48 protein-coding genes and 1 pseudogene (2 of these 49 only partly in view) are annotated in these 57,671 nt (G+C 38.3%); 21 read left to right on the top strand and 28 right to left on the bottom strand.

Annotated features, from left to right (window positions below):
* Positions 1–622, top strand: partial view of a DUF6268 family outer membrane beta-barrel protein gene (locus HDE68_RS01685; protein WP_183878279.1) — the 3' portion only. The gene continues 278 nt to the left of window position 1, outside the view; 622 of the gene's 900 nt are visible here — the last part of the coding sequence; its start codon lies beyond the left edge, outside the window; its stop codon occupies positions 620–622.
* 73 nt (positions 623–695) lie between these two features.
* Here HDE68_RS01685 and HDE68_RS01680 read toward each other — a convergent pair whose 3' ends face one another.
* From HDE68_RS01680 to HDE68_RS01665, 4 genes are all read right to left on the bottom strand, one after another.
* Entirely contained in the window at positions 696–1,442 is a 747-nt protein-coding gene (locus HDE68_RS01680; protein ID WP_183878277.1) for an SDR family oxidoreductase, read from the bottom strand.
* Positions 1,443–1,518: 76 nt separating this feature from the next.
* Complete coding sequence (locus HDE68_RS01675) at positions 1,519–3,069, bottom strand: DHA2 family efflux MFS transporter permease subunit (protein ID WP_183878275.1); 1,551 nt, start codon at positions 3,067–3,069, stop codon at positions 1,519–1,521.
* Positions 3,070–3,104: 35 nt separating this feature from the next.
* Positions 3,105–3,707: a TetR/AcrR family transcriptional regulator gene (locus HDE68_RS01670; protein ID WP_183878273.1), complete on the bottom strand. Its 603-nt coding sequence runs from the start codon at positions 3,705–3,707 to the stop codon at positions 3,105–3,107.
* Positions 3,708–3,841: 134 nt separating this feature from the next.
* Positions 3,842–5,278 (bottom strand): amino acid permease, encoded by a 1,437-nt coding sequence (locus tag HDE68_RS01665; RefSeq protein ID WP_183878271.1) that lies wholly within the window; start codon positions 5,276–5,278, stop codon positions 3,842–3,844.
* A 255-nt stretch (positions 5,279–5,533) separates the two neighbouring features.
* On the opposite strand from HDE68_RS01665, the gene HDE68_RS01660 reads away from it, so the two are divergent.
* Positions 5,534–6,436, top strand: a complete 903-nt coding sequence (locus tag HDE68_RS01660) for a DMT family transporter (protein ID WP_183878269.1) — start codon at positions 5,534–5,536, stop codon at positions 6,434–6,436.
* Here HDE68_RS01660 and HDE68_RS01655 read toward each other — a convergent pair.
* The 5 genes from HDE68_RS01655 to HDE68_RS01635 all read right to left on the bottom strand — a co-directional run bounded on the left by HDE68_RS01655 (position 6,429) and on the right by HDE68_RS01635 (position 13,950).
* Complete coding sequence (locus HDE68_RS01655; protein WP_183878267.1) at positions 6,429–7,565, bottom strand: cytochrome-c peroxidase; 1,137 nt, start codon at positions 7,563–7,565, stop codon at positions 6,429–6,431. The genes HDE68_RS01660 and HDE68_RS01655 overlap by 8 nt on opposite strands.
* A gap of 6 nt (positions 7,566–7,571) precedes the next feature.
* Entirely contained in the window at positions 7,572–9,113 is a 1,542-nt protein-coding gene (locus HDE68_RS01650; protein WP_183878265.1) for a DUF6850 family outer membrane beta-barrel protein, read from the bottom strand.
* A gap of 2 nt (positions 9,114–9,115) precedes the next feature.
* On the bottom strand, positions 9,116–10,471 hold the full coding sequence (locus tag HDE68_RS01645; protein WP_183878263.1) for a DUF4876 domain-containing protein: 1,356 nt from the start codon (positions 10,469–10,471) through the stop codon (positions 9,116–9,118).
* A gap of 16 nt (positions 10,472–10,487) precedes the next feature.
* Positions 10,488–13,211 carry a TonB-dependent receptor gene (locus HDE68_RS01640; protein ID WP_183878261.1) on the bottom strand — a complete coding sequence of 908 codons (2,724 nt, stop codon included), beginning with the start codon at positions 13,209–13,211 and terminating at the stop codon, positions 10,488–10,490.
* An 85-nt stretch (positions 13,212–13,296) separates the two neighbouring features.
* Positions 13,297–13,950, bottom strand: coding sequence for a hypothetical protein (locus tag HDE68_RS01635; RefSeq protein WP_183878259.1), 654 nt, complete (start codon positions 13,948–13,950; stop codon positions 13,297–13,299).
* 342 nt (positions 13,951–14,292) lie between these two features.
* Here HDE68_RS01635 and HDE68_RS01630 point away from each other — a divergent pair, with 342 nt between their 5' ends.
* The 5 genes from HDE68_RS01630 to HDE68_RS01610 all read left to right on the top strand — a co-directional run bounded on the left by HDE68_RS01630 (position 14,293) and on the right by HDE68_RS01610 (position 21,443).
* A complete protein-coding gene (locus tag HDE68_RS01630; RefSeq protein WP_183878256.1) occupies positions 14,293–15,036 on the top strand; it encodes a ParA family protein in 744 nt (247 codons plus the stop codon).
* A gap of 4 nt (positions 15,037–15,040) precedes the next feature.
* Positions 15,041–15,298 carry a hypothetical protein gene (locus HDE68_RS01625; RefSeq protein ID WP_183878254.1) on the top strand — a complete coding sequence of 86 codons (258 nt, stop codon included), beginning with the start codon at positions 15,041–15,043 and terminating at the stop codon, positions 15,296–15,298.
* 313 nt (positions 15,299–15,611) lie between these two features.
* The gene (locus tag HDE68_RS01620; RefSeq protein WP_183878252.1) at positions 15,612–18,929 is read left to right on the top strand and encodes a SusC/RagA family TonB-linked outer membrane protein; all 3,318 of its coding nucleotides are present in this window, start codon (positions 15,612–15,614) and stop codon (positions 18,927–18,929) included.
* A 19-nt stretch (positions 18,930–18,948) separates the two neighbouring features.
* Positions 18,949–20,565, top strand: coding sequence for a SusD/RagB family nutrient-binding outer membrane lipoprotein (locus HDE68_RS01615; protein ID WP_183878250.1), 1,617 nt, complete (start codon positions 18,949–18,951; stop codon positions 20,563–20,565).
* 65 nt (positions 20,566–20,630) lie between these two features.
* Positions 20,631–21,443 (top strand): tyrosine-protein phosphatase, encoded by an 813-nt coding sequence (locus HDE68_RS01610; RefSeq protein WP_183878248.1) that lies wholly within the window; start codon positions 20,631–20,633, stop codon positions 21,441–21,443.
* Positions 21,444–21,486: 43 nt separating this feature from the next.
* On the opposite strand, the gene HDE68_RS01605 is transcribed toward HDE68_RS01610, so the two are convergent.
* From HDE68_RS01605 to HDE68_RS01575, 7 genes are all read right to left on the bottom strand, one after another.
* Entirely contained in the window at positions 21,487–22,290 is an 804-nt protein-coding gene (locus HDE68_RS01605; RefSeq protein ID WP_183878246.1) for a helix-turn-helix domain-containing protein, read from the bottom strand.
* Between the two features lie 24 nt (positions 22,291–22,314).
* On the bottom strand, positions 22,315–23,343 hold the full coding sequence (locus tag HDE68_RS01600) for an SDR family NAD(P)-dependent oxidoreductase (RefSeq protein ID WP_221300646.1): 1,029 nt from the start codon (positions 23,341–23,343) through the stop codon (positions 22,315–22,317).
* A 98-nt stretch (positions 23,344–23,441) separates the two neighbouring features.
* On the bottom strand, positions 23,442–23,951 hold the full coding sequence (locus tag HDE68_RS01595; RefSeq protein WP_183878244.1) for an HlyD family secretion protein: 510 nt from the start codon (positions 23,949–23,951) through the stop codon (positions 23,442–23,444).
* A gap of 13 nt (positions 23,952–23,964) precedes the next feature.
* Positions 23,965–26,142, bottom strand: a complete 2,178-nt coding sequence (locus tag HDE68_RS01590) for a peptidase domain-containing ABC transporter (protein ID WP_183878241.1) — start codon at positions 26,140–26,142, stop codon at positions 23,965–23,967.
* Positions 26,143–26,167: 25 nt separating this feature from the next.
* Complete coding sequence (locus HDE68_RS01585) at positions 26,168–29,272, bottom strand: lantibiotic dehydratase (RefSeq protein ID WP_183878239.1); 3,105 nt, start codon at positions 29,270–29,272, stop codon at positions 26,168–26,170.
* A 6-nt stretch (positions 29,273–29,278) separates the two neighbouring features.
* The gene (locus HDE68_RS01580) at positions 29,279–30,511 is read right to left on the bottom strand and encodes a lanthionine synthetase LanC family protein (RefSeq protein WP_183878237.1); all 1,233 of its coding nucleotides are present in this window, start codon (positions 30,509–30,511) and stop codon (positions 29,279–29,281) included.
* Positions 30,512–30,631: 120 nt separating this feature from the next.
* Positions 30,632–30,799, bottom strand: coding sequence for a class I lanthipeptide (locus tag HDE68_RS01575; RefSeq protein WP_183878235.1), 168 nt, complete (start codon positions 30,797–30,799; stop codon positions 30,632–30,634).
* 426 nt (positions 30,800–31,225) lie between these two features.
* Here HDE68_RS01575 and HDE68_RS01570 point away from each other — a divergent pair, with 426 nt between their 5' ends.
* The 4 genes from HDE68_RS01570 (at position 31,226) to HDE68_RS01555 (ending at position 35,089) form a co-directional block, all read left to right on the top strand.
* Positions 31,226–31,747, top strand: a complete 522-nt coding sequence (locus HDE68_RS01570) for a nuclear transport factor 2 family protein (RefSeq protein ID WP_183878233.1) — start codon at positions 31,226–31,228, stop codon at positions 31,745–31,747.
* A 127-nt stretch (positions 31,748–31,874) separates the two neighbouring features.
* Positions 31,875–32,999 carry a sensor histidine kinase gene (locus tag HDE68_RS01565; RefSeq protein ID WP_221300645.1) on the top strand — a complete coding sequence of 375 codons (1,125 nt, stop codon included), beginning with the start codon at positions 31,875–31,877 and terminating at the stop codon, positions 32,997–32,999.
* 10 nt (positions 33,000–33,009) lie between these two features.
* Entirely contained in the window at positions 33,010–33,450 is a 441-nt protein-coding gene (locus HDE68_RS01560) for a response regulator (RefSeq protein ID WP_183878231.1), read from the top strand.
* A gap of 52 nt (positions 33,451–33,502) precedes the next feature.
* On the top strand, positions 33,503–35,089 hold the full coding sequence (locus tag HDE68_RS01555; protein ID WP_183878229.1) for an ATP-binding protein: 1,587 nt from the start codon (positions 33,503–33,505) through the stop codon (positions 35,087–35,089).
* Between the two features lie 94 nt (positions 35,090–35,183).
* On the opposite strand, the gene HDE68_RS01550 is transcribed toward HDE68_RS01555, so the two are convergent.
* From HDE68_RS01550 to HDE68_RS01540, 3 genes are read right to left on the bottom strand one after another with little or no spacing between them, the layout of a single operon-like run.
* Positions 35,184–35,660, bottom strand: a complete 477-nt coding sequence (locus tag HDE68_RS01550; protein ID WP_183878227.1) for a hypothetical protein — start codon at positions 35,658–35,660, stop codon at positions 35,184–35,186.
* Positions 35,661–35,671: 11 nt separating this feature from the next.
* A complete protein-coding gene (locus HDE68_RS01545) occupies positions 35,672–36,451 on the bottom strand; it encodes a DUF1223 domain-containing protein (RefSeq protein WP_183878225.1) in 780 nt (259 codons plus the stop codon).
* 25 nt (positions 36,452–36,476) lie between these two features.
* On the bottom strand, positions 36,477–37,448 hold the full coding sequence (locus HDE68_RS01540; RefSeq protein ID WP_183878223.1) for a heme-binding domain-containing protein: 972 nt from the start codon (positions 37,446–37,448) through the stop codon (positions 36,477–36,479).
* A gap of 259 nt (positions 37,449–37,707) precedes the next feature.
* Here HDE68_RS01540 and HDE68_RS01535 point away from each other — a divergent pair, with 259 nt between their 5' ends.
* Together HDE68_RS01535 and HDE68_RS01530 are read left to right on the top strand one after the other, a co-directional pair.
* A complete protein-coding gene (locus tag HDE68_RS01535; RefSeq protein ID WP_183878221.1) occupies positions 37,708–38,778 on the top strand; it encodes an alpha/beta fold hydrolase in 1,071 nt (356 codons plus the stop codon).
* Between the two features lie 80 nt (positions 38,779–38,858).
* Complete coding sequence (locus HDE68_RS01530) at positions 38,859–39,221, top strand: nuclear transport factor 2 family protein (RefSeq protein WP_183878219.1); 363 nt, start codon at positions 38,859–38,861, stop codon at positions 39,219–39,221.
* Here HDE68_RS01530 and HDE68_RS01525 read toward each other — a convergent pair.
* A complete protein-coding gene (locus HDE68_RS01525; protein WP_183878217.1) occupies positions 39,218–39,613 on the bottom strand; it encodes a winged helix-turn-helix transcriptional regulator in 396 nt (131 codons plus the stop codon). The two genes, HDE68_RS01530 and HDE68_RS01525, sit on opposite strands and share 4 nt — an antisense overlap.
* Before the next feature lie 144 nt (positions 39,614–39,757).
* Here HDE68_RS01525 and HDE68_RS01520 point away from each other — a divergent pair, with 144 nt between their 5' ends.
* The 3 genes from HDE68_RS01520 to HDE68_RS01510 are packed head-to-tail and all read left to right on the top strand — an operon-like array spanning position 39,758 to position 42,180.
* Positions 39,758–40,288 (top strand): NAD(P)H-dependent oxidoreductase, encoded by a 531-nt coding sequence (locus tag HDE68_RS01520; protein ID WP_183878215.1) that lies wholly within the window; start codon positions 39,758–39,760, stop codon positions 40,286–40,288.
* A 42-nt stretch (positions 40,289–40,330) separates the two neighbouring features.
* Positions 40,331–41,575, top strand: coding sequence for a PQQ-dependent sugar dehydrogenase (locus HDE68_RS01515; protein WP_260171560.1), 1,245 nt, complete (start codon positions 40,331–40,333; stop codon positions 41,573–41,575).
* 53 nt (positions 41,576–41,628) lie between these two features.
* Positions 41,629–42,180, top strand: a complete 552-nt coding sequence (locus HDE68_RS01510; protein ID WP_183878213.1) for a hypothetical protein — start codon at positions 41,629–41,631, stop codon at positions 42,178–42,180.
* Positions 42,181–42,188: 8 nt separating this feature from the next.
* Here the strand turns inward: HDE68_RS01510 and HDE68_RS01505 are convergent, their stop codons facing one another.
* The 5 genes from HDE68_RS01505 to treZ all read right to left on the bottom strand — a co-directional run bounded on the left by HDE68_RS01505 (position 42,189) and on the right by treZ (position 51,295).
* Entirely contained in the window at positions 42,189–43,349 is a 1,161-nt protein-coding gene (locus tag HDE68_RS01505; protein ID WP_183878211.1) for a P1 family peptidase, read from the bottom strand.
* A 145-nt stretch (positions 43,350–43,494) separates the two neighbouring features.
* Positions 43,495–44,256, bottom strand: a complete 762-nt coding sequence (locus HDE68_RS01500) for an MBL fold metallo-hydrolase (RefSeq protein WP_183878209.1) — start codon at positions 44,254–44,256, stop codon at positions 43,495–43,497.
* Positions 44,257–44,325: 69 nt separating this feature from the next.
* Positions 44,326–45,189 (bottom strand): helix-turn-helix domain-containing protein, encoded by an 864-nt coding sequence (locus HDE68_RS01495; protein ID WP_183878207.1) that lies wholly within the window; start codon positions 45,187–45,189, stop codon positions 44,326–44,328.
* Positions 45,190–45,276: 87 nt separating this feature from the next.
* Positions 45,277–49,314, bottom strand: coding sequence for a malto-oligosyltrehalose synthase (treY, locus tag HDE68_RS01490; protein WP_183878205.1), 4,038 nt, complete (start codon positions 49,312–49,314; stop codon positions 45,277–45,279).
* Entirely contained in the window at positions 49,307–51,295 is a 1,989-nt protein-coding gene (gene treZ, locus HDE68_RS01485) for a malto-oligosyltrehalose trehalohydrolase (protein ID WP_260171559.1), read from the bottom strand. Before treZ ends, treY begins: the two co-directional genes overlap by 8 nt.
* 285 nt (positions 51,296–51,580) lie before the next feature.
* On the opposite strand from treZ, the gene HDE68_RS01480 reads away from it, so the two are divergent.
* Positions 51,581–52,162, top strand: coding sequence for a TetR/AcrR family transcriptional regulator (locus HDE68_RS01480; protein WP_183878203.1), 582 nt, complete (start codon positions 51,581–51,583; stop codon positions 52,160–52,162).
* Positions 52,163–52,214: 52 nt separating this feature from the next.
* Positions 52,215–53,009 (top strand): SDR family NAD(P)-dependent oxidoreductase, encoded by a 795-nt coding sequence (locus HDE68_RS01475; protein ID WP_183878201.1) that lies wholly within the window; start codon positions 52,215–52,217, stop codon positions 53,007–53,009.
* An 80-nt stretch (positions 53,010–53,089) separates the two neighbouring features.
* Here HDE68_RS01475 and HDE68_RS01470 read toward each other — a convergent pair whose 3' ends face one another.
* Entirely contained in the window at positions 53,090–53,410 is a 321-nt protein-coding gene (locus HDE68_RS01470; RefSeq protein WP_183878199.1) for a hypothetical protein, read from the bottom strand.
* Between the two features lie 252 nt (positions 53,411–53,662).
* Here HDE68_RS01470 and HDE68_RS01465 point away from each other — a divergent pair, with 252 nt between their 5' ends.
* Positions 53,663–54,232: a CPBP family intramembrane glutamic endopeptidase gene (locus tag HDE68_RS01465; protein WP_183878197.1), complete on the top strand. Its 570-nt coding sequence runs from the start codon at positions 53,663–53,665 to the stop codon at positions 54,230–54,232.
* A 220-nt stretch (positions 54,233–54,452) separates the two neighbouring features.
* Positions 54,453–56,066, top strand: a complete 1,614-nt coding sequence (argH, locus tag HDE68_RS01460) for an argininosuccinate lyase (protein ID WP_183878195.1) — start codon at positions 54,453–54,455, stop codon at positions 56,064–56,066.
* Positions 56,067–56,424: 358 nt separating this feature from the next.
* On the opposite strand, the pseudogene HDE68_RS26680 reads toward argH, so the two are convergent.
* Positions 56,425–56,478: pseudogene (locus tag HDE68_RS26680) on the bottom strand (hypothetical protein); the annotation flags it as partial.
* 47 nt (positions 56,479–56,525) lie between these two features.
* Between HDE68_RS26680 and HDE68_RS01450 the strand changes: the two are divergent.
* A complete protein-coding gene (locus tag HDE68_RS01450; RefSeq protein WP_183878194.1) occupies positions 56,526–56,840 on the top strand; it encodes a hypothetical protein in 315 nt (104 codons plus the stop codon).
* A gap of 1 nt (position 56,841) precedes the next feature.
* Here HDE68_RS01450 and HDE68_RS01445 read toward each other — a convergent pair whose 3' ends face one another.
* On the bottom strand, positions 56,842–57,671 hold the 3' end of the coding sequence (locus HDE68_RS01445) for an outer membrane beta-barrel family protein (RefSeq protein WP_183878192.1). 1,633 nt of this gene lie beyond the right edge of the window; the window shows 830 of its 2,463 coding nt (coding positions 1,634–2,463); the start codon falls outside the window, past its right edge; the stop codon is at positions 56,842–56,844.

Genomic DNA, 57,671 nt, shown 5'->3' with positions numbered 1-57,671 from the left:
GCCCGAAAAATTACTGAGTTCTCAGCTGGGTGTCAGTTATTACCACTCTATGCGAAACAACTGGGGTATGGTCAATATATTTTCTGTCGGTATAAATTCAGATTTAAAGCACATAGATTCTCATGATCTGTACATCAATGGTGGTGTCCTTTTTATTAAAACCCCACACCCTGGTTTTTCATATGGTTTTGGAGGATTTATAATAAATGCGTTGAATGCCCCTATAATTCTGCCTGGCTTTATGCTGCATGTACAAACAGAAGGTAAATTCAAATTCAACATTGATATTCCAACTGAGATAAGCACTGCTTATGATGTCACAAAGAAAATGGAACTAAAATTAGCTTTCCGTTTCCGCAGTCTCAGCTATGATACAGAGAACGAAGTTGATCCAAAAAAACGTTATTTGAATTATGTAGAGCTTCCTCTTGGATTAGAAGGTAAATGGAAAAGTAAGTACTTCGATTTCATGCTGGGAGGTGGTTATATGCTCCTAAGGAATTTCTCTTTTAAAGAAGCCGGGATAAAAAATGTATTTGCAAATACTCCGGTAAATAAATTAGGAAGCAGTCTGTTTATTAATGCAGGAATCAGGTTCAAATTGCAGCCATCAAAAAAATAAAGATCTTTTCCTAAAAGCGAAAGCCATTTCTATCTCATAGAAATGGCTTTCGCTTTTACATTACACAGTTTTATTATCCTTCCAGATTGTTTAACGCATTTAAGGCAGCTGTGGGCGATGTACGTGCTAATTCAAAGATTTGTGCAGTTACACCTACATGAATTTCATAAGTATCCTGCGCTAAAGCATCAACGAATTCATTGGCTACCTGTAAAGGTGGGATTCCTCTTTCTGCTCCACCAATTTCTTTAGAGAATTCAGTATTGACCAGTGGAGGCATTAATTCAAATACTTTCACACTGGTGTCTTTTAAAGCAATACGTAATCCCTGGCTATAGGCATGTACTGCAGCTTTACTTGCACTGTAAGTCAACACACTAAGACCTGGAGCGATAGCCACAATAGAACTTACATTAACCAGCGCCGCAGCTTTTTGTTTAAGCAATTGAGGAAGTAGCTTTTCTGTCAGACGGATCAGTGAAATATAATTCGTTTCCATTTCATTTCCTGCTTTTTCCCATGTCCTGCCCCCGGCAGTCACATCATAGGTATAGGCAAGACCTGCATTATTGATCACTATATTTAATTCAGGAAAGTCAGCACTGATCCTGCTTACCAAAAGATCTGTGTCTGCTTCTTTCGTCGTATCGAACAGTATACCTGTAACGTTATCCAGTTTAGCAACAGCTTCATCAAGGCGCTTCTGGTCACGGCCGGTAATAATCACATGGTTACCTTTTTCAGTTAATAATTTAGCGATTTCAAATCCTATACCGGCAGTTCCGCCAGAGATCAGAATAGTGTTATTTGTTAGTTTCATTTTCTTTATGATTTATAATAAATTTTATTTTTTGCTTAGTCTTAATTGTAATTTTATTGTGGTATTGGATTTAAATTTAGTGGTCGGATGATGGAATGATGATCGGCTTTGCTTTATCGCGTTTTGCAACAAAAATCAGTAAGGGTAATACAATCGCAAAAAACGTCCCTATCAGTAAAAAAGCATCCAGATAACTGGAAAAGAAGGATTGTTTGACTACGACCAGTTCTATCAGCTGCATTGCCTTTTGTTTGGCATCGAGCAGGCCAAAGCCTTTCTGCTGAAAAACTTTGGTATAGGTATTAATCCTTTCTACGGCAACCGGATTTTCAGCTTTAATATTCGTGATCAGATCTATCCGGTGTGAGGCTACTCTTCTGGCTACGTATGTGTTAATAATAGAAATCCCAAATGAGCCACCCAGCTGCCGCATCATGTTATTCAAAGAGGTACCCTGCGGCATATCTTTTGCCTGCAGCGAGGATACTGCCAGGGTACCCAGCGGAACAGTTAACAAGGCCATTCCAATAGCTCTGAATGTCAGATTCATTGTGAGATCAATTGCCGGGGTTTCCAGGTTAATTCTGGACATGGACCAGTTAAAGTAGATGAAGCACAAAAAGCCTAATAAAACGATTAAAGCTGGTGAGACTCCTTTTTGCAATAATTTACCGGTAATAATCAATGCAAGTACAGCGACTATTGATCCGGGCAAAAGCAGCAAACCAGATTGGGTCGGGGTAAATCCCAGTAACCGCTGGGCAACAACCGGGGTCAGGTAAATGGAGGTATACATCCCCATACCAGTAATAAAAGTCAGCACAGCTGCAATTGACAATGACTTGTATTTTAAGATCTTAAGATTGACAATTGGATTCTCAATACTCAGTTCCCAGATAATAAATCCGACTAAAGAAACTGTAGCTATCACAGTCAGAACTATAATATATCCGGCTGAAAACCAATCATCCGTCTCCCCTCTTTCCAGGACAGTTTGCAGGGAGCCTATTCCGGCAATCAGCAGAAATATTCCTACCCAGTCAATATGTTTGATTTTCTGTCTGACAGGAGATTCGTATAAGAGAAAAAAACAGGAAATCGCTGCAGCAATTCCGATAGGGATGTTGATGTAAAAGATCCAGGGCCAGGAGTAGTTTTCGGTAATAAAACCACCTAATGTAGGGCCTATTGTTGGGCCAATAAAAATACCGATACCAAATAAAGCACTGGCAGTTGCCTGCTTTTCTTTTGGAAATAATTCATAGACCACTACAGCAGAAACTGAAAGCAGTGCGCCTCCACCTAATCCCTGCATAAACCTGAAGGCGACGAGTTCCCAGATCCCTGTAGCATTACCGCATAAAAAGGAACAAACAGTGAAAAGAATGATCGAGCCGATATAGTAATTTCTCCGTCCAAGATTATTGACAAGAAAACTGGTCATGGGAATAATAATGACGTTCGCAATCGCATAAGAGGTAATCACCCAGGAGATATCTTCTAAGGTTGCCCCCAAATTTCCACTCATATAATTGAGTGCTACATTGACAATTGAGGTATCTATCAATTCCATTATTGCTGCTGCGATTACAGTGATCAGAAGTATCTGACGTTTTAAAGGGCTCATATTATACTAATCGGTATATTCTAGGTTAAAAAAAATTAGCTTTTAAGTTGTTCAATGAAAAGTTCTACGGTTTTCAGGATACTATCCATACTGGTGAGATCTCCGGTGACCTTCGATATCATGATACCACCTTCTATCAAAGCAACGATTGATAAAGAAACCTGACGGGAATTGATATCTTTTTTGAATTCGCCATTAAGCACTCCCTGATTGATGATACTGACCAGGGTTCCTTCCCAATGTCTCACTGCTCCAGCTGCTTTATCTCTTAAAAGACAATTTGTATCGTCAGCCTCTGTTGCAGTATTTAAAATCGGACAACCGCCCCGGCTCATTGTTTCTTTAGTCACTGTTCTGTAAACGCCGGCATAACACATCAGTTTATCATAACAGGTAGTCGCTTCTCTGATTTTTTTTGCTGTTAAACCAGCAACCCTCGAACAGTTATAATCAAAAACTGCCAGCGCAACTTCTTCTTTATTTTCAAAATTGCCATAAATACTTCCTTTGGTCAGCCCTGTTGCTTTAGTCAGGTCTGTTAAGGATGTGCCAGCATATCCTTTTTTATTAAATACCTCTGCGGTACTTTCAATAATAAAGTTCCGGGTACGCTCAGCTTTTGAGTATGACTTATTCATAGGACAAATATATACCGAATGGTATAATAAATAGTAGCATTAGAATTTTTATTACTTATGTATGTCAATTGCGAATAGCTCTTATACTAAAAAAGGGGGCTGAATTAAAATCCAGCCCCCTTTTTTAATATAATTTATAAATGCTTTTGTTTATTTCTCTTTACAACCAGGTAGCATAAATATAACAGCAAAAGCCAACCAGGGATCAGCTCTACCGGCAGTTCCATACCTGTAATCCACATGATAGCCAAAATACCGATCAGAAAGACCAGACATATATAATTGGATAGCGGATAGATAAAGGAAGGGAACTTGGTTTTTACCCTTTCAGCACGCTTACTTTTTCTGAATTTTAAATGTGTGATACTAATCATCAGCCAGTTGATCATTAGTGAGGATACAACAAGTGACATCAGGATACCCAATGCTTTCTCGGGCATTAGTTTATTGATCACAATACTAATCGCTACAAAAAGACCAGAGACTAAAATTGCTTTCAGTGGTACATGGTTTTTATTCAGTTTGGATAAAAAAGCTGGCGCATTGCCCTGTTCTGCTAATCCGAAGAGCATCCGGCTATTGCTGTAGACACAACTGTTATAGACAGATAATGCAGCTGTTAAAACAATCATGTTAAGCACATTTGCAATCACACTGGTAAAATAAATAGTCTTACCAAAAAGACTAAACCGGAAGCCTTTCAAACTTTCAAATACCATGACAAAAGGACTACTGTCTGTAGTGATGTTCTTCCATGGTGACAATGAAAAAAGAATGACCAGTGCCCCTACATAAAAAATCAGTATCCTGTAAATTACCTGGTTGGTTGCTTTAGGAATAGTTTTTTCAGGATTTTCGGCCTCTGCAGCAGTGATTCCGATCAGTTCAAGCCCTCCAAAAGAGAACATAATGAGCGCTATAGCAGCAAATAAACCTTGAAAACCACCTTTCCCATCAGAATTAAGCAATCCTTTTGCGAAAAACCCTCCGTCATTCCAAAGATTTTGTACGCTGGCCTGCTCACCGCCTGTTCCGCTGACCAATAAGTAAACGCCAAAAAATATCATGGCAATAATAGCTGCCACTTTAACAATAGAAAACCAGAACTCTACTTCACCATAGACTTTAACAGAGGTCAGGTTCAGTGCGTTAATGGTTAGAAAAAAGAAAAGACTTGATGACCAGAGCGGGATTGATGGCCACCAGAAATGTACATATATACCAATTGCTGTCAATTCGGACATGCTGACCAGGATATAAAGCACCCAGTAATTCCAGCCAGAAGCAAAACCTGCAAATGAGCCCCAGTATTTATAAGCAAAATGGCTAAAGCTTCCTGATACAGGTTCCTCTACAACCATTTCACCAAGTTGGCGCATAATAAAAAATGCAATTATACCGGCTAATGCATAACCCAGAATTACAGATGGGCCAGCCAATACTGCTGCAGGTCCTATACCCAGAAATAAGCCGGTACCTATAGCACCGCCCAGAGCAATCAATTGGATATGCCTGTTTTGCAAGCCTCTTTTAAGCTTGTTATCGTCAGGTTTTTCGTTTAGTTGTTTCAATTTTATGGTATTTATCTGATAGTACAATGAGCGCTAAACAGGGATGATCCCTATCCAGATTCTTAATTTCAACAAAAATGTAAACTTATATCCATTTCAGCTATTAAATGAACAAATAATTTAAAATAATACCCTAAACTTATATTGTGCTGCTAAAAATCATAATTTGTTGTTTATTGGCAAAGAATAGTCAGAAAAAATATAATATCTTTCACTGCTGTTTCCGGCACCCATAAATTCTAAACTGACATTTCAATGAATATTAAAGTCAAAGGCTATTTTTGGGGGTGTATTTCATCCGCAACTTTTGGCCTCATACCGCTCTTTGCCTTACCTTTAATGCATAAAGGAATTGCTCATGATTCACTTTTATGCTATCGTTTTACCTCCGCCTCTTTCCTGATTGCCATGTTCATGCTGTTTAGAAAAGAATCATTCAGGATTGCCAGAAGGGAATTGATCCCAATGGCCCTGCTTGGTATATTATATGGTTTATCTGCACAATGTTTATTTTTCAGCTATGACTATCTGGGCGTAGGAACTGCTTCTACCATTTTATTTATATACCCGGTATTTGTCGCCATTTTAATGGCTGTTCTTTTTAAAGAAAAGATAAGTCTCATTACAATAGCTGCTATTCTCCTTGCCTTTTTTGGGGTATCACTTTTATATAAAGGCGATCATGGAATAACGCTTAATCTGTTAGGTTTATCTGCTGTTTTATTTTCAGCACTCTGCTATGCAATCTATATTGTATCGGTTAACAAATCAAGAATACAATTGATGTCAGGCTATAAGCTGACGTTCTATGTAATGGGTTTCAGCGCTATTTTTTTTCTGGTTAAAGCTCAAATGACTATAGGATTACAGCCGCTACCGGATACCGGGGCTATTGTCGATCTGGCATTACTGGCATTGCCAGCTACAGCGATATCATGTGTTGCCATGATATTCGCAGTACAATATGTAGGATCTACAGCTACTGCAATACTTGGGGCTCTGGAGCCTGTAGTTGCTGTAGCTGTAGGTATTTTTGTATTTAAAGAAGCTATCACGTCAAATCTTGTTATTGGAATTTTTCTGATTCTGATTGCTGTTTTAATGATAATTCTTTCAGATTATATATACAGGAAGCTCTGGTTCCAAAAATCTATTTAGGCAATTCGGGTGTTGTTATTCTCCAGGGTTCTGTCGTAATAGCGGCCAGAAAAGCAATAATAGCATCTCTTTCTGCTTTACTCAGATTTAATCTTTTAATATGTACATCAGTTTTTGGAAAAAGCGGATCATTTAACTCATCAGGCTTGGGCTGCGGCTGTGGCATTCCATTATTGTACATATTCATGACCCCTTCAATGTTATCAAATAAACCATTGTGGAACCACGGACGGGTACGCAGCACATTACGTAAGCCCGGTGTTCTGAACTTCCCTACATCTTCTGGTTTTCTGGTCACATTATAACGCCCAAGATCTTCATATTTTGCACGTTTATAATAGGTTAAACCAAGGTTATGAAAATCATCATCTGTAAATAACGGGCCACTATGACAATTCATACAGCGTGCCTTGGTCCGGAACAGATGTAAACCCTGAACCTGCTGATCGGTCAGTCTTTTTGTATTGCCTTCCAGAAAATAGTCAAAATCGCTTTTACGGCTGGTGAAAGTAAGTTCATAACCCGCAATAGCTTTGGCTATACGTTCTTGTGTAATTTTCCCATCTCCATAAGCAGAAGAAAATAAGGCAGCATAACCTTTGATTGCTTTTAGTTTAGCTGGTAATAATTTCAGGTCCTGATGCATTTCAATGTCCGAACTGATTGGGCCCACCAGCTGTTCTTCCAGAGAACCTGCCCTGCCATCCCAAAAAAGGTTTTTAAAATACCAGATATTTTCAAGGGATGGGGCATTGCGGGAGTTTGCAGCCTGATCGTGCCCTAATGAAACCCTTCTGCCATCCGACCAGTTCATCTCAGGAGCATGACAGCTAATACATGAAATCTGGTTAGACCCGGATAACCTTGGATCATAAAAAAGTATTTTACCCAGAGCCACCAGGTTTTTTGTAGCAGGATCACCTTCCTTTACCGGAGAGTTTGGAAGAATTCCCAATTCCTCCCATTTAACTCCCGAATCGATCAGAGGCTTTGGCCACATTGCAGGCGGCCGATTGTATAAACTCCTCAGTGAATCTGCCGGAAGACCATCGATACGATCAAAACTATCAAAAGATAACTGGGTTAAAATCAGAAAAAAGAGACTTATAATTAATAATATGCGTTTCATGTTTAACTAAAAATAAAGATTAAAACTCAGAGTAAGATCTAATCTGTTTTTTGACGGGGTAAAATCAGAAACCTGATAATTTGTTCCGCCCTTTAATGAATTGATATAAACAGCATTCAAACTAATACCGCTGTTTATATCTTTAAATAGGTGTGAGCTCATATATTTTGTATTCAGATTAAGTACACCCGCGGTTGATGACCAGTAGGTATAATCCGGATATATGATATTATTGGCTAATACATTATTAATAACCAGGACATTTACCTGATTACCGGCTGGCAGGCGTAATGCAGGCATTAAAGTCAGTGATAACCTGCTCTTATCTTTAAAAGAATTATAAAATGTTCCGCTCACCCCAGGCTGGATATAACTGAATACAGTAGAAATATTTGAGGCAAGATCCTTTTTATCTACCTTATCATAGCTAACATTCAGACCAAATTCTGTCTTTCTCAGAGAAACTGAATTCTTTAATACAGAATAATAGACAGCTAAACTTTGATGATTATATTTATAATTACTTAAACCATTGTATTCACTATAATTATGATCATATCCATTTTGAGATTGTATAAAAACCTGCAGCTGATGCTGATAAAGAGCTGTCTTCAATCCTCCTAGTAGCCTGGCATTATAATTATTCAGAATAAAAGTTCCATATTTTTTACTCGATGCAGAATAATCTATCCCATCAGTATTATCCTGATTCTCTTTCTTGTAATTTAAGCCCGCATTTAAATAAGCATGCTCATCTTTAAAAGCATAATTCAGGCCAAATCCAGTGGTGTGGTTTATCCGCTTTAACTTACTGGCCCCAACTTCTTTTTTAGTTCCATACCCTATAACCAGATAATTAATACGATCAGGATAATCCTGACTTTGACCACCGTACTGACGGTTTTTATAAGCAACATTGTTATTTTCTTTACCATAACCCAAAATAAATTCCCCACCTATCACATGATGTCCTGTCTTGTATAAAATTTGAGGGTTAATAGTAAACATGAAGGTCTGTATAGAAGGACGTGGATCTACAGAACGAGAAGCAGTGTTATAAAAATAATCCGCACCCGCAGCCACATAAAGCTTATCCTTTATTAATCCATAAGTTAATAAACCTCCAAAATTATAATTCAGGCGTTCATATGGCCCAGCTTTACCAGCAGCAAAATAATAAGGGGTAGCCTGGTCCGGGACTCCTTGTAAAGTCCAGGCCAGACTATCCTGCCAGCTTCTTTCAAAATTAAAATATCCTGCGACCTTAAATCTTCCCAGGTTTTTTATCCCACTTGATTGAAGTGAAACAGCATTCCCGCTCTCAGCTGTCTGTGAAGTACGAAAATGTCCCTGTTGTATATTGTAATTCAGGGAGACCACACTCATATTTTGTGTATTAGAATTGATCAATGATGCCCCATTTTGTTGAGCATCATTGATTTTACGTACGTCTTGTGTAAATAGATATATACTATCAGCAGGACCTTGCTGCTGTGCAAAGGCACCCGTAAATAACGTTGTTAAAAAAATTGAAATCAGCAGCTTCATTATTAATTGATAAATGAGGATGCCGATTTTGATGCATCTGCCATATTAAGTACACCAAAATCATTTGACGAGTTATTTGTATCTTTCAGAATCACCCGGCCATTAACCGTTTTACTTGTTTTGCGTACAACTGATTGTGAAGAATAAGATCCTTTGGTAGTGAAAGTCTCTCCTGCATCAACAACGTCATTCATATACTTAGGCACTCTGTTATTCACAGTAGTATGGTTCAAACCAACACCGTCAATCAAAACATTTACAGGAACCTGGTAATAAGTTTTTGTAGTCGCAATTATCTGATTGACATCAGGTGAGGCAAACTTTCTCCAGATCCGGGGATCAACAGCACTTTTAAAGATAACCAAACCATCGCGCCCCAATACATCGATCACAAGATCGCGATTACCACCTCTGTCAATGACAGTTAAATTAGGTACAGAAGGATTATCCAAATCTGAAGCAAGCGGACTAATATCACTTTGATTTCCCAGATAAACTTCAAAATCGGCCTTGCTCAGATCAACAGTTAAGGAGGGGTCCTTAATTGGAATTGCTTTTCCATCCGCCCCGATATAAGGTATCTTATGGTTCATTGCATTTGCTGCAATTATAATACTTGTACCGGGTAAAACAGGATATTGTTTACCATTGCCCGGAATCATAAACAGAGAAGACATATAAACGTAATCTGTATTGGCTTTACTATCGCTCATACCAATTGATTTGGTCCAGTCATACTGACCTCCTGACAAATAGTATCCTTTTGAAAAATCTACTTTATTAAGTGCAGATGAAACATTGACGGTCTGGCCGAAATATAAACTATCTGCATAAAGTGTCGCATTGGAATTATTGTAAATCTCCACAAACTGATCGCGGAAAACTGCCCCGTTAGTTACGTGTGAACCTGAATAATAAATCTGTTTAATAACCAGATCCCCCACTCTTCCTGTTTTTAAAACCATAGAGAGTTTACTATTCTGAACAATGCTCTGACGGCTAAGTATTCCATTAAAAACAACAGCCTCAGTTAAGTTAGTTCCCGCTTTAAGATTATAATCTGCAGCAGAAATAGTCTGTACAGCTGACACATCGTAATTTCCAGGTGCCACATCTTTAAATTCCACCGAACCGTCAGCACCCGCTGCCGCAGTATAAGTCTGTGTAGTGGTTAAATTGGTAATTTTAACCTGAGTCTTTTCCAGAGGCATACCCAATTCAGTGTTTTCAGCCTCATAACTTAAGTTAACATTTATGGTAACCGGTTTTACATCAGAATTGCCTGAGGTATTATCTTTTTTACAGGCCGCTACAGTCAGTAAAAAAATGAGTATTAAGAAGTAACTGTTTTTTTTCATTTTGTGTGTATTTAAATTAAAATCTGAATGATATCTCTCCCCCAACATTTACCGGGCTATTGTAAGTAGTAATAGAGTTCGAAATGCGGTTATAATATTTTGGTATAATATTTAAGAAATTATAGGCATAGACAGCAATCCTGAACTTTTTCTTCATTTCTTTTGCGATACGAAGACTTACATTGCTATAAACAAAAGGAGGAGATTGTTGAGTACTCGCTTTATTTGCCATTAATGAGAGATAGCCATAATCCGGATTATTCGGATCAAAATGATCAATAGCGTGATAATTTCCATCTTTATCCAGATAGGCAAATGGCTCAAAACTCCGGTCTAATATATTTCTTCTGTTTTTCCAGTAAATATCAACCAGTACGCTCACTACAAATCCCAATTTTGGAATGTGTGTATCTGTACTTATTTTGGTTGTAATATCTAAATTGCTGGACTTGTTTGCAGGATAAATACCATACCATGCTTTTTTTCCCTGTTCTCTGAAATTGACATCTGCTTCATAAATAGCATAACTTAAATCGTTGTATCTGGTATAACCAAAAGAAGTATTCATATTCAGAGAGGTCTGTATGGCAGTAATTTTTTTTGTACTCAGAAACCATTCTATCCCATAGTTATCAGATTGAGCAGTATTATCAATTAATCCATTAGTCAAACCAGAATACATCTTAAATTTTCCGGATTCCTGGTAAACAGGTTTTTCTCCCTGAATAGTGGAGTAAGTATATTCAGGAAGTACAATTTGCAGATAGCTTGTTCTTGCATTAAAACCATCTCTGTTTTTTTTCATAAATCCATAGAGCGATGTATTGAAAAAATGGTAGTCGGCAGTAACTCCCAGTTCAAGCTGACTTGAACGGGATGGTTTAAGCGTACTGTTATCAGGTACTATTTTCTCTGTATGCACTAAATACAGGCTTTCATTGACGCGTCCATTATAAGAATTGATCAGGGGGATATCAAAATAAGTCGGGGACGGATAACGCTGTGACATTCCCGGTGCTTTTGTAGAAATACCATAAGCCCCTCTGACAGACCATTTTTTATTCAATTGATAAGAAAGATTAATACGTGGCTGTATGCTGGCAAATCCATTCTGTATATCATATCTTATTCCGGCATTTGCTGTAAATAAACGATCAAAGAGCATATAGTCTGCCTTATCCTGCAGATAAAACCCGGCATTCATTATATTTTTCTGCAAATCAAAATTATAAGGACGTTCACTTTTAAACCCGCTGGTATTGGTGCCGGGAAATTTGGGATCAGCAATTACCCCCTGTCCGCTATTGCCAGCAGTATAAACACTGGCACCCAATGAAATTACATGGCTGATCTGACCCGTATTAAAATTATTATCCAGACTAAGATTTGAACTGAAATTATAGGGTTCACCTATAATGTGGTCTATCCCAAGATAATTCCCTGGTATAAAGTATCCTTCATAAGTTCCCGTTGTATCTTTGTCACCAATACCTTTTACAGCGTCATTGACAAAATATTGTCTGTAGCTATTACTATACCCCTTGTCAAAACTCATCCCCAGTGTAATCCTTTTCAGATAAGGGCTTTGAATCTGAAGGCTTGTTCTGTTGGAGACAGATATCTTACGGTCAAGAGAAATAACTGACTCCTGATCTGAATCATCCTCGTCTGCTCTCGCATTGTCTTTTTTATAAGAGTAATCTAATGAAACCGTATTGCGAAGATTTGGTAAAATATTTACTGACCACATTAAGCCGGTGTTAATACGCCGGTAATTTTTGAGACTGTTCCTTGGATCCTGAATACTATTCAGATAATTCAGACTAATATTTAGCGCACCAGCCTTTTTACCCAGATTAACACCTTTTGATAAGGAATAATTAGTTGAATTGCCATTTAACCGCATAGCAAATTCATAGGGTGTCTGACCTGCTTTACGCTCGATGATAATTGCCCCATCAGTCATTTCTCCATATTTTGCTGAGGCAACGCCAGAGACTACTTCAATACTTTCAATATTATCTGATGGGATATTACGTATATCCAGTCCTCCAAAAGGCGAATCATATGCACTATTGCCAATATTAGGGTCTCTATGCCTATTAATTGCCCCATTGATCATACCACGCATACCAACATTACGCGTTTGCATATTTGCATCATTTGCCTGCCTGAACCCATCTACATAAATAGCTACACCCAGAGAATTATTTGCTGCCTGAACAGGATCTGAAGACGAGGCAGATCGTAATGTGATATTTTGAAGGTATTGCAAATCAGGTGCTGCCATCTTTTTACCAGGAAGGTTATATAAAATATCTGCCAGACTATAAGCCTGAACCTGCTCGATAGCCTGCCGGTCAAAAGTAATGGCGGAGTTAGAAACATCACTCCTTTTACGCTCTGAAGAAACGACTACATTGTCTAATGTCAGGCTCAGCTCCTGCAATATAAAATGCTGAGGGACATTGAAATCTGCTTTCTGGATAGTTCTGGTAATAGTTTGCTTGCCGACAAAAGAAATCCGCAGCGTTAGTGATGCGGTTTCGGCCTGACTTTGCCGGATACTGAATTCTCCGGTTTCATTAGTATATGTACTAATTTCTCTCTCATTAATATAGACAGATGCATACTGTACCGGCCTGTTATCTGTATCTACTACTTTTCCATTTAATCTGCCCAATGGTGTTTGGGCATAACTCGCCGCGGATATAAACAATAAAAATAAAAATCTCTTCAAACTTATTTAGACTAATTCCAATTAAATTGCAAAGAAAGTAATTATTTTGATTAAATCACAGGCTGTTTAACTTATAAAACGTTTTTTATCCATTTATAACATCATCCAGTACAAGGTTCGCTTTTTCTATAACGTCTCCTCCATCCGAATAAAAAACCCATAAAGAATTATTATCCCTGCTATCAATAAATAAAAGTCTGCTATTTTCTTCCCCGATAGTTATACTGTCTGCCAGATTATCCAGTGTAAAAAAGCCACTCTCTTTTCCGTAGTCTTTGATTACTCCCTTTAAAGACAAAGCATATCCTTTTAATTGTCTGGCAGTGACAAACTGTTTACCGTCTATGTTTACGATTTCACGCAGCTCATCAGTATTAAAGATTTTAAAAGATTCCTGATCTTTAAAGATTTCCTGTACAGGTTTAACTTTTTTGCTTTTCAAATAATCCAGGTATTTCAATGGAATTTCAACTTTATCTTTCTTTAAGATCAAATTGAACTCTTTTAGGGTTTTATAGGCTTTTACTTTTTGATGAGGATTAGTCAAATCAGATGCGGTGCTTTCACCACTCACCGTATTGTAAGAAAACATCACATTACACTCAGGGCATTCTATAAACATCATTGTCATTTTCTTTGCTGTAGCATTGACAAGGAACTCCCTATCAGAAGTACTTAGCTGATCTGCTGCAAATTCTTTCCCGCAAACCCAGTCGTATGGACAAGTAATTTTCATCATTATTTGATTTAATTTGAGATAACTGGTAACGTGTTATATTCACTGATTTCATTGCAACTTAAAAATTATTCGGAACAAACCCTATTGATTTAATTTGCTTTAAAATTCAGGATTCGGCCTGCAAGCTTTAAATATATTTATATCAAGACATCTTCACACCTTCAAAAAACAGGAAGAATAAAGGCTGAATAAGCCATTTTCAGTTTATAATCCATATTTCACAAAACAGATTCACAATTAAAACCCCTGTAAATCTTACGCTTAAATAAAAAACAGGCACAATGATACTAAGATATCAATGCATCTTAGTATCATTGCGTCTTTGTATAAATACACATTGAAATGAAGATTATAGCTATTATAAACCATAAAGGTGGTACAGGAAAAACAACCTCCACCCTGAATATCGGCGCAGGTTTAGCACGTGCAAAGAAAAAGACCTTGCTGATTGATATCGATCCGCAGTCAAACTTAACTGAAGGCTTAGGTTTAAGAGATGTTAAAGTTTCTATCTATGACAGCATCAAAGACGACACTGCACTTCCTATTGAATCTATTTCTGAATACTTAGACATCATCCCTTCTTCATTAGATTTATTAGGCGCAGAAATTGAACTGGTTTCAAGACTTGGCAGAGAAACTATTCTTAAAAGGTTATTGAAAAGTGTGGAAGGAAAATACGACTATATATTGATTGATTGTGCACCTGCTTTAGGAATGCTGACTGTGAATGCTCTGGTAGCAGCCGATACTGTAATGATTCCATTAGAGGCAGAATATTTTGCTTACAGAGGGATAGACCGACTGGTATCAATTATTTCTGATGTAAGAAAACATTACAATGAGAACCTGACTATCGGAGGCGTATTTATCACGAAGATAAATCCAAGAAGAATTATCACTGAACAAATCACTGAGAGTATCAAAAAATACTTCAATGATAAGTTATTTGATACTTCAATCAGAATAAATGTAGCATTGGTAGAAGCTCAGTTAAAAGGTGTAGACATTTTTGAGTATGCACCTTTATCAAATGCTGCTGTAGATTATGCAAATCTGACAGACGAAATTATAACCAAAATATAGAATCATGGCAAAGAAAAACTTAGGTGATATAGAAGATAACAATAAAAACTTAGGAGGAGTATCTGCCCTGTTTAATTCTCCATCAAAAGATAATGGCATCAAGGACGGAAAACAAGACATTTTGCCTGATGAGGAAATTGTCACTTACCCTTTGAGACTCAAAAAAAGCTCATTAAAGGCATTAAAAATTCTGGGCGCACAAAGAGGCGTTACTGTCAAAGAATTAATCATGTCTTTAGTAGAAAAAGAATACGAGGTCTGAAAACGACAATAAAACAATTCTGAGAAGCGATAATGATATCTTAACATATCAGATCTTATCATTTCATAAGCAAAAAGCCATTTCTTTATTAAAGAAGTGGCTTTTTGCTTATCATATTTCTTTCTTCCCGAAAATCTGACAGCAGATTCCATATGCCAGTTTAAATTCCACTCTTAATTTCTTAACAGAAAGAGATATTTAATTGCGCGTCTGACACTATTATTAACAATAAATTTATCAAAAGATGATCTCTCATGCGCCTTGTAATAATCTTGCTACAATAATTTAGCGGACAATAATTTAAGAAATGCTCATGAAAAAAAACTTACTCACAGTATTGAAATTGTGTATTGCGATTGTATTTGTTACAATCAGTATGAACACATTTGCCCAACGGATCCAGTTTAAAGGAGTCGTTAAAGATGAAAACCAGGCTACGGTGCCAGGCGTCAGCATCATTATTAAAGGATCCAGGACCGGAACCTCAACCCAATCAGATGGTACTTTTACCATTTCAGCAGAAAAAGGTCAGACACTTGTTATATCTTCTATAGGATTTGTTTCGCAGCAAATCGTACTTGGAAGTCAGACCACCTTGAATATTGATTTAAGAAATGATGCCAATGCCTTAGCAGAAGTAGTTGTAACTGCCCTGGGTATTAAAAAGGATGTCCGTAAAGTGGGATATTCGGTTACAGAACTTAAAGGTGACGATGTCAACAAGGTACGTTCTGCAAACCCATTAAATGCTTTGGCAGGTAAAGTTGCCGGCCTTTCAATTGGAGCAAGTACTGAAATGCTTGGCCGTCCTGAAATTGTATTACGTGGAAGTAAAGATTTACTTTATGTGGTAGATGGTGTGCCGATCAACTCTGACACCTGGAATATCAGTCCTGATGACATTGAATCCTATACTATTCTGAAAGGCCCGAATGCCGCTGCATTATACGGATCAAGAGGAATTAATGGTGCAATCGTAATCACCTCAAAACATGGGACAAAAGACGCTAAAGGCTGGTCAATTGATTTCAACAGTACCAATATGTTTGATACTGGTTTTATTGCATTGCCTGAAAGTCAATACGAATACGGCCGCGGTACAGGTTTTAAATATGCTTATGGCAATGTGCTTTATGATAATGGACAACGTTTACCTGAGTGGGGACCCCGTTTTGAAGGTCAGCAAATTCAGCAATATGATAGTTCATGGGACCCTATTACTCAAACACGTGGTACTACACCATGGTTAGCCCGGGGAAAAAAGAACTTTGAGAATTTCATTCAGACTGGATTAACATCTACTAATAATATTTCAGTAGCTGCTTCTGGTGATAAATATGATATGCGTTTATCCTATTCACATTTATATCAGAAAGGTATCTTCCCAAATACCAAACTTAATGGTGATAACCTTAATCTTAATTTAGGTTATAACGTTAATAAAAGACTGAAAATTGAAGGAAACCTGAACCTGAGCGTACAATACACGCCAAATATCCCTGACGTAAACTACGGTCCAAACAGTTATACTTATATGTTTAAAGTATATGGTTCATCTGATTATGATATCAGAGATCTGGAAGATATCTACAAAGGCCCGCAAGGTGTTCCGAACCTAACTCAGTATTCAGCAGAATACGGACGTTTAAACAGCGCATGGTTCATGGCTAAAGAATGGTTACGTTCTCACCAGAAAACAGATGTTTATGGTTACCTGAAGGCGACCTATAAATTTAATGATGATCTGACATTAAGTGCCCGTTCACAAGTTACAACCTGGAACCAGGCACGTACAGAAAAAGTTCCGCCATCTACCAACCTGAACGATTATATCGCATGGTATAAATTTGGCTGGTATGGTGATTACCGTGAGGATAACAGAAATGTTCTGGAGAACAATACAGATGTATTATTATCCTATAATAAAAAAGTAAGCGACTGGAACTTTTCTGCATTGGCAGGTGCAAGTATGAGATCGTTTAAATATACCTCAAACTGGGCAACGACAAAGGGTCTTGCTATCCCTAAACTATATAGTTTATCAAATACGTTAGCTCCCTCATTAAATTATACCTGGGGTTCTGCAATGCAGGTTTATAGTGGTTATTATTCTGCAGATATTGGTTATAAAAATTATTTCAATATCAATACTACTGGTCGTGTAGATAACCTTTCTACCCTGCCAAAAGGAAACAATACATTCTTTTATCCTTCAGCATCGATCAGTACCGTATTAACGGACTTTGCAAAATTACCTGAGTTCGTTTCTTTCCTTAAATTAAGAGCTTCGGTAGCTGATGTGAAGGGTGGTTTAACTTCTGCAACTATTGGTTCAGCTTACATGGGTGTAACAGGTAAAACGTTAAATGCAGGTTTACTAAACTATGGTTCGGAGCTGTATACTTCTTATGATGGCCCAACTTATGCGAATCAGAATTCTTACTCTATCAATAGTTATTACAATGGTTTACCAGCTGCAAACTATTCGGATGTAATTGCGAATACGACTTTAAAACCATATAACCGTTTATCATACGAAGGTGGTTTTGATTTGAAGTTCTTTAAAAACAGGTTAGGTATCGATGCGACATATTTCAGGACTATAAACGGCCCGCAGATCTATGCTTTGGATATTGCTCCATCAACTGGTTTCAAGCAACATAACATTAATGGTATTACAACCTTAAATCAAGGTTTTGAGATCTCTTTAAATGCAGCAGTAATTAAAAATCCAGGAGGTTTTAACTGGGATATCAATGCGAACTGGAGTACTTATAAAGAAACATTGAAAGCAATATATGGCGATGAAAAGGTCTTAAACCTAAATGGCCATGGTTATAAGGTTGGTGAAAGACTAGATGCTTATTATGGCCGTACTCTGGTTAGAGATGGTAATGGTAATATCGTACATACTTCTGCCGGATTAATTTATCAGGCACCTAGTGGTGATAACCAGAATGGCTTCTTAGGTAATTTGAATCCTGACTATTCAATAGGTATCAGCAACCGTTTTTCTTATAAAAGCTGGGGATTAAACTTCCAGTGGGATGGACGTATTGGCGGTAAGATATTTGACTTTACCTATGCTCAGACTATGAATGGTGGTACAGGTATAGAAACTGCGTCAGGTGCTTTTGGAGATTCAAGACTTGCAGAATGGAATTCATTAAAAAACACAGGTACTGCTGTCCCTGCTTATGTTGGACAGGGTGTAGTCATTACCTCAGGTACACCAAAATTTGACAAAGGACAGATTACCAATTTAAATGAATTAACATTCGCCCCTAACACAAAAGCTGTAACTACTCAAAGTTATATCACAGGTTCAAATGGTCTGTATGGTAATACTGAATACTTCATGGTAGACCGTTCGTTCGCAAAATTAAGAGAAGTAAGTTTAAGTTACAGTTTACCTGAAAAATTGCTTAAAAGATCTTTCCTTAAAGCAGCAACAATAGCTCTGGTAGGCAGAAACCTGTTGTACTTTGCTAAAAGAAAAGATATGGACATGGATAGCTATGCTTCAGGCTTTAATGCTACTGACAGATCCGCAAACGGTGGTAAAGGCAATGTTGGTTTACAAAGTAGTTCAACACGTACAATCGGTTTCAACCTTACCCTAAGTCTTTAATTCTAATAAATAGCAGCTCATGAAATTCATCAATAAAATATACACTTTAAGCCTGCTTGCTTTTCTGGCAACAGCAATAACCAGTTGTCAAAAAGGCGATTTACTAAACAATCCTAATGCAGCGGGAGATGGAACATTAGTACCTCCATCATTATTATTAAACCGGATCACTTCAAACTTAATCAAGGCAGAGGAACAGCCGTTTGCACAGGCGCATCGTACCAACCAATATTATGTGAGTAATTACTCTTATTACTGGGGCAGTAATTTTTATAACTGGAGTAACTCCGATCAGCAGTATGAGACATTCCGCTATGCAGTTAAGTTAGAAGAACAAGCGGCTAAATTAGGAAATACAACAAATGCCTATTTCGCATTGTCTAAATTCTTTAAAGCATATTCAGCAATCTGGTTAAGTCAGCGGGTTGGGGATATCCCAATGAGTGAAGCGGTAAACACTACTATTTTAACGCCCAAATTTGATTCACAAAAAGAAGTTTACAGAAGCTCCTTAGCTTTGCTGGAAGATGCAAACACAGTGATGGCTAATCTTCTAGCAATCACACCAGCAAACAAAAATTTAGTTTTTGATGCACAAGGTGATGTCTTTGGTTTAACTTATATACAGTGGCAAAAAGTAATCAACACTTATAAACTGAGAGTATTGATCAGTTTAAGTAAACGTGCTGATGATAATGCCGATTTAAATGTAAAAGCGCAATTTGCAGCAATTATCGGCAATGCTGCAAAGTACCCTGTAATGGAGGCTATTAATGATAATATGCTTTATAAGTATAATGCTTCTTTTAATCCTTACCCTGTTTTCACCAGTAAATCTTATAGTTATGGAGTCAACATCTCTAAAACACTATTAGATATTACAACCTCCAGTGAAGATCCGCGTACATTTGTATTTGCAACACCAGCGCCGGCCCAATACAAGACTGCTGGTAAAAATGTGGGCGATTTTAGTGCTTATGCAGGTGCAAGTACCAATACAGACCAGGCAGTACTTTTTGCAGGAACAGACGTTTTAGGTAGCACTTCCGCAGATAAAGGAGCTTATTCTTATATCAACTTCAAACGTTATTTTTCTTCACAGGATGGTTCTACAGCTGAACCTTATATCCTATTAGGTTATCCGGAAATGTGTTTCAATATTGCTGAAGCGATCAATCGCGGCTGGTTAGGCGGAGATGCAAAAAGCTGGTACGACAAAGGTATAAATGCATCACTTGGCGTTTATGGTTTAACTAACGGACAGGTTTTCCCTGTAAGTGACAGACTGGGTGCTACAATTGCAACAACTGTAATTGACATTCCAAGATTCCTGGCGAATCAAAACGTAGCTTACAAAGGAAACAGTGCAGATGGTTTAAAACAGATCCTGACTCAAAAATATGTATCGATGTTTTGTAACTCAGGTTATGAACCATTTTACAACTGGCTGAGAACAGGCTATCCTGCATTTGCTGAAGGCGGTGTTGGTATTGGAACTCCAAACAATAAACTTTCCCGCAGATGGATGTATCCTCAAAATGAGATCACTTATAACAGTGCAAATTATCAGGCATCAATTCAGTCACAATATGGAGGAAATGATGATATAACCAAAGATACCTGGTTGAATAAATAAACTATCAAAATACAGGTATAATGGAGATATCTCCATTATACCTGTTATAAATTAGTATACGAACAATGAGAAAAAACATCATTCTATTTTTGGGTCTTGCTTTTAGCATCCAGATGGCAAATGCATCTGTAACTGACAGTACTAGGGCCGTTGCCGTAAAAGGTGCAACCAATTTCAGGGATCTTGGCGGTTATACAACCAAACAAGGTAAACAGGTAAAATGGGGTAAGATTTATCGCTCAGGAGAAATCAGCAAATTAACTGATGCTGATCTTGTACTTTTAAACCAGAGACATATTAATTTCATCGTTGATTTCAGAGGAAATGATGAAGTTGCAAAAGCTAAAGATCGTTTACCTCAGGGAGCGGAATACCTGCAATTGCCGGCCGGAAGTGAAAACCTGGGTAACTGGATGGCCCAACTGGGTAAACTCAATTCGGCAGATTCGCTGATGGAATCTTTTTATGGACAGACCAGTCATTTAAAGGCAAAGTATAAACCATTTTTTCAGGCGCTTTTAAAACAGTCTGATTCTTCTGCACTGCTTTTCCATTGCACAGCCGGGAAAGACAGAACCGGGATTGGCGCTGCCTTATTACTTTATGCATTAGGTGTACCTGAAGAAACTATTCTGGATGACTATTTACTGAGTAATGAATTCCGTAAAGAAGAGAATGAAAAAATGGTAAAAGGTATGGTAAAAATGGGTATTAAAGAACAGGTCGCAAAAGATTTAGCGGGTGTAAAAAAAGAATACCTGATGGCTACTTATCAGGCTGTTCTTTCTGAATATGGTAGTATGGACTCTTTTCTGGAAACAGAAATGGGACTGAGTGATTCTGATATCACGAGCTTACGTGAAAAATACACAAAATAACCTCTCATAGCTACAGCCGGTAACCTGGCTGTAGCTATTATAATCAGGAAGAAGCGGTAGGATTATAGCCGAACTGCTTCTTAAAGGCAAATGAAAAATGTGATAAATTTTCAAAGCCTGCTTCAAAATAAACATCAGACGGCTTCTTTTTCTCTTCAAATATCTGGTAGTGGGCAAGCTCCAGTCTCTTTTTAGTCAGCCATTTTTGCGGAGTAGTATTAAATGCCTTTTTAAAATCCTTTTTGAATGTGGTAAGGCTTCTGCCGGTTAGGTATCCAAACTTTTCTAATGGCATATTAAACATGTAATTCTTACTCATAAAATCTGCAAGATCAATTTTACCCGGTTCTTCAAAATGCCCAAGAATATGATCCACACCCCGGTCAAGGGTACGCAGAATAGAAATCGCCTCGTATACTTTACCATCAGCAATCTCTGCCGGCAATTCACCTTTTAAAGTGAAATAAGGCAGTAAAGAATTAAATAAACTGTCCAGCAAAGGGTGCTGATCAAATATTTTGATTTTAGGTATCTCTTCTTTGCTGTAGTTTAATTGATGGGAAACATAGTATTTTTGAAGAAATCCGGGCCTGAAGAAAACAGAAATGGCTCTATATGGCTCTCCATCCACAGGATATTTAGTCACCTTTGCCAATTGATTCCTGGAAATCAGCATGGTATCTCCTGCACCAAAAACATGAGCTTTGTCTGAATGAACAATCCTGGTCCCTCCTGATACAATTTTGATGAGCACATGACAATTGATCATCATTTTCTTGCTATAGTACTTCTTTTCTATACAGCTAAAAAAGAAATCTGCCCTGGAATCCAGATTTGTTATCTCCATCTTTAAAGTTACGTCAGAAACTCTTTATATGGAAACACCAGTAATCTTTTCACTCAGCTTCCAGAGTTGCAGGGCTATTTCAGGATCAACTGCATGCGGCATTACACCAAAATTCCCTTTAGCATCTGCCCCGCTTAAAGGGTCCGGTACCAGATTGGTAACAATTGATGCAATATTATTATTTTCACAATAAACACCTCCTATTCCCTCTAATATTGGACTGGTAGCACACCAGATACTGGTTGAAGCCCCTTGTTCAACAGTTTTCATCTGTCTCAGTGGATCAAGGACCGGATTACCCTGTTCGTCTACAATTCCAGCTTTAAAAAGATCGTCCTTACCCAGATAACGGCCAAGATTCGTATTGACAATGGTTCCGGGATGTACAGAAAAAGCATGTATCCCATTCCCTTTTCCTCTTTTATCCAGTTCAAGTGCAAACAGGATATTGGCAGTTTTTGATTGCCCGTAAGCCGATAAGGGAATATATTCACGGTTCTCAAAATTAAGATCTTCGAATACCACCGGAGAATAACGGTGCCCTCTGGAGGATACCGAAACTACTCTTGCACCATTTGCCTTCATTAAAGCAGGCCATAAGCTTAAAGTCAGTTGAAAATGTCCAAGATGGTTGGTAGAGAATTGTGATTCATAACCCTTTGCATCAAACTGAAGTGGTACTGCCATGATTCCTGCACTATTAACCAGGATATGTAATGGCCTGCCGGATGCAAGAAATTTATTGGCAAATGCATCAACCGAAACCGGATTCATCAGTTCCATTTCTTCGATTTCTACATTTTTAATATTTTTCAATGCTTTAGAGGCTTTAGCATAATCACGGGCAGGGACAATAATCCTTGCACCCGCAGCACTAAGTACACGAACGGTTTCCAGACCAATCCCCGAATAACCGCCTGTAACTATAGCAGTTTTTCCGGAGAGGTCAATACCACTGATTACTTCTTCGGCAGTAGAGGCCGCATTAAATTCAGTGTCGACAGGACATTGAATAACCGGCAGATGAGTTTCTGAAAAATTGTTTGATTTCATAATCCAAAGTTACCTGGGCAAATACAATTACACTTTGTTCAAAAGACGCATTTCACTTTGTTTAAAAGGCGCATGATCTAAATTAACGCTGATGAATATTATTGAGCTGTCTTAAAAATACTCCGGCTAAACCGCTGCATGACACTGACGTCCTGAATAATGATTTCTGCATCGGCCATCATCCCTTTTTTCAATTGAATACGGCCTGGTAAATCAGTACTAAAGTCAACCCGGGAAATAAAGGTACTATCATCCTGAGGGATCTGATCAATGGATTTAATCCTGCCTGTAACCATTCCATAGGTCTCAAATGGATATCTTCTGAATTTAATCAGCACCTTCTGCCCCTCCTTAACCTTAGCCAGCTTACTTTCCGGAACTGACATCTCCCCATAAAATATTTTGTCCGTCTGTGAGTCTATCTTCATTGTTGTTTTAACCATATCCGGATATCTTATAAATGCTGATAATCCAATGATTAAAAATAACAACACAAAAAATATGAATATACCCCAGCGAAGTACCCAGGAAGGAACACTGGTTATAATATGCTGTATTGCAGGGCTATGAATTACATCCTGCTCATTTTCCTTTTTTATAGATGCCATTTCCGAATGATAATTATGTGCCTAATTCCAGCTGATTTTTGACTAATAAATAATAAGCCCCCTTTAATTGCGTCAGCTCCTGATGTGTGCCCTGTTCAATAATACTTCCTTTATCCAGTACAATGATATTATCAGCATCCTTAACCGTGCTTAATCTATGCGCGACAATAATTACCGTACGGCCAGTGAAAAATTCTTTAAGATTATTCATAATTACCGACTCATTATTCGCATCGAGCGAATTGGTGGCCTCATCAAAAAAGATATATTCCGGATCTTTGTAAACAGCGCGCGCTATCAGCATTCTCTGCAGCTGTCCCTGACTTATTCCGTTTCCCTCAGCACCAATTTTAGTATTTAAACCCAGAGGTAAACCATCAATAAAATCCTGGATATTAGCTATTTTAATAGCATGCTTCAACTTTTCCTGATTAGCCGGACTTTCTCCCACAGCAATATTATGCTCAATAGAATCAGAAAATATAAAGCCATCCTGCATGACCACGCCGCATTCGTTACGCCATGTTTTGTAACTGATATTATTTAACGATGCTGTCCCGATCTTTATTTCACCTTCATCTGGCTTATAAAATCTTAATAGTAATTTAAGAATGGTCGTTTTTCCACTGCCACTCATTCCTACAATTGCCGTTGTTTTACCTTGTGGAATATGCAGGTTAATATCCTTCAATACGGGCAGGTTTCCTGTACCCGGATAACGGAATGATAACTGATTAATATGAATATCTTTATGAACCGGGAGATCCTGATTCCATTCTTTACCAGGCAGTTCTTCATCCTCCATCTGATAAATCTCATTTAAACGTTCTAAACTGATTCTCGCATCCTGGAAACCTTGTATAAAACCCAGCATTTGCTCAATAGGGCCATTAAGTTGTCCAATAATATATTGTACAGCAACCATAGCTCCCAAAGTCATATCTCCATCAATAACAGCCTTAGCGCTTAAAAATGCGATGAGTAAGTTCTTTCCTTCATTAATTAACGTTGATCCGCCCTGCTGATACTGGCTCAGCGTAAGGTTTTTCACATTGATATTAAATAAACTGGCTTGAATATCTTCCCACTCCCATCTTTTCTGCTGTTCACAATTGTTCAGTTTGATTTCCTGCATACCAGCAATCAGCTGTACTACATTGCTCTGGTTTTTTGCCGAAATTTCGAAGCTCTTATAATTTAATTCTTTGCGTCGTTTTAAGAACAAAACTATCCAGCCCATATACAGCATACTGCTGATCAGAAAAACAAAAAAGATAGTACTATTATAGTAAGCTATGACTATCGAAAAAATTAACAGGTTAAAAATAGAGAATAAAGTAGTTAGTGCAGTTCCGGTTAAAAAGGTTTCTATTTTCTTCTGATCATTCATGCGCTGCATGATATCGCCAGTCATTTTCGTATCAAAAAAGACCATAGGCAGCTTCATCAGCTTAATAATGAAGTCTGTGAGAATAGATATATTGATACGTATACTGATATGCAATAATATCCATGACCTGATAAAATCTACACTGATACGCCCAATAATCAATGCCCCCTGTGCGATCAGTATAATATAGATAAAATTAAGGTTGCGGGTATTAATTCCGATATCTACGATCGATTGTGTTAAAAATGGCGCAATCAACTGTAATAAACTTCCCGCAGCCAGACCGAAAAGCAACTGGATAACCAGCTTACGGTAAACCATGAAATATTTGAACAGAAATGACCAGCGGACCTCACTCCCGGCCTCATTGGCATTCTCATAGAATTGAGGTGTTGGGGATAAAAGTAGGGCAAGACCTTCATCAGAATCTTCATTTTCTACCCAATTGCGGGAAAAATCCTCTAAATTCAGTTTAATATGCCCGGTTCCTGGATCAGCGATATAGAATTTATTGTTCTTAATTTTATAAAGTACAACAAAGTGGTTCTGCCGCCAGTGCAAAATTACCGGCAGTTCACATTCTTCTAATCCTTTGATACTGGTTTTAACAGCATCAGTATCAAAACCAATCTTTTTTGCCGCATTATAGATACCTAATAAGGATACTCCTTCTCTATTAATTTCACAGTATTGCCTTAATGTCTGTACTTTAAAATTACGTCCATAATGCCTGGCAATCATGCGCAGGCAAGTTGGACCACAGTCCATCAGATCGAATTGTTTATAAAAGGGAAAACTCATTAATCGCGTCGTAATTGATTTTTAGTTAGTATTGGACAGTAGCTGCTTTGTATTGTTTAGTTGAAATAGCAAGCTGCGAACTGTAATATTTTTCCAGAAAATGATAAATAACCAATTCATGTTTCCGCTGGTTATTTACAAATAGCCGGTTCAGATACATATGCAGAAGACTCCGCATTAATTCATCAGGCGCATTTACATTCCCCATTTTAAACAAGATAAGATCTTTAATGGGAAGGTTCATCTCAGAACGTTTTTTATAAATGGCAACCGCTTCTTCAATCTCATTTAATTCATCAAACGCAGGATTCATATGCAAAAAGATACTTTTCTGTTTTTGACGGTACTTCTCATTTAATTGTTTTTGTAAACCCGGACTACTGCCAAACTCCATAAAATAGCCCGACTGAAGGGTTCTTAATAAGTCTCTTTTGGCAGCAATTGTATAATCAAAATCTGTTAACAGCATATCAATTCCTCTAAGCGCAAATAGAAACCTATACTCCTCAAGCTCCGGGCTGTCCAGCAGTTTGGTAAACCGCATAACAGCTAAACTATCATTAAAAAATATGGACTCCACTTCTTCTATCAAATGAGCTTCATAACGCTCCAGTTCTCTTGAATAAGTATCTAATGTAACTTTGCTGATCAGTCTGTTCATCAAAAGAGGTTGAAGAACTTCCAGAAATTTCTTTTGGACAATCAATTGCTTTTCTGGCTCAGCATTATAAAACCTTATCCGGATATGAGAAGATTCATCAAAATACCTGATGAAATGAAACTTCTCAAATAACTTTTGCCTGATCCCCTCTTCTACAAATTCTTCAATTTCTTTTTTCAGCAGTTTTTCACCAATAGTTGGCCCGCAATAAATTTTAAAGTATAACCATTCACTAAATGGTGAAAATTTCCGCTGGACATGATTTTCCGCTTCCGTTTTTTCCAAAAGATAAGGTGATCTGGCAGATTCTCTTTTTAAAGGGATTATTAATTCATTTGTATGAGGGTTGCCATTGCTATCATGGACAATGCAATTTTGATCCGTAAATAAAAATTCCTCCAGCTGGATACTATCATGGCGCTTTAAATAATGGATCAGTAGTTCAGTACCGAAAGGATGGTCCAGATCAATTAAAAGCTTGTTATCACTTTCAGTATACGTAATTTTTTGAGGGATATTGAATTCTGCTCTCAACTGCTGACAGTAGGCTGCATAATCAGTTTTTTTTACAGGGAGACTTTTTAATTCTTTCTTTTTAAGTATCCATCTTGCTTTTCTGAGCACAAGATTTTTGTAAACTACCCTTGGCAGATAATTTAAGGTTGATAAAACTCCCCAGTCCCAGGCATCAGGCTGTGCCTGCCCCTGTGTCTGCAAATCGCATAAAAATTTATAAACCGGCAGACTTCTAAAAGAAAAATTATGAGCAGAAGTCAGTTTAGGTATAATATATTTATCATGCTTTTTACTTCTCAGAACAATTCTGTTGTTTTTAATGCTTACCATAATTTCCTCTGCAGGAATTTGATTTTCTGATTTTATACCAGACCGGCCTATATAGGGTATCTCATAACTACGCAGCAGAGGGCGTAAGAGAACATTTCCAATTCTGGCCTGTGGCAAATGAATAATCTCTGCATAGATATGATCAGGAAATTCCTTTTCTTCTTCTTTTAATAGCTCTTGCGTAAAGTCTCTGAGCTGAACATCACCATGCGTAAATCTGGATAAAAGATTACCAGAAGAAGTGCCTCCCAGACTGGAAAGTTCGAATATGAAATTTTCTGCATCCAGTTTACCTCCCGATTTCAATAGACTACCCATCAGATGTAAACTGCCAGAAAATCTGTAGCTGTCTGTTAAAGGTTTAAATGATTTTAACTCTTCCTCTGTAATCTCGATATACTCCCTTTTATTACTGAGATAATCGTTATGTTTAGTCAGCACAAACTGTTGTATATAGCCAAATTTCACTTGCTGTTTGGTACCTGGTTCTTTGATAATGAGATCATCAATCAAACTGTTATCACCGGTTGATGATTGATCATTTCCAGCATAACCAACACCTAATTCTGCATCCAGCGCTAGTGACAAAGGAACTTCTTCGAACTCATATTTTGCCAGAAATCTATCTTTGAAGCTATTCAGATCTCTATTTTCAATTAAATTACTTAAGGCGTATAAGTCATCTGCCTGTTGAGTAATACTATCGATAATTTGCTGATCAATTACCTGTTCCTTTGTTTCAAAAAAGAGATCTGTCTGTAATATATTAGCAGGGATCTGTATAGGGAATTCAAGTTCCTTCAATCTTAGCTCTATCTCTTTGTAATACTCAACGCCAGCCCTGGGATTTTTGATCAGCCGCTGAATCTCTCTGAATTTCAAAAGCAATTCATCAGGATGTTCCAGTTTTTCAAGTTTGTCAATTAACTGGTCCAAAGGCTCGTCTCCTGTAACACAGGATTCCAGATCTGATAAGATCAATTGTGAATCATATAGCTCTGTAATAAACTCAGCCGCATCTTCATGACTTATATTTTCGGCAGTCATGAGCAGCTGTACCAGACTTTCAAACTCAGCACCCTGATAGGCCTGATTCAAAATAGCCGAGATATAACTGGTTTTTTCTACAGAAGTCAGTTCATACTCGCGCTGATTATCTTTTAAAGAATAAGCGGCATATCTAAAGCTATGAGGTAATTCATATAGACTATTATTCGTGAAAAATCTAAGCTGATTTACAATTTCAGGGATTTTTGTCAGATAAATGATTATCTCTGTCAGATAGTTCATATCTAATCTGACCCTGCGGATATGCTGATCAGCAGAAGCAAGCAAAAGACTGGTTTTCTCTTCTTGAATTGCAATGAGTTTAACACCTGCCAGAGTTCCATATGGAGTACACCTGCTACAGCTGCGCAACCAGTATTTAGCAAAAGAGAGATCCAGTTTTTCTCTTTCTTTCTCTGAAAGCCCCTCTCTTTTCAAAAGTTCTTCCCAGAATCCGGGAGATGACAAGTATATTCCTTCCTGAAATAAGGTTTGCTGGTCTGCTGAAAAGTCATTTGCTGCATTCAGACTCTGCAATGGAGCGCGTAATAAAACAGAGGAATAGCTTTTAATCATATATTTTTAATCATTAAGCATCAGGCAATAGTCCCAGCTAAAATCTCCGGTCAGGTAACTGATCAGCACTAATCCAATACCACTTACGCCATTTAACAGGCCAAAAGAATTCATATGTTTTCCGCTTTCAGTTGGTGCATAGGCTTTATAACCTGCAAACGCATCCTCATGTATGGAGAAATCTAAGGTCTTCTGTATCCAGAAATCACAAGTCTCCTTAAAAATATCATTTTTTGTATAGTGCCACATTTTATTGTAGATATGTGCAATACCGGCGCTTCCGTGACAAATACCTGCATCCTTAACCAGAGTTTCTTCTTCAGTTCTCCTTTTAGAAGTGTGTATGAGTATCTCTGTTGCAAATGCTTTTAATTCCAGCTCATCAAATGCCATACCCGCCTGATAAAGTATAAATCCTATACTCAAATCACCATAACACCAGCCTACCCGGCTAAAACCTGTTGATTGCTCGTCAATAGTCAGGATATTCGGGAACATAGATCTTTTTGTATTTTCCCTGACATTGGATTTCAGAAAATCTGCAATATCCAATGCAAGCTTCTTTGCTTCTGCAGTGCAGATATTTTTCTTATAACATTCTAAACAGAACTTTAGGATACTGGGTAAGCCATGTGCCATACCAAAATTAACTTTATTCAGTACGGGCATTTTTTTAACCAGATCATAATGGGCAATAAACATTTTATCTTCTGAGGTATAAGCGAACTGATACAGCAATTGGAAGAATGTCTCCTGAAATCCGGTAAATTTGTTTGTCTTTCCGTACAAAGAATGATAAGCCATTCCAAGAGACCCATGAAGAAAATCATGATTTCCTTCTTTCAGGTATTGGACAGCCAGCTCAAATAACTCAGGATCATCGTCGCATAACAGTTCAAGATCTTCATCATCCAGGATATCTTTAGTGTGTAAATAAGAGAAAAACCAATTGATACCTGCCTTACCTGAAGAAAAAAAAGGGCTGTTACTGCCAATTGAATTTTCTGAAAATCGTTGAAAACTGTTTTCAAACCGGGTAATGTGATCAGGGTTGTTCCCCGAATATCCGATATAAAACTGATCGAACATACAGCATCCCGCTTCTCCATCGTAAAGTGCTAGTTGAGAATAATCGCGAATTTTTAATGATGAATATATTTTATCTATTGTCGTTTTAATTTTTTCTTTCATTCTTAAACCAATTGTAGCCGGATCATGTGCATAGTATAAAAAAGCCAAACTAGTTTCTTATTCGAACAGCTATAAGACAAAGACTGTATGAATGAAGAATAGTCAGTTTATAAGCTGACTATTCTTCGTTAAAATGCGTCTAAACGCAAATTCGTAAAATGCTACCGGTTAGTTTTCTTCCGGGCAAATCACTTCTGAAAAATCACAGCAAGTTCTTCTGGTGGCTGTAGTAACAGGAATTCCACCATAAGCCTGACCCATTTGCTCCGTGGTCAATGAAGCAACTTTTTCTTTTTTCAAGCGAAGTTTTTCTGAGTTTACTTTAATTTTTTTCATTTGGTAATGATTTTAGGTTAATTGATATAATTTTATTGATCTAAAATATTGTTTTTTTTCGAATATCAAAAGATGTCATTTTTTTGTTACAAAAATATCAGCATTGTTTAAATTGAATTATAATCAAAAATGCCTTTTCCAGAAGATTAAGGCACATTTACCAGGAATATTAAAAAATATTGTTTTCATATTACTCTTCTTATTTAATTATAGCTTTCATCATAAAACTCATAAACAGCTCATAATGTGATACCTAACAAAATATCAACATTTCAATCTCTAAGTATAATTACGGACAATACACTGTTCATAATCGAACAGTATATTGAATTAGATTTCTACAAACTGCGCTGATTACAAGCAGAACTATATTTCAAATGATGGCATGAAGTTTCGCCAGGTATTCACGACAATAAACTCAAAAATATGCTTCGTAACATCTTCTTATTCCTGCTGCTTGCTTCGTCATCTGCTTTCGCTCAGCAAAATGTTCCTGGGAAACCCCAGAAAACCAGTTCCTCTGCCAGTAAAATATTGCCAGCAGATTTATACCATGAAATACTCCGTGCAGACAGCTTATTATTTCATGCATTTAACAATTGTGATACGGCCACCTATAGAAAGTTTATCACAGAAGATCTTGAGTTTTACCATGATCAGGGCGGACAGACGATTGGTGCGGACAATGAACTTAAATCAATTAAAGAAATGTGCGCAAGGGGCCATCATATGCGCAGGGAGCTGATCAGGAGTACATTGGAAGTTCATCCGCTAAAAGGATATGGAGCAATTGAAATTGGCAGTCATACCTTTTACCATACGAATGAGGGGCAGCAGGAGAAAATAAGCGGCACTTACAAATTTGTACAGATCTGGGAGTTTAAAGATGGATTTTGGAAACTAAAAAGGGTAATTAGTTATGATCATTCCAATGTACATAATGATTAGATTTCTATAATAAATCAATATAAGATTTATATATATCTGCTTTTACACAGATTTAGCTCATTATTATGGTAGCTTTAGAAAATCTATCCCACCTTATCTTTAACAAGACGATCTTTTAATTAAGTATATGAAAAAAAACGATTCTGATGAATTAATCATTGCTAACAGGGAGATTGCATTTCAAAATGAAGAAAAGGAAGATCGGGCAGCAGAATTAGTCATTGCAAACAAAGAACTGCTTTTTCAGAACGAAGAAAAGGAAAACCGGGCAGCAGAACTGATCATAGCCAATAAAGAACTTGCTTTCCAGAATCAGGAAAAGGAAAACAGGGCAGCAGAATTGATCATAGCTAATAAAGAACTTGCTTTCCAGAATCAGGAAAAGGAAAACAGGGCAGCAGAATTGATCATAGCCAATAAAGAACTTGCTTTCCAGAATCAAGAGAAGGAAAAAAGAGCAGAAGAACTAATCATTGCAAACAGAGAACTTAAGAATGCAGAAGATGATATTCGTAAGTTAAATGATGAATTAGAACAAAAGGTAATTGAGCGGACCGAACAGCTGGAGTCTGTAAACAAGGAGCTGGAATCCTTTTCCTATTCTGTATCCCATGATTTACGTGCCCCAATCAGGGCAATAAATGGCTACACAAAAATTATAGTAGAGGATTATGCTGAAAAGTTCGATGAAGATGGAATAAAAATTCTTCAGTCCATTATTAACAATTCAAAAAAGATGGGCCTGCTGATTGATGATTTACTTGCATTTTCCAAATTAGGAAGAAAACAGGTAACCGTCTCAGAGATTAATATGACAGATCTTGTGAATGCAGTCCGCGAAGAATTAGTATTTGAGGATGCTGAAAATATCCCTGAATTTGAGATGGGTCATCTTCCATCAGCCTCAGGAGATAAATCCCTGATCAAACAGGTATGGATCAACCTGGTTTCCAATGCCATAAAATATTCCAGACATCAAATAAAAACAAATATTGAGATAGGTGCCTATACAAAAGATAACCTCGAAATTTATTATGTAAAAGATAAAGGGGCTGGATTTGATATGCAATACTACGACAAACTTTTTGGGGTATTTCAAAGATTGCACTCTCAAGAAGAATTTGAAGGCACAGGCATAGGCCTTGCCATTGTACAAAAAATAGTGCACAGGCATAATGGAACAGTATGGGCCGAATCAAAATTAAATGAAGGGTCTTGTTTTTATTTCAGCCTGCCGGGCATAAACCATTAAATCAAAAAAAATGAGTTACCATAACGTTGAAATTTTATTTGTTGAAGATAGTATTGATGATGCTGCACTCACCATCCGTGCATTAAAAAAAAGTGGTTTTACAAACAAGCTCCATCATGTTATTAATGGTGCAGAGGCACTGGATTTTCTTTATTGTAAAGGAGCTTATGTAACACGAAGTGATAGAGAATTCCCTAAGTTAATCCTGCTGGACTTAAAAATGCCAAAAGTATCTGGCTTACAGGTACTGGAAAAAATAAAGTCAGATCCTATTCTTAAATCAATCCCGGTAGTTATGCTCACTTCATCTAATGAAGGCCCGGATATAGAAAGATGTTTCGAACTTGGTGCAAACAGCTATATTGTAAAGCCTGTCGAAAGCGATAATTTTTTTAATGCAGTAAAAGAGATTGGATTATATTGGATGGTATTAAGCCAGCCACCTCTTTAACCCTGGTAAGTATCCAGGAACGCTCTCCACACTACATTTTGTCGTATAAACAATGACTCCAACGCTTAGAATACTTATTCTTGAAGACAACGAAAGTGACGCTGATCTTCTTAAACGTGAATTAAAAAAATCCGGACTAAGCTTTATTACTGAAGTTGTCCAGACACGTACAGAATTTGAGAATGCACTAAGGACTTTTAATCCTGATATGATCCTGTCCGATTATTCTCTTCCTTCTTTTGATGCAGTAACCGCTTTCCGCATTAAACAAAATAAGCTGCCGCATATTCCATTTATTATTGTTTCCGGTACTATTGGAGAAGAAAATGCAGTTGAATTGATTAAATCAGGTGTTACTGATTACGTTTCCAAGAATAAGCTGTTTACTTTATCTACAAAAATCAACAGGGCAATAAACGACACACAGGCCTGGAAAGAAAAGGTACTAACTGACGAAAAACTAAAAGTCATTAACCTGGAACTTTCAGAATTAAATCAGGAACTGGAAATTCGGGTGGCTAATCGTACAAAAGCACTTGCAGAAAGTGAAAGCCGGTTCAGGATCATGATGGAGACAATTCCACAAATTGCCTGGACAAATACAGTTAAAGGTGAAGTCGTTTTTTACAATCAGCGATGGTATGACTATACAGGCCTGAATAGTGAACAAACCGGTCTGAGGAGATTTAAAGCGGTAATTCACGCTGATGATTTTAAAACCGGTGTTGAGCAGTTCAGTTCAATTCTGCAATCTAATGATGGCGGTGAATTTCAAATCCGTATCAAACGGGCAGATGGACTTTTTATGTGGCATCTGATTCGTTTAATGCCTATTATGGATCAACAAGGCCAGATGCAGCTTTGGGTAGGCACTGCAACCGACATACAGGAACTCAGGTTACTTCAGCAGCATAAAGACGATTTTATTACTATTGCAAGTCACGAACTCAAGACTCCGGTAACCAGTTTAAAGGCATCTTTAGAACTTTTGGATAGAATGAAGGATAATCCTCCCTCATCTACGATGTCCAAACTCATTGTACATGCCAATAAAAGCCTCGGTAAAGTTAATGCATTGATCGAAGACCTGCTGAACTCAAGCATGGCCAATCAGGGACAGCTTCGTATCCGTCAGCAAGATTTCATCCTGTCTGAGATCATTAAAGAGAGCTGTAATGATATAAATGAAAATGGCATATATACGATTAAAACCGAAGGAAATATGCAAATCGAAGTTTATGCAGATATCATACGGATTGAACAAATCATCATTAATTTCGTCAATAACGCAATAAAATATGCACCTCAATCCAAAGAGATATTAATTTATATTGAAAAGGTAAATGATATGGCTAAAGTATCGGTAATTGATAAGGGGCCTGGCATAAAGCAGGAAAAACTCCGGTATCTCTTTGATCGTTACTACCGCGCTGAAAATAGCGGAAGCCAATACACCGGGTTAGGGTTAGGACTTTACATCTGCTCAGAAATCATTAAAAAACATGGCGGACAAATAGGTGTGGAAAGTGAATTGGGTCAGGGCAGTACATTTTGGTTTACGCTACCTGTAAAAAAGCCGATCCATGGCAAAACCACAGATCAGCTAAATAAATTAATCCAACCAGCATTTATTAGCTGATACCAATTCCAGATAAACCAATAATACGACCAGTAAAATGATTACGATCCTAAAGGCAATTTCTATTCGCTTAGTCATAATTTCTCCTTTTTAATTATAATTTGTATTCTGCCAGTGACGGAAATACCATTGCATGCTGAGACAGGATAAAGTCTATTCTTTCTTGTTTTTTCAGGTTATATAATTTGGAAATCTGACGGTCACCCTGTAAGATTTGATAACCAGCCGCCAGATGATCATTGGCTAACTTAGTAATGGTAACTTCTTCTATTGTTTTGATGTCGCTGTTAATCATACTTCCATACCAGTATGGATTGGGTTGTTCATACCAGGTAACCAGTGTAAAAACCTCTCCTGTAGTATGACCGGTATCTTCTGTCATAGTTTTTACCGCTTTGGAATTACCATAAAGTGTAGATGCAGTCAATTCCTTTTGATTAGAAAATGAGGTGATCACTGCTTTATCATGATTATCAAAAATAGCTTCAGGGATTATAGCTGGTCCGGGAATAGAATTGCAGGCAGTAGTTACCAACGCCAGCCCCGCAATAAATAAGAGTTTTGCTTTCATATCATCATGATTTATTGAACAGACTGAAAATCGTTCTTCGCGGCTGCAAGAATTGCCCCGTCAGTTTTACTTTGTACAATACCAATTAATTCCCATCCTGCAGCATTAAATCCTAAGGGTAAAGTCATATTTATTTTTCCTTTACCATCTGCACCAATGGCCTGAATAACCATTTTTCGCACAATCTGTACATGTGAAAGTGTAGCCCCCGAATTTTCACCCGCTTTAACCTTGCTCTGCGCTGATTTCTGAACCATTGCTAAAACCAGATCACTATGTTTAGTTACGGCAGCCTGGTAATTTACACTCAAATGGTTATTTTCTGCCTTAGCTTCAAGAGTCAATGTCCCGGCAGGCTCTGTATTTAATCCACCCGATATTGCGTTCAGCAAAGCACGTTCATCGGAACCAACAAACTCAGTCTTTCCATTAACTACAATCTGGGGCGTGTAAATTGTCGCAAGGTTCAGAGAACCTGCATACTGACGTTGTCTTTTTGTATAACTGGCATCACTAAAAACATCTTTCCAACCCTGACGGTCCCAATAGTCCACGTGAAAGGCTAATATATAAATCTGTTTATCTTTATTTTCCTGCTGGATTTTAGCGACCAAATCATCAGCAGGCGGGCAGCTGGAGCAACCTTCTGAAGTAAACAGCTCTATGACTGCAAAACCTTTATTTTTACTCTTTTTAACAACATTATCATCCTGATAATTTACAAAAGCTGTGACGATAACGAATAGGATTGCCAGACAGCCAGCAATCATAAATAGATTAAATTTGTTCATTTTCTTTTTTTTAACTGATTAATAATTAGGATTTATTTTCTCTTTTACTGGGGATATCAAAGACAAAACCAGTATGCTTTACCAGGCGGTGGCAGTTGATACAAGCTGTACCATAGGCAATATTTTTACCGAAAGGAAGGAGTTTTAAGGAAGTAAACCTGGCAAATCCCCAGCCCTCAGTGGCCCTGAATTTCTTATCATCCTTAATCATGTACTGGATATTGTTAAAATTTCCAGGTTTAACATTCCCGTCTTTGTCTGCAGCTTGTTTATTCCATACAACTTTTGCAATTTTTGCCCCATTAGGAAAAGGGTTGATATGGCCATCTGCAATAGCTTTCACGGCAATATCATTTCCATAAATAATTCTCATTGTACCATTATCAAACCGGTTTGTATTAGCAATTACCTTCCAGCTTTTATATTCATCAGAGTAGCTTATCCCGTTGAGCGCAACTGGTACCTGATCAGGATTATCATTCGTTTGCGGAGTCTGTACAACCTGATGACTGGCTTTGATAATTACCGTAATATCAACCTTTTTAGCACCCGATAAAGTGAGTACATAGTTTTTCAAAGTCTGTAACTCATCTTTTGTAACCTTCGCTGAAGGATGTAGAATCGTGTACTTTTTAAGCGGCATCTTTCCCTGATCTATCATATTTACGATTTCCCATAACTGGGCTTCCTGATCAGTTTTTGAAAGCTTATCCCATTCAGAGAAATTAAACCGGCTTCTTGCCTCATTCACGTCATGTGAAATCTGCCAGGATACAGGCGCGATCTGATCAAACCAGGCCAGATTGGTTTCATTAGAATGGCAGTCATAACATGCCCGTTTTAAAATGCTTTCTACTTCTGGCGTAGCTTGAAAAGAGCCGGTTACAGCTGGATTACTGACACTTTTAGTAGTGAATTGAATACTTACCCCTACAAATAAGCCAATAACAATACAAGTAAGGATCTTCTTCGATTTTGTGAGTTCTGATAGCTTCATAACAGTGATTATTTATCCAAATGTATTTTCAAATGAATTGCTTAACCAGCGTATAAGATGTTAATAAGGCGATGTTCACCCTGAAACAGGCATTTTGCAGGATGAGTGGACAAAGGCCAAAACACGATCATCCAGGCCTAAAATATTTCAAGTCAGCAAATGACTAATTCAAGGTCTATTTGGCCTTCTCCCACTATTTCACGGTTACACACAGTCTCTTAAGCCCCTATTTTTGACTCAGCGATTTAAACTAAAAATCATGGAAAACGACAACACACCACAACAAAATAAATATGACCGCCGCCGCTTTCTGTATACCGCAGGAATAGCACTGGCCGCATCAGAACTACTGCATACAGGTTATGCCGAAGCAGGGACAAAATCCGCATCAACTACTGATATTCAATTAGTTAAAAAAGGCAACCATACCTCATTTGACTCTATAAAACAGATCGACGCCGGTGTCCTGAATATTGGTTATGCAGAGGCAGGCCCTGCCAATGGTACAGTAGTTATGCTGCTGCATGGCTGGCCATATGATATACATAGTTTTGTTGATGTTGCCCCTTTATTAGCTTCAGCAGGCTACAGAGTGATTGTCCCGTATTTACGTGGTCATGGTACTACGCGCTTTCTTTCAGAGGAGACTTTCCGCAATGGTCAGCAATCAGTCGTTGCACTTGATATTATCGCCCTGATGGATGCCCTTAAGATCAAAAAAGTAATCTTTGCCGGTTATGACTGGGGGGCCCGTACAGCCAATATCATTGCGGCACTCTGGCCCGAACGCTGTAAAGCAATGGTTTCTGTCAGTGGTTATCTGATTAATAATCTGGAACGCAACAAGCTCCCACTATCACCAAAAGCAGAATGGGGATGGTGGTATCAATATTATTTCTCTACAGCACGTGGCCAGGCAGGTTATGAAGCAAACCGTCACGATTTTGGAAAGCTGATCTGGAAAAATGTTTCACCTAAATGGGATTTCGATGAGGCCACTTTTGATCGTACAGCTGCAGCTTTCGATAACCCTGACTATATCAGCATCGTCATTCACAATTACCGCTGGAGGCTCAGCCTGGCTCCCGGAGATCCGCAATATGATTATCTTGAAGACCAACTGGCTAAAGGCCCGGTAATTAAAGTACCCACAATTACAATCGATGGTGATTCGGATGGTGTTGCCCCTGCCACCGATGGAACAGCATATGCTGGAAAATTCTCAGGAAAACATATACACCGGATTATCAAAGGTGCCGGACATAATCTGCCACAGGAAGCTCCACAAGCCTTTACTGATGCAATTATTGAAGTTGACAGCTATGCCTAAAAAAATATTAAATAAAAAAAAGCATGGCCACAGGCTGGACCTGCTTTTTTTATTTAATTTGCCACTCAAACCCGGTTAACATGGAAAGCCTTAATTTTGAAGCCATTGCAAAGCAATGGTTTGATGCGTTCAACAACCATAATCTTGAAGCACTTTTAGCATTATATGATGATCAGGCTATACACTTTAGTCCGAAACTAAAAATCAGACAACCAGAAACCAAAGGGCTGATCAGCGGTAAAGCAGCACTCCGTCAATGGTGGAAAGATTCATTTGACCGCTTACCTACCCTGCGCTATCAGCCAACGTCATTTACAGCCAATGATCAACGTATTTTCATGGAATATATCAGAACTGTAGCAGGTGATCCGGATATGCTGATCGCCGAAGTACTTGAAATCAGTAATGGAAAGATAAACGCTTCAAGAGTTTATCACGGCTAAAGCTCATCATTTTGATGAAACCTGTCTTTTTCCATCTGAAGACTATCTTTTTCCAGGATAGTTTTCAATTCCGGTGCAAAGCTCAAGCCCCATTGATCGACAGCCGAAACCAAAGGTAAAATAGCTTTTCCAGATGCTGTCAGATAATACTCTACCCTCAAAGGGACTTCCGGATAGATTGTTTTCCCTAAGAGCCCGTGAAATTCCAATTCACTTAATTGTTTTTGTAAAACCCGTTTAGTAATGCCATTGATAGAATTAACCAGGTCCCTGGGACGCTTTATGCCTTTTGAAATTTCATCAAGTAAACAGAATTTCCATTTGGAACCTACTACTTCCATAGCTATGCTAAGGCCACAATCATAATCAATTGGAATTTTTCGTTGATACATATCTACAAATTTAAGTAAAAGGATCGTTTAATGAATGGTGACTAATTTATCACTAAATGATTAATCTGACATCTATTGTCCGGCCTGTCTGTATGCCCCATATTTGTCCCGGCAAATTAAAGTCAATAACATAAAAATTATACAATGAAAACTCTGGTCATTATCATTCATCCGGATCTTGAAAACTCGGTAATCAATAAACGATGGATTGAAGAATTAAAAAAATATCCCGAAAAATATAGTATAAGGGATCTGCACAGTTTGTACCCGGATGAAAAGATAGATATTCAGCAAGAACAGCAGTTGATAGAATCTCATCATAAGATTATATTTCAATTCCCCTTTTATTGGTTTAATTGTCCGCCACTTTTCAAAAAATGGCTGGATGAGGTATTAACTTACGGCTGGGCATATGGCAGTAGCAGTCCATATAAATTAGCTGATAAAAAGATTGCATTAAGCATTTCTATAGGTATTAATGAAGAAGACTACCGGGAATCAGGAAAATATAAATATACAATGAAGCAATTGACAGCTCCTTTTGAGATCACTTTTGATTATGTAAAAGCCGATTACAGACCATTTTTCGCTTTCTATGGAGCAGAATATCATATTATTGCAGAAAGAGTAGAAGAAAGTGCCAGAGATTATATCTCCTTTATAGAATCTTTATAAAAAATTGTAGATTTATATTCATCCTTTCAACATAGACTTATTATGATGCGATCTACTTACAAAAAAGTTCCGGTACTTTGCGCTACTCTTATACCCTTTGTATTTGCCTGCAGCAGCAGTTACGCACAAGCTATAAAAAACAAATCAACCGGCGGTACAAACCCACCGGTTGAGACCCAGGCGGCCAATTCGAAATACAAACCTGCTTTTGCGGGACAGACAAGAATCGCTGGTGTGAAAACAAAAACACCTTATACCGTTACCCTGTTAAGTAAGACATTAGAACATCCCTGGGGGCTCTGTCTGTTACCTGACGGACGTTTTTTAATCTCCGAAAAGATGGGGACTATGTCTATTGTAACCACTGCAGGAAAAGTAGTTAAGAAAATAACAGGCTTACCAGCAGTAGTACCCGACGGACAAGGTGGTTTACTGGACGTAAACATCGATCCTCAGTTTGCCACAAACAAAATGATCTACTGGGCTTATTCAGAACAGGTTACCGGAGGCACTTTACTGGCTATTGCGAAAGGGAAATTATCAGCTGATGAAAGTAAGGTAGAGCATATTGAAGTCATATACCGTGCTACACCTGCTTATAAAGGAAGTCTTCAATTTGGTTCACGTATCGTATTTGATAAAAATGGAAACCTGTTTGTGAGTACTGGTGAACGCTCAGGAGCCGACATTCGTATGCAGGCACAGTCACTGAATTCGTCCCTGGGAAAAATCATTCACATCACTAAAAATGGAAAACCGGTTCCCGGTGGCCCTTTTGCCAAAACAGCTGGTTCAAGACCTGAAATTTATGCCTATGGTTTTCGCAACCCCGAAGGTTTAGCACTGAACCCGGCGACAGGCGAATTATGGGAATCAGAATTCGGACCAAGAGGAGGAGATGAGATCAACATTATTCGTCCGGGAAAAAATTACGGATGGCCTGTAATTACCTATGGGATAGAATACAGCGGTGAAAAAGTTGGAGACGGTATACAACAAAAAGAGGGTATGCAGCAGCCTGTTTATTATTGGGACCCGGTGGTTTCTCCGGCAGGAATCGCTTTTTACAACAGCAATGTAATTCCAGAATGGAAAGGTAATTTGTTTGTAGGTGGCCTGAGCAGTATGCATATTGCCAGGTTAGTGATTAAAAATAATAAAGTAATTGGTGAAGAGCGGTTACTGAAAAATGAGGGCGAACGTTTTCGTGCCCTTGCTGTAGGTAAAGACGGTGCATTATATGCCGTAACCGATGGTGGAAAATTTTATAGGGTCGCAAAAAAATAATCAATTGATTCTGGCATGAAAGTGGTAAGACATTGATTTCAAATCAAAAAGCGATGAACTTACCATCATTTAAGCAGGTCAATTTAAAAAAAGTAAAAAAAGAGGTCAGAGAAGGCTTTAACCATCTTTCTGAAGGTGGTTTTAAGCAGGTTTTTAACCAGATTGACCAATTGAATATCAAAAAAGGTGTAGATACGCTGGGGATCGATAGCTTTATCAATCAATGTGCTTTGCTGGCCGCTGGCTCTGGTTTAATCACTGGCGTGGGCGGCATAGGAACCATGTTGATTGGTACTCCCCTGGATATACTCAATATTATCGCCCAGCAATTCAGGGTAACACTAGCAATTTCTTATCACTACACCGGCAAATACAAGATCAATTTTGATGATTTCTTTAAGATAGTCGCCACATCTGTCAAAGCTGATACCAAACTAGCCCTTAGCAAAAATGTCATGGAGGAAGTTGCAGAGAAAATCCTGATGGGTCTGGGCACTAAAGCAAGTCGTCGTTTGATACCAGTAGTAGGCGGTGTAATTGGTGGAACTGTCAATTATATGTTTATTAAAGGAATTGCAAAGGAATTAAAAGAGAGGGAATATTAACAGCAATGCTATTTTATTCTGTTATACTTCTTTAAAATGTCGATAACCAGGTTATGAGGAAGTCCATATGCCTTATTTCCATTAATACCTTCCATAGTTTCGGCAGCAACCATTGCGTTAATAATAGCTTCTTCGACAGACTGAACTGTGGCCTCGAATAATGGATTCATTGCATCATTGGGCAGTTCATCAATCTTCGCCAATTTGACTCTCTGAAATGCCGCAGGGTTTGCTGTTGAAAAAGCAATAAAGATATCACCCGATCCATTTTCCCCATTTCCACCAACAATACCTACCCCAAGAGGCACTCTTGCAGCAATTCTTTTTAACTGATGAGGTAACAGCGGGGCATCTGTTGCAACGACAACAATGATCGAACCATCACCTGCCTGCCGGTATGACGGAGCCTTTTTAAAGACGTAATCCATTGTATCTTTCAATTCCCTGCCAACAGGGACTCCTGCAATTTTAAAATTTTGTCTGGCCCCAAAATTCGATTGTACTAAAACACCAACTGTATAGGTAGAATCACCTATTTTCACAATTCTGGATGCAGTACCTGTTCCACCTTTAAAACCCAGGCACATCATTCCTGTTCCACCACCTACATTTCCTTCCTGTATAGCACCCGATTTAGCAGTATTTAATGCTTCATAGGCATGTTCTTCTTTGACATGAAATCCATAAATATCATTCAGAAACCCATCATAGGTTTCTGCTACAACAGGATAGCTAAACCAGAAATTCTCTTTGTGCCAGCCTGTTTTTATAAACCATTTTAATACAGCATCTCTCACAATGCCTACACTATTGCTATTGGTTATCATAATCGGTGTTTCCAGAAACCCCGATTCTGTTATCCAGGTTGTTCCGGTCATTTCACCATTTCCATTCAGGGAATACCAATTTGCAAAAACAGGGTTATTATTTTTGCCTCTTGGAAATATCGCCGTTACCCCGGTTCTAACAGGCCCCTTTTCCCGGATGTTTTTTCCTTCTCCAGAGATAATTGTACTATATCCCACTTCTACACCTTTTACATCTGTTATGGCATTAAATTTTCCTGTAGCACCTACAAATGGGATTCCAAGATCTCTTGCCCTTGGTTTTTGGCCATATACAGTCACTTGACAAAGGATAAGTATCCCTAAAGGTATAATTTTATTCATTTAAGATATAAATATTTTTACATAAAACCACTCAACAAAACCAAAGAAACAAATAAATAACTAATACTACACAATAAAAACCATATGAATTATACAGATACAATAACAGAACTCTATTATCGATAGCTGACGGAGATGGCCCTATTTATTCATTCTTTAGCTCAGATGGGTCATGAAAGCCAAAAAGTTCTATTTTCTCTCCGAAATTCTGAGCGATTACCCTTAGTTTTTTTAACGATTCGATCCGTAAATCATTATCCATCGCCATGAGTGCTGCCAATTCATCAACCGGATGATTTTCCGTAAAAAGTTCATCTCTTAAATAATAAGCATCCCCTGCATATAATAGCCACCTGTCTTCTTGTTGAATCGCAATCCCGCAATGTCCAAGAGTATGTCCCGGAAGGGCTACCAGATAAATTTCTGATTCAAAATCCAGTTCCGCTCTCTTCGCAGCAAAACCAAACCAGTACTCATCAAAATCATGGTATAGTTTTAAAAATGGTTTGTGTTTCAGTTGTTCCGGACAATAGCGCGGATTATCTTCCAGAAAACTGTTCATCTCAATAGCAGAGACATGTACTGCAGCACCGGGAAAATCTGCAAGTCCGCCAATATGGTCAGGATCAAGATGGCTTACCAAACAGTGTTTTACCTCATCTTCCGTAAAGCCCAGTTGATGAAGTGCAGAAATAGCAGTGTCATTCAGGTTAAAGTTAAAACCGGCCTGTTCAATTATTTCTTGCCCAATCCTTTCTAAAGGAAACAAAATGTCATGAACCCCTATCCCTGTGTCAACTAATGCCAAACCCTTTATATCCTCTAATAATAAACAATGACACAGCACTTTAAGACTATCAGGATCTCTTTGCAAAGTGCCGCAATTGATATGATGTATTTTAACCATTTTATTAATTTTATTCAAATCTCAATAATTGCCGATTGTGATAATAGCATAAAACCGGCATAGAAATGATTAAGACAATAAAATCCGTTGAGGTATATTCTGATGGATATGACCGGACAAGAGCGCCTGGTTTTGATGTTTTATCTTTAAATACGAATTTGGTGTAAGCCCCGAATATCGATTGAACTCTCTGATAAAATGGGATTGATCAGCAAATCCAGCAGCATAAGCAATAGCAGAAAGATTCTCAACCGGATTGAAATTGATTCTTTTAAGTGCGCTCTGAAATCTCGTGATTTTGAAATACTGATAAGGGCTGATACCTGTTGTCTGTTTAAAACGACGTTCAAACTGCCTTTCACTAAGCTGATAAATTTCACTTAAATCCCGGATTAAGGTTCCATTATTATTATTGTTAATTCGCTTTATCGAATCCTTTATCAGCAGGTCCTCTCTGCGCTTACCATTTAACTTCTGCATAAGATAGCCGGATAAAATTTTAATTGCAGTTTCGGCATCGGGAGCCCGAAGCACTTCTTCATTTAAGGCAGCCCTGCAAAAATCCCTGAGATCTATTATTTGATTGCTGAATTCCATGTGATTAATATCAAAGAACAGATTTAATACCCATGGATACAAGCTTACGCCAACAGCAGAAAACTGATTGCTGGTATAATTGGTAAAAGCATGAGTAGAAAGACTATAGACAAACGATACAGGTAGTTTCTGCTGATCAGGTAACTCTAATACCTGCCGGCCATTGTTATGATGAAATAATAATCCGGGTAAACCATCAGGAAAAATCTGGAAACGCTTCCTGGTGTTATTCAGTTCGCGGGTTTCCAGATGCCAGAAATATTTAACATAATCCTTTAAACTTTCCGGAGGATAAAAATTCTTAATAGCAACCATTGGATCTTTACTTATACCCATAAAGATAATCACCCGCCTGGAAGAGCAACTCTATTGTTATTAATTTTTCTGATTTTCTTTTACCCGAATTGCTCAAAAAATTTAGCTTTAACGCTTATATAGCCTCATATAGTCCCTGAGTACATCCAGAACTACTGAAGAAAGTTCTTTTGGTTTCAGTCTCCAGATCCAGTTTTTATCAGTATAGGCTGGTGTATTCATTCTGTCCTTTGCTGGCTTGTTTAAAATATCCTGCATAGGAATAATAGCTATTTCTGCCGTAGAAGAAAGAGCCAGCCTTATCATTTGTTGTACTGCATTTTTCCGGGATAACCTGATCCCTGTATAACTTTCCATTCGCTTTTTGGTTGCATTATCAGCCTCTTCTTCATACCAGCCAAGACTTGTGTTATTGTCATGCGTACCGGTATAAACCACACAGTTCGAACTCATGTAATTGTGCGGAATATGAACAGAGCCTGCACTATCTTCACTAAAAGCAAACTGCAGCACTTTCATGCCTGGCAAAGCAAACTGATCTCTCAGGTGATAAACGTCTTCGCTGATCTCACCAAGATCTTCGGCTATAAATGGCAAACGGCCCAGTTGCAGCAACATGGCTTTAAAAAAAGCAGCACCGGGCCCAAGCTTCCAAACCCCTTCCCTGGCAGACTGGCTGGTTGAAGGCACCACCCAGTAAGCAGAAAATGCACGAAAATGATCAAGCCTTACCAGGTCATAGAGTTCCAGGTTTTTAGCAAGGCGGTCTGCCCACCATTTATAATTATTTAATGACATGTTTTTCCAGTCATATACAGGCATACCCCATAGTTGCCCCTCTTCGTTGAAATAATCAGGAGGTACACCAGCTATACCTTTTGCTTTTCCGTCGGCCATTATGGCGAATAATTCTCTATTCACCCATACATCTGCAGAATCTAAGGCTGTATAAAATGGTACGTCCCCAATCATACTAATTCCCAATGCCTGTGCATACTTCTTCAGCTTTGCCCATTGTTCAAAGAATACAAATTGCTGCCACTTGATCTCCGTGATTCTTTGACTATGACTTTCACCAAGAGTTTCCAATGACCGGAGATCTCTATCCCTTAATTTTTCTGCCCATTCAAACCAGGGCTTGTGATTATGCAAAGTACGGATCACTTCAAAAAGAGCATAATCGTCCAGCCAGTTTGCTTCCCTGCTACAAAACTCCAGAAAATCGGGGCCGGCCTGTCCACTGCCCGACAACCAGGATTGATAAGCCTTTTGGAACAGCTTATTTTTCAATTCAGTTACCCTTTTATAACTCACATTCCTTTTGATCTTTTCCTGATGCCCATCCAGCTCTTCTTTAGTAAGCAGTCCTTCGTCATATAATATTTCAGGGCTAATCAGCAAAGTATTGCCAGCCATTACTGAGGTAGTACTATAGGGCGAATAAGCATGACCACCGGATATTGGGTTCATCGGTAAAACCTGCCAGTACTTTAACCCGTTATCAGAAAGAAAAGACAGGTACTTCAAAGCAACCGGGCCAAAATCACCGATACCATAAGCAGAAGGTAAAGATGTCACATGCAAGAGTATGCCAGCCCCTCTTTGATGTTCTTTTTTCTGAAATACCAGTACACCAAGCGGAAAATCAGCAAACAATTCAGAAACCCTTAGCTCTTCGGTGCAATTTACAGCGGCATCATTGCTGTCCAGTATATTCAAATATTTATCTGGTATCCCTTCGGGCATAATAATGCTGGTATCTTCCCAATCAGCTGCACCTGGTGCACTATTGACCGCAGCCAGATTTACCGGCACCGCACACAACAGCCAGTCCCCTTTATATCTTCTGGCAAAAGCCAATACGTTTGCAGCATATTTTCCTGTTACTGTGAGCGGTATGTATAAACCATTAACGAATAATGAAGCGTAGTCCTGTCTTAATCTTAACAGTTTTTGCAGCAAATACAGCTTCACTTGTCCATCTGCCCCATGCTGCCACAACGTTTTGAGTTTAAATTCTGTCTCTCTGAATTTTGACAACGTCTCAGCGCGCAATAGATAATCTACAGGTCTCCTGTTGTCAGGATCAACCATACTCAGTTCCCAGAATTCTGTACCCTGATAGGTATCCGGTACACCGGGAAGCAGATGTTTAAGCAGCAAGGTTGATAAAGAAGTCATTCTTCCATAAGCAGCTACTTTTTGAAAAAAAGAGATAAACCGTTTCCAGAATTCCCGCTTCTGATCCAGCAGACCAGTGATAAAGTTTTTAGCAGCCAATTCATATTCAAGATCAGGTTTTTCCCATTCCGATTTACGCCTGGATTCCCGCAATGCCTTTTCTATATATTCCAGTAATCTTTCTGTATAATTTTCTGAGCCGGCATTTTCTTCCGGATAAGTAGCAATCAGCGTCTGATAGATAAAATACTCATCATTGGCATCAGGCTTTCCGTTTAATTTCAAATCCTGGTTCAATTCCTGCCAGTTATTTACTTCAGCAATCCATTCCTTTCTTAAATCAGTTAAGACCACTAATCTTGCCCTTGCATCTTCTCCCCTTTTGGTATCGTGTGTTGCTGTGGTATTTATAGTCTGCGGCCAGTACCTTTGGCGCGTCAGGATCTGCTCATGAAAATCAGCGATTGAAATACCAAATACTTCAGGTGAGTCTCCTACTTCATTGTTACCAATAAACCGGTTATAAGTATACATCAGCGTATCCTCAACACCTTTAGCCATCAGCGGGCCACTAAACTGCATAAGCCGCCTGTAAAAAACAGCTGCTCTTTCCTTATAATCCGGAGAAATACCGTTTCCTTCCAATAAAACCTGTCGGATAATATCAACCGGCCGGGCATAGCGGACATCCTCAGCCAGGTCATCCAATATCAATTCTAAAGCATTTTTCTCTTCTGCAGACAAGGGATAACTGCTGCTGTAAAAACGGTAAACGGGGCAGCGCACAAGAATCTCACCGATCACCTCTTTCAGCAAAAGCATATCCGGCTCATCCACCTGCTGATCTTCAAACAAACTGAGCGAAAAAGTTAATTGATAAAGGTTTTCCAGCTCGCCCTGCATAAATGAATTTAAGAATGCTCTTTTCTTTTTCAGGATCTGCTGTTGTACCGGCTTATTGTATTGGCCAAGGTCTTTATAAAATGTATTAAACTTCTGTTCCGCTTTTTTATTCGTGTGCAGCTGATTGACCAGGCCTAAAAAATCATAACCCGTTGTACCCTGAACAGGCCAGCTGTTCAATAAGGCCTCACCTGGTTCCAGAATTTTTTCTACAACAATATAGGCAGCTTCACCACAAAGTGTACGCAACTGCTGCAGATATCCCGTTGGATCAGCCAATCCATCCACATGGTCTATTCTTAGTCCATGAATAATCCCTTCATCCAGTAAATATTTGCTAAACCGATGATATTCTTCGAATACTTCAGCATACTGGATATTCAGACAGATCAGGCTATTTACAGTAAAGAACCTGCGGTAATTGATCCTTTCATTAGTTTCTTTAGGATTGCAAAGCCGGTAGTATTGTTGTTTTGCGACCATACTAACCATTGTCTTTTTATCATTCTTAGCTATTTTATGCTGTTCTGCCAGTACATCATCAGCAATGTCAACCCGGACTGGCCAATGGCTTTCAAAATACTTTAAATACTGCTCTCCTTTGATACTAACCAGTTCAAGTTCTCCATTTTCAATCACTGTGTCAAGATCATCTCCCAAAAAAGGCACCATTAAAGGTTCTTCATTTAAATCCGCAGTAACCAGGTCAAAATAAGAGCGGTATACTGAGGCTTCCCCATGTTTCAATACATCCATCAGCCAGGCATTGTGCTGATCAAATCCCATATGATTGGGTACAATATCCTGAATCCAAAAAATACCGGCCGACTTTAACTTTGCTGATATATCCCTTAGTTGTTCTATGGTACCAATTTCCGGGTTAATCCTGCCGGGGTTTACTACATCATAACCATGCATACTTCCTGGCACTGCTTCATAAACAGGTGAGGCATAAATAGTTTTCACGCCTAATTCCTGTAAATAAGGGATAATCTGCTGAAAATTTTCAAATGTAAAGTCTTTGTGAAACTGGATTCGGTAAGTAGAAATTGGATCAAACATAAAATGCGGAATAAGCTATAAATGATTCTGGTTGTAATTGAATAGTTTGACTTTCACCTGCTTCGGGATGAATATAAGCAGGTGCAGCAGATTGTCCCATCCATTCGGGCGCTGCGGAATCTGCAATTTTAGTATAAGTGATGACATGAGGAGGCAAAATCAGTTCCTGAGCTTCGTCAGAAAAGTTCATCAGGCAAACTATAACTTCTTTGCTTGCGGTGAGGCCTCTTTCGAGTACAAGACTATTTTTCTCCTTAAAAACCTGTACACGAACAGCATCACGATCACCAGCGCTGAGCAGCACATTTTTTTTCCTCAATGCGATCATGTATTTGTAAAAGTCAAATAAGTACTTATGCTGAATGCTATTCCTGGTGGCTGTTTCAGTATCTTTTTCTTTCTGTCCTTCACCCGATAATAATGTCCAGTTCAGTTTTGAAGCATTAAATGTAGTTTCTGCCTTTGGATCTACGGGTTCACCTGCTCCGTGCATCGCAGCAAATTCAGCTTTCCTGCCATTGCGCACCATTTCCACGACTTGCTCATCAGTATGGTCTATAAAATAAAGGAATGGATTAACTTCTCCCCATTCTTCTCCCATAAACAACATGGGAAGAAAAGGGGAACAAAATACTGCTGCAGCCATTAACTTTTGCATTTCAAAACTAAATAATGTCCCTGACCTTTCGCCAAGCATTCTGTTACCAACCTGATCATGGTTTTGTGAAAACACGATAAACTGCGCTCCAGGATGTCCTTCAGCTTTTTTTCCGAATGTCTTTTTGCGCTCCGGCGAATACATACCGGTATATACATAAGCATCCTGATATGACTTTGCTAAATGTGCTATACCTTCAAAGTCTGAATAGTAACCTATCTTTTTTTCACCTGCAGTTACCCGCAGGGCATGGTGAAATTCATCTACCCACTGCGCATTCATGCCCAGGCCATTTTCAGTCACAGACGATATAAACCTGGGATCATTCAGATCTGATTCGGCAATCAGGTAATGTATCCTGCCGCTGTCCTGCATGAGCAGATCAACCTGCGTTCTGATCTCTTGTAAAATTTGAACAGCACTGAAATCTTTAATGGCATGAACTGCATCCAGACGTAATGCATCAATATGAAAATCCCTGAACCACATGAGTACATTTTCGACAATATATTCCCTTACCCCGTCACAATCCTGATCATCAAAATTAATCGCATTACCCCAGGGAGTCTGATATTTATCAGTAAAATACGGGCCAAACTGACCAAGATAATTTCCTTCCGGACCTACATGATTGTATACCACATCCAGTACAACAGCCAATCCTTTTTCATGACATAAGGAAACTAGTTTCTGTAATTCTGCAGCCCCTCCATAAGAATTCTGAACTGCAAAAGGGAATACGCCATCATAACCCCAGTTCCGTGTACCGGGAAAAGCCGCAACAGGCATAATTTCGATAGCTGTAACCCCTAAGTCCAGTAAATGATCCAGATGTTTTGCGATACCCGAAAAATCACCTGATTCTGAGAATGTACCGGTATGCAATTCGTAAAAGATATAATCTTGTAAAGGTATATTTTTCCAATCCCTGTCCTGCCATTTGTAATCCAGGTTCAATGCTTCTGAAGCATTGTGTACACCGTCTGGCTGAGATAATGAGGCCGGATCAGCTAATTGTACAGTTCCATCCAATACAAACCAATACCGGTCTTTTGGCTGAACCTGATCTGTTTCAGCAAACCAGTAGCCATGTTCTTGTTTTTCAAGCGGAATATACTGCCCTGCTACTTTCAAAGACATTGTTTTGGCTTTTGGGGCCCATACCTTAATATGCGCTTTTAATGAACCCTGATCCGGTTCCTTATAAAAATTCAACCCTATATTTCTTTGTTCTGCTTTTCTGTCCATTCTTTCTTTACAATGATCTTGCTTATCCGCATCATCAGGTTTGCAGCACATAACCAGATAAACCATGCCGTTCATTTTTCTGGTTTACAAGGGGTATAGTAGAATTTTTTCCCTATTTAAAATGTAGCACCCGATTTGCATAGCTTAAACATCAGAAATTCAATGATGTTTACATTTGTTGTAAAAAGACCATTATGTATAATAATAACTGCCTATCAGAGAACAGAATACTCAAACCATTTTATATTCAGATAATTCATTCTGAGAAATTCCTTATTTTACAAAAACAGCATAATAATGCAGCAATTTATATTTTTATATCTATTTTTGTAGTGAACAATACAAAAATAGATATTTAAGATGAGAGGCAGGCCGGCTATATATGATAACGAGGAAATTTTGCAAAAAGCACAAAGTGTTTTTTGGACGAAAGGATACACTGCAACATCTTTAGAAGATCTGCTCAAAGCGATGGATATAGGAAGCGGCAGCTTCTATAATGCATTTAAAGGTGGAAAAAAAGAACTTTTCCGCAAGGCAATCCTTCAAAGAAGAATAGCATTTAACCAGTTTAAAGCAGAGTTGAAACAAAACGAATCCCCTATCGATCTCATTAAAGATTTCTTTCGGAGTATTGCAAAATCTGACCACGACACTCATCTTCAGGGCTGTATTATTGTGAATACGGTAGTAGAAATGACCTTTGTAGATGAAGAATTAGAAAAAGAATCGGTAATGATCCTGAAAGAAGTAGAGGAAATGTTTACGCATGAAATTGAAAAGGCGCAGAAAAAAGGTACACTTAAAAATCAAACAGATCCGGCAATTTTAGGCAGGTACTTAATTACATTATGGAATGGTATCAACGTTACCAGACGGATGTACCCTGATCATAAAATACTTATAGCTCAAATCGAAATGCAACTCGGAATTATAAGCTAATTTTTTTTAGCTAATTCTGTAGTGATCAATACAAAATAAACATTAAACACATATGGACTTACAATTAAAATCAAAAACTGCCTTTATTAGTGGTTCTACACAAGGAATTGGATTTGCTATCGCAAAACAATTACTTAATGAAGGTACTAAAGTGATCATCAATGGCAGAACACAAGAAAAAGTTGACCTTGCTATACAAAGCTTAATCAAAGCAATACCAGATGCGGATATTTCTGGAATCGCAACCGATTTCACTGATACAGCTGCAGTCAGCAAACTATTAGCAGAACTGCCGCAAATTGATATTCTGATTAATAATGTCGGGATATTTGAGCTCAGGCCATTTGTTGAAATTGAAGATGAAGACTGGAGTAAAATTTTCGAAATAAATGTCTTAAGCGGAATCCGTTTATCAAGATCATTATTACCAAAAATGTTAGAAAAAAGATGGGGAAGAATCATTTTTATCAGTAGTGAATCTGCTATAAATATTCCTGAAAATATGATTCACTATGGAATGACCAAGGCAGCCATGTTAGCTGTGAGCAATGGCCTGTCAAAACTCACTAAAAATACAGAAGTAACCGTAAACACGATATTAGGCGGCCCTACCTATTCTGATGGAGTAGCCGGAACAATCACGCAAATTGCGTCAGCCCAGAATCAGGACATAGCACAAGTAAAAAACTATATCATGAACAATTTCAATCCATCATCATTACTTCAAAGATTTATTGAGCCTTCAGAAATAGCGAATCTTGCGGCATATCTTTCCAGTCCTTTATCGATAGCTACAAATGGTTCTGCCCTGCGTGCAGACGGAGGCGTTTTGAATACAATTGTTTAATACTGAAAAACCCTATTTATCACCACCAGATTAGTTTAAAGACAGATCTGCAAAATGGTACACTATCGGATGCATTGTAACTAATCGTGTACCATTTGGTAGATCTGCTTCATATAGGCAGCCTGCTTCAGCGCGGCAAAAAATTCATCCCACTCAACCCTTGTAAACACAAGACTGACCTCAGAAAAGGGTGTAGCCAGGATCACTACCTCGATCCCGTCAGGATTGTATTCAATATAATTATCAAATACAAGATCTTTAGTTGCCTTTAAAAAGGCATCAAACTGTTCAAATGAAAAGGCTACTAAAACACCTTTATTCCAAATATTGACAATTTTACAATTTAAGCAATGTGTGACACACACATCTCCTTCGCGGCTAACTATTGTTGTTTTACACATTGCGATTGTATTATTTTAAAAAATAGGAGCAAAAATTCTAGATGTACTGCTGTTAACCATTTTGAAAATGCCAGTTTACAAAACTGTACATTATTTAGAATAATTACAAATAAAACAATTATTCATAAAAACGACCATAATGGACCATTGCAAATAGTATTTCGGACAGTTCATTTTAAACTGAAATAATTATAATTTTATACTTATAATTTGGCTTAGATAAAATGAATAATATCAATAATTAACTAACCAATGAGCGAGGAAATCAGATCTGCTATCCTAAGGGTTTTACCCTTTATAATTGTACTTATTGCAATTACGGTACTGATCCGGAACAAGAAAATAACTACGCAAGCTTTCTATTTAAATAAACCAGTTTCTAAGCTTACCTATTTTATCTGGGTTGGGGCATTTCTGGTTTATTCAATACTTACAGATTTTATTTTATATAAAACTGGTAATCTGGAAATTGCAAAATGGGACCACAAGCTTTTACCATCCATTATACTCATCACGGGTGCAGTGATTTTAGGCCCTTTAGTTGAAGAGCTGCTTTTCAGGGCCAGAATCTTCGATCTAATGATCAGGTGGTTTAAAAATCTGCATCTGGCCAACTTTGTACAGGCCTGCATTTTTGTACTGTTACATCATTTTACTTATCTGAACACCAATTCTTCTTACATAGACATTGTACAGAGTTTAGGAGATGCAATTCTATTTGGTTATGCCAGGATATATACCCGGTCTATTTATACATCAACTACGATGCACATGACCGGAAACTTAATTGCGACCATTGAGCGTTTTATTTTTCAGCTCTGATAATTGATAAATGACCGTAGATCATAATTTCTCTCCTACTATAAACTCTCCTAAATAAGCTGTCTCTGACACATATTTATGGTCAGGGTTTACAATAACAATTTTAAATGAAAATAAAATTCATCTGAATAATAAAAACCTTAAAAACACAAGCACATTTTTCCACCCATATTAATGCAACTAAGTTTCATTAATGCAGTATATTTAGTATTTTGCACCCATGATGAAATCTAAAATTTACTATTCATTCGGCCTTGCAATATCAGTGTCTCTGTTTCTGCCATTAAACCTGAAAGCGCAATTCATAAAAGAAAAAAGCAATAAAGTGGGAAGTTCAAACAACATTTCAAGTAAACCCTTACCCGATGCCAGCCGGATCGGTCGTACCTCAGGTTCAAAGGCGCCCGAATTCCAGGAACTTTATGACTATGAAGTGAGTTCAAAAAACCTGGTAGGCGCCACATTTCCTTATCAGACTTTACTGCATAAAGCCTATGTAATCATGCTTGCCGAACAAAAGATCATTAGCCATCAGGAAGCTAAAATTATATTGAATGGTCTGCTCAAAACAGATAAGTTAGCCATAGAAAACCCATCTCTGCAAGTGTACCTTCCTTATGAAGCCCAACTGATCAAAGAAATTGGCAGTGTTGGTGGAAAAATGCATATCGGCCGCAGCCGCAATGATCTTGATAATACCATTAACCGCATGTTTTTACGTGATCAGCTTCTCGGAGTCATCGGGGCTGTTATACAACTGCGCACAGCAATCCAGGCTAAAGCAATAGACCATTTGCAAACTGTTATGGTGATTTACACCCATAGAAAAGAAGCACAACCGGGCACACTGGCTCATTATCTAACCGCTATTGACGAAAGTCTGGCAAAAAGTTTAGACCGCTATCTTCAGCTTTATGAACGTATGGATCAATCTCCGTTAGGATCTGGCGCAAGTGGTGGTACCAGCTGGAATTTAGACAGGTATAGAGTTGCCGGCCTGCTTGGATTTGATCAGCTTGTAGTTAATACGATAGAAGGAGCTGCCGGCTGGGATCATATCGCTGAATTTGCTTCCGACAATGCGATCTTCATGAGTGATCTTAGCCGGCTGGCATCAGAACTGCAGCTATGGAGTACTGATGAATACAATTCGGTAGAGCTGGACAACTCTTATGCTGGTATAAGCAGTATGATGCCTCAGAAAAAGAATCCAGACGCGCTTGAAAGAACCCGAAAGGCAGCGGCAATAACCACGGGACAACTCATGTCTATACTGACCTCACTCAATGGTATCGAATATCAGCATAGCGGAGTTAGAATTATGATTGAACCTAAAGCTATAGATGCGCTTCTGGCAGCAGCCCACACCATGACCGGTCTGGTCAGTACTTTACATGTCAATAAGGAAACCATGCTCAGATATGCCACAGAGAATTTCTCTACAATGACAGATCTTGCAGATTTATTGGTCAGGAATGCTAATCTTGATTTCAGGGATGCCCACGAAATTATTGCATCAGTGGTTAATCGTGCGATAGCAGAAAAGAAAACTGCCAACCAGATAACCATTGCAATGATTCAGGACATCGCAGAAAAACGATTAGGGCATCAGCTGAGTATTTCAAAAAAACAATTACAAACAGTACTTGATCCAGTCCAAAGTGTAGCGCATAAGACAGGTCCGGGGATGCCGGCAATAGCATCAGTAATGCAAATGATAACCAATGGGCAAAAAGACGTAACTGCTAAAACGAGCTGGCTGGAAAAGCAAAATACACATTTAGACATAAAAAATCATGAATTGATGGAACTGGTAAAAGCATATTGCCTATAAATTTTCTTATACATTTGCCACGAGTCACAAAGCAATTACAGATTCAAAACATACATCTGCGGCTACATCTGGAGACCTTCATTTTCATTTACAGGGACCTGATATGTCTGTTGAAGAACAGGAAAAAGTAATCGGGAAATTAAGGACGTGCACCCGGAGGGCCAAGAATGCTATCGCCAAGTTCAGCCATTATCTTGCCTGCCAGCTGCATATCATGTGCTTGCATTGGCTCCTGATCATCTGTACCGGCAGGAATGCCAACACTTCTGATCAGCCCGGCAAACCCGCTTGGTGAAGCAATAGCCAGTGCTTTAAAAGGTTTCGATGCAGAGCTGTTAACAATAGCATGAGGTACATTTTTTGGAATAAAATAACTTTCACCAACAGATAACTTATGCTGTTCACCAGGGATATAAATAGTTACTTCACCCTGTAGAAAAAGATATCGTATACTATTTTATGGAAGAAGGACAGTTCATGACTTTTTTATATAGCATGTATGGCAATATACCTGCAAAACAGGGTTTACAGGCAGCATGTGATCTTGAAGCACATTTAAGAGCCTTGATTGATGAAATTGCACAGCTGTCCATGGCCGAAATGGTGACAATCAAAAATCTTTACCTAACCGGCAATGCTTTGGCAAAATATGAACTTTTTTTAAGGAAGCAACCAGCGACTGCTTCGCGTGTAGCCTTAACAGATATAGCCTCCTACCTCGGCATCACTCCACAATCACTTAGCCGAATCCGAAAAACACGGGTAAACAAATAACTTATGGTTTTGCCCGCTTTGGAATTTGTCTGCTCTTACCTGCAGGCAGATAATCATCTTCTGAATTTTGCTCCGGCAACTTTTCTATTTTTCTCTTTTTACCAAAATTCCAGCTCAAACTAAATTTCACCTGCCGGGAGTCCGTCCTGGAAATCAGATTTGAAATTTCCGGAGTATTCGATAAAACAGTGGCTTTATAATTTCCACCGTAAAAGACATCTGTTACGGCCACCCCTACTGTCAACTGATCATTTAATAATTTCTTACTCACACCGGCACTCACCTCAGAGACAGGTTTATAGCGGAAGTTAGCAAATAATCCACCTCCCTCATACCAGGCAGATAACTCTATGCTGAAATTAGACGGGAGCTTAAAGGAATTATAGGAAAGCGCACCAAAACTGTTTGCTTTTGCCCGATAGACTTTGTTTTCAAGATTTGCATTGAACTGCGAAGAGTAGATATAAAAACTCTGGTGATTTTCCCACCAGTCAATACCGGGAATAGGGAACGATAAAGAAGCTTCCCATTGCTGCTGCTGTCCGGTGTTCATAGCTGTATAAAAAGATTTCGCTCCCGCAGAAGTAATCAATGTGGAGTAAATAGGGTCCTTTATACTACTATAACCCAATGTAAGGTCTATAAAATCGAAAAACTGCTGGTTCAGCTCTACGTTATTAGAGAATTGCGGTTTCAGCCCCGGGTTTCCCTGTTTAGTGGTATATAAGTCTATATAACGAACAGCAGGATTCAGTTTATCATAATCCGGTCTTTCGATCCGGCGGTTGAAACTAACAGATAAATTGTAGGCTTCGCTTAATTTATATCCGA

Source organism: Pedobacter cryoconitis (assembly GCF_014200605.1).
Taxonomy (GTDB): Bacteria; Bacteroidota; Bacteroidia; order Sphingobacteriales; family Sphingobacteriaceae; genus Pedobacter; species Pedobacter cryoconitis_B.
Note: the sequence above shows the minus strand (reverse complement) of the source record. Positions and strands in the feature narration are given on the sequence as shown.

Coding starts and splice junctions, on each gene's coding strand:
- HDE68_RS01680 (WP_183878277.1), bottom strand. CDS start 1,442: ATGAAACTAACAAATAACACTATTCTGATCTCTGGCGGAACTGCCGGT.
- HDE68_RS01675 (WP_183878275.1), bottom strand. CDS start 3,069: ATGAGCCCTTTAAAACGTCAGATACTTCTGATCACTGTAATCGCAGCA.
- HDE68_RS01670 (WP_183878273.1), bottom strand. CDS start 3,707: ATGAATAAGTCATACTCAAAAGCTGAGCGTACCCGGAACTTTATTATT.
- HDE68_RS01660 (WP_183878269.1), top strand. CDS start 5,534: ATGAATATTAAAGTCAAAGGCTATTTTTGGGGGTGTATTTCATCCGCA.
- HDE68_RS01655 (WP_183878267.1), bottom strand. CDS start 7,565: ATGAAACGCATATTATTAATTATAAGTCTCTTTTTTCTGATTTTAACC.
- HDE68_RS01650 (WP_183878265.1), bottom strand. CDS start 9,113: ATGAAGCTGCTGATTTCAATTTTTTTAACAACGTTATTTACGGGTGCC.
- HDE68_RS01645 (WP_183878263.1), bottom strand. CDS start 10,471: ATGAAAAAAAACAGTTACTTCTTAATACTCATTTTTTTACTGACTGTA.
- HDE68_RS01635 (WP_183878259.1), bottom strand. CDS start 13,950: ATGATGAAAATTACTTGTCCATACGACTGGGTTTGCGGGAAAGAATTT.
- HDE68_RS01630 (WP_183878256.1), top strand. CDS start 14,293: ATGAAGATTATAGCTATTATAAACCATAAAGGTGGTACAGGAAAAACA.
- HDE68_RS01625 (WP_183878254.1), top strand. CDS start 15,041: ATGGCAAAGAAAAACTTAGGTGATATAGAAGATAACAATAAAAACTTA.
- HDE68_RS01620 (WP_183878252.1), top strand. CDS start 15,612: ATGAAAAAAAACTTACTCACAGTATTGAAATTGTGTATTGCGATTGTA.
- HDE68_RS01615 (WP_183878250.1), top strand. CDS start 18,949: ATGAAATTCATCAATAAAATATACACTTTAAGCCTGCTTGCTTTTCTG.
- HDE68_RS01610 (WP_183878248.1), top strand. CDS start 20,631: ATGAGAAAAAACATCATTCTATTTTTGGGTCTTGCTTTTAGCATCCAG.
- HDE68_RS01605 (WP_183878246.1), bottom strand. CDS start 22,290: ATGGAGATAACAAATCTGGATTCCAGGGCAGATTTCTTTTTTAGCTGT.
- HDE68_RS01600 (WP_221300646.1), bottom strand. CDS start 23,343: ATGAAATCAAACAATTTTTCAGAAACTCATCTGCCGGTTATTCAATGT.
- HDE68_RS01595 (WP_183878244.1), bottom strand. CDS start 23,951: ATGGCATCTATAAAAAAGGAAAATGAGCAGGATGTAATTCATAGCCCT.
- HDE68_RS01590 (WP_183878241.1), bottom strand. CDS start 26,142: ATGAGTTTTCCCTTTTATAAACAATTCGATCTGATGGACTGTGGTCCA.
- HDE68_RS01585 (WP_183878239.1), bottom strand. CDS start 29,272: ATGATTAAAAGCTATTCCTCTGTTTTATTACGCGCTCCATTGCAGAGT.
- HDE68_RS01575 (WP_183878235.1), bottom strand. CDS start 30,799: ATGAAAAAAATTAAAGTAAACTCAGAAAAACTTCGCTTGAAAAAAGAA.
- HDE68_RS01570 (WP_183878233.1), top strand. CDS start 31,226: ATGCTTCGTAACATCTTCTTATTCCTGCTGCTTGCTTCGTCATCTGCT.
- HDE68_RS01565 (WP_221300645.1), top strand. CDS start 31,875: ATGAAAAAAAACGATTCTGATGAATTAATCATTGCTAACAGGGAGATT.
- HDE68_RS01560 (WP_183878231.1), top strand. CDS start 33,010: ATGAGTTACCATAACGTTGAAATTTTATTTGTTGAAGATAGTATTGAT.
- HDE68_RS01555 (WP_183878229.1), top strand. CDS start 33,503: ATGACTCCAACGCTTAGAATACTTATTCTTGAAGACAACGAAAGTGAC.
- HDE68_RS01550 (WP_183878227.1), bottom strand. CDS start 35,660: ATGAAAGCAAAACTCTTATTTATTGCGGGGCTGGCGTTGGTAACTACT.
- HDE68_RS01545 (WP_183878225.1), bottom strand. CDS start 36,451: ATGAACAAATTTAATCTATTTATGATTGCTGGCTGTCTGGCAATCCTA.
- HDE68_RS01540 (WP_183878223.1), bottom strand. CDS start 37,448: ATGAAGCTATCAGAACTCACAAAATCGAAGAAGATCCTTACTTGTATT.
- HDE68_RS01535 (WP_183878221.1), top strand. CDS start 37,708: ATGGAAAACGACAACACACCACAACAAAATAAATATGACCGCCGCCGC.
- HDE68_RS01530 (WP_183878219.1), top strand. CDS start 38,859: ATGGAAAGCCTTAATTTTGAAGCCATTGCAAAGCAATGGTTTGATGCG.
- HDE68_RS01525 (WP_183878217.1), bottom strand. CDS start 39,613: ATGTATCAACGAAAAATTCCAATTGATTATGATTGTGGCCTTAGCATA.
- HDE68_RS01520 (WP_183878215.1), top strand. CDS start 39,758: ATGAAAACTCTGGTCATTATCATTCATCCGGATCTTGAAAACTCGGTA.
- HDE68_RS01515 (WP_260171560.1), top strand. CDS start 40,331: ATGATGCGATCTACTTACAAAAAAGTTCCGGTACTTTGCGCTACTCTT.
- HDE68_RS01510 (WP_183878213.1), top strand. CDS start 41,629: ATGAACTTACCATCATTTAAGCAGGTCAATTTAAAAAAAGTAAAAAAA.
- HDE68_RS01505 (WP_183878211.1), bottom strand. CDS start 43,349: ATGAATAAAATTATACCTTTAGGGATACTTATCCTTTGTCAAGTGACT.
- HDE68_RS01500 (WP_183878209.1), bottom strand. CDS start 44,256: ATGGTTAAAATACATCATATCAATTGCGGCACTTTGCAAAGAGATCCT.
- HDE68_RS01495 (WP_183878207.1), bottom strand. CDS start 45,189: ATGGGTATAAGTAAAGATCCAATGGTTGCTATTAAGAATTTTTATCCT.
- treY (WP_183878205.1), bottom strand. CDS start 49,314: ATGTTTGATCCAATTTCTACTTACCGAATCCAGTTTCACAAAGACTTT.
- treZ (WP_260171559.1), bottom strand. CDS start 51,295: ATGAACGGCATGGTTTATCTGGTTATGTGCTGCAAACCTGATGATGCG.
- HDE68_RS01480 (WP_183878203.1), top strand. CDS start 51,581: ATGAGAGGCAGGCCGGCTATATATGATAACGAGGAAATTTTGCAAAAA.
- HDE68_RS01475 (WP_183878201.1), top strand. CDS start 52,215: ATGGACTTACAATTAAAATCAAAAACTGCCTTTATTAGTGGTTCTACA.
- HDE68_RS01470 (WP_183878199.1), bottom strand. CDS start 53,410: ATGTGTAAAACAACAATAGTTAGCCGCGAAGGAGATGTGTGTGTCACA.
- HDE68_RS01465 (WP_183878197.1), top strand. CDS start 53,663: ATGAGCGAGGAAATCAGATCTGCTATCCTAAGGGTTTTACCCTTTATA.
- argH (WP_183878195.1), top strand. CDS start 54,453: ATGATGAAATCTAAAATTTACTATTCATTCGGCCTTGCAATATCAGTG.
- HDE68_RS01450 (WP_183878194.1), top strand. CDS start 56,526: ATGGAAGAAGGACAGTTCATGACTTTTTTATATAGCATGTATGGCAAT.